The following is a 57,671-nucleotide window of genomic DNA, read 5'->3' on the forward strand; positions in this document are numbered from 1 at the left end:
TTCTCAAAGCTTTTTATCTCAGTTAAAATATCATTTAAAGAGCTTTTCATTGTATGTTCGTTTTTAATCTCTAAAAAAGACATAGCTTGCAAAAACAAAATAAACTTTCTCATCAAATTCACATCCTGATAATCGAATCCAAAATGAGAGACTAAAAGCTAGGCCTTTAAAAGATTATAAGTTTATATTAATATGACAGAATTATATTTTTAAAACAACTAAATTAATTTTAATTTCCGCAAATAACATGTTGTAAATTCTGACATATTAAACTTAACATAATTTCACATAGAATATTGCAATACCTATGTAAAAAAATAGCTAAATTACTATTAACTCATAAACAAAATTATAAATTGACAAAATCATGTGCCATTTTTTTTGAATACTACTTTTAAATTTACTATAATTATTTTATTAATCAATAAGGATGATAGTCATTTCTATTTATTATTAAGGGACATAAAACAACAAAAGCAGCACTTTAAGTACTGCTTTTAGTAAAAAAAGAATTTTACTTAAGTTCTAATTTTTCAATCTTATTATAATCTTTTCCCCTGAGATTAATAAATATTTTTATACATTCCTCCAGTTTTTTTTTATTTTCTTTAGCTAAATTATGATTTTGCCCAATATCATTCTTTAAATTATACAATTGATATTCAGACGAGCTACCTAATTCAATATTAACTTCTGGGTTGTAACTAGGACCTTTATATGGCGGAATCATTAACCAATCTCCATGTCTCAATGCAGTACGGCTTGTCGCTTCAAGAATTAAATTATTTCTTCCTTTGTTACTGTTCCCCAAAAACACATTTAAAAAATCCTGACTATCAGTAGTAACAGCTTTTCTACCAACTAATTTCGCAATTGAAGCTAATAAATCAATCTGACAAACTAAAGCTTCTGAAACAGCTGGTTTAATGGTGCCTTTCCAATAAGTCATAAAAGGAACTCTTGTACCTGCTTCGAAGATACTATATTTTCCTCCTCGTAGTTTTCCTGTTGGCTTATGGTTTCCTAATTTTTCAACAGCATCATCATAGTATCCATCATTTAGAACTGGTCCATTATCACTTGAAAATATTATAAGCGTGTTTTCTAAAACTCCTTCCTGTTTTAATGTTTTCATAAATTCACCAATACACCAATCAGCCTCTAAAATAGCATCTCCCCTAGGTCCCATTCCTGATTTACCAACAAAGCGAGGGTTTGGAGTACGAGGCACATGAGGCTGATTCAATGCGTAATACAAGAAAAAAGGATTTTTTTTATGATTTTTTACATAGTTTTGAGCATGTACTAAAAAATTATCAGCCATATCAGTATCAAACCAATAAGCAGAAGCTCCACCTTTCATAAATCCAATACGCGGAATACCATTGACGATGGTACCATTATGACCATGATGCCATTTCATTGTTGTCAATTCTGGATTCTCTAACCCTGTAGGTTGTCCATCAAAATTCTTTTCATAATCAACAAAAATAGGGTCTTCTGAATTTAAACCTTCTACTAAACCATTTTTAATATAAACAGTTGGAACACGATCTTGAGTTGCGGCCAAAATATAAGACTCATCAAAACCTACTTCGTTTGGACCAGGAGTTACGTTTTTATTCCAATCTACAATACCAGTTCCTAACCCCAAATGCCATTTCCCTACAATGCCCGTTTGGTATCCTTCTTTTTTAAGCAACTTAGGTAATGTTTGTTGGTTCTCTCCAATAATTAATGGAGCTGAACCAGGTAAAATTTTTGCTTCTTTATTACGCCAAGGATATACACCTGTAAGCATACCGTATCTACTTGGAGTACAGGTTGCAGAAGTTGCATATGCATTAGTAAATTTTATTCCTTCATTAGCGATAACATCAATGTTAGGTGTTTTTAAAGTTGTGGCTCCATAAGCACTTAAATCTCCATAACCTAAATCGTCTAAATATATAATAACGATATTAGGCTTGTCAGTCTGACTTGATTTTTGCTGACCAAATGATGTACAAGAAGATAATATAATAGTTAATACTAATAATTTATCAATGACTATTCTAATTTGTTTTTTCATGAAATTTATTTGTAATTTTTATTTTACTTATTTTACATAGACTTAACGATTGATGGCTTTACAATATCATCGTTTTTAATTTTCAACAGATAAATCCTCTATTTCATATGAAATATAGCAAGTTATTAAACTCTTTTATTAACAATTTCTCTTTAATGAACTCAATGAAGCAAAAAGGTAGCGACTGAAATAAGAATAATTTCATTTTGACTACTACTTATTTTTAAACTGTATTTGTTATTTTGTTCCAAATAGCTCTCATTAAAATTTCTATATTTTATTTATTGTTTCATAGCTCTATATCATAAGATTTTTTTTAGTCAAAAACAGTTTTTATTTTTTCTTAAGAATGGTAATTACTGTATTCACTTTATTTTTTGGAACATTACATAACCACAATCCATTACCTTTATTTACAAATTGCAATCCTTCTGACTTTGGTAATCCTGATTTTAAATAAATAGCCACTTCTCCTTCTTCTTTTACTTTAAATGAAATTTCAGCTTCAGTAAATTTAGGCTCTATAATGGTTGCTGGAGAAAGATATTTACCTGTATTACCAATAATAGCCCAACCATGTTCAATTGGCAATAAATGAAAAAGTTTATCCTCTAGTCCCGTTAATTCAACATCTACATCATCCTTTAAATCATACACGATCTTACTGTAATATTCAAAAGCAATTAATCCCCCTTTAGGCAGTTTCCATTCGCCAGGATAAGGCTGCATCATAGCAGAGGCATTAACATAATCCTTTTTCGAGATTTTACCTTTAAGTGTTGTTGGTGCGTCTCCATCGTAAATGTTATAACATACAATACTAGCTGCTCCATTTGTTAAAGGTGCAATAACTCTATACATGTTTTTTTCATAAATAGGGTCAACAAAAAATGATTCTGGTAGTGGCAATGCAGGTGCAATAGGACGAATTATCTCCCCATCTTTATAACAAAGCGGTGTGATTACATCTTTAACAAATTCTTTAGGAGCATCTGAAATATAAACAGGTGCACCTGCTACAGCTTTAGATACCGCCATCATACGGTTACACAAGGTATCATTCGAATGGAACATATCGTGGTCTCCCCATACTATATTACCCATCCAAAGTTTATTATTATAGCATTGATAGGTTTGTATTCTAGCCGCACTTGGTTTGCCTGAACGGTAATCTTGACTGGCTCTGGTAACCAAACTTTGACTTGAATTAAAGGCCCAAGTTATGTCATTTGCAAAACAGTTCATTAAGCCCCAATTATTGTCTTTACAAATAGCCTCTAGTGCTTTGGTTGTTTGTGTATGGGCGTAAACCGCATTTTCACTTCCTTTATAGCTTAAAAATTGAGGTCCTTGAAAATCAATTTTCACAAAATCAAACCCCGCCTCTTTGGTATAGCCAAATAACCCTTCAAAGAAAGCATACTGCGATTTAAAATCGGCTTTCGCCATATAATTACCGCTAGGCATCTTTTCAAAATTTTTGTTCATTTCTGCACCCATTGTATTATTTGGATCAATACCCTTATACAAGCCTGCTTGGTGTTGCCAAATTCCCATCCATTTTATACCGTCTTCTTTTTTGTATTTCATTAAAGGTGACAATCCATTAGGAAACTTCTTTTTGTCAACTTCAAAACTATGTAAACCCACACTAAATCGGTCTTTTCTAGTACCTTGATAGGATTGCGGTCCTTCATCAACCAATACCCAACGAATAGGCAATCCTGATGCATAAATATTTTCCATCGCTTCTGTCATCAATTTTTCATTGATCATATCTCTATACTCTTCCCAACTGCACCAACCCAAATATTTCCAATATTCAGGATATACTTTTTCAGATCTAAGTTTAGCAGTAATACCTTTCAAATCACTCTTAATTACATTATTCCAAACTTTTTGGGAAGCCTCGTAAATATTATTCCCAATAGCATAAGCCAAAATCGGAACTTGACCGTCAACTTTTGCTGTGCCAAATGTGGCTACATGAAGTTGAGGAAGAGATCCTTTCTTATAATCGAAATATCCCATAGATTTTTCACCAACTAAAGGAAGTACAGCGAGGTATCTACCATCTTTTAATTTGAATACCGAAAATGTCCCAGTAGAGGTTGGTTTTCCACCATAGGTACCTGCTGTCTTCTTAACAACAGGATCGCTAATTAACCCAAACTGGTTATCTAAAATCCACATATAGCCACGATTACTGGGTACAACACCGGTAATTTCTCTCCCGTCGGATCCGTAATAAACTGCCTTCTCAAAATCAGGCAATTTAATGGAATAAGATTTCAGAATTCCTTTATCATTAGGAGTTCCCGAAAAATTTTCTATTTTTAAAATCTCAAAATCTTTGGGATGCACTAAATCAATACTATTTGATTTTTCTAATTCTGAATTCGATTTAGTACTGGTTACGCTTTGTCCCATTGCTATACTAACTGCGTAAAGTGACAGGAGCAATAATAATTTTTTCATAAGTTTTATAATATTTAATTTACTTTAAAAGTGTTTTTAGCCAAAATGGCTGTAAGTTCATTTTATTTAACCATTATTTGTAGCTAAGTGTAGGTTTTCATAACTTTTGCAGAAAATTAATAACCCTTGAATTCAGTAGTGCATAAAAAATTATAGTTCGTTATTATTTTAACTTATTATCAATTCTTCTTATTTCATTACAACTCCTAGACTTATTAATAAATACTGTTTGTTTATTAATTGATCATACCTACACTTAGAATCCCTTTTTCTAATTTAAGTTTCATTTCATTTATAATTGACTTGTATTTTACATTGGCTATTAAGTTGTTTTTTTCCGAAGCATCATCATTAAGATTATAAAACTCAATTGGTTCATACGTATCGTTTTTTTGATTGTAGAACAAAATAAGTTTATAACCTTCTTTTGTTCTCATTCCTATATTACGTATTCCTTCTTCTTCGTTGGCATACTCATCTACTTTATGTTTTACGGTTACATTATAATTTCTTGCAGTTGTTTCTTTTCCTAACAAAACAGGCAAAAAGCTCTTACTATCTTTTGTTTTATTTGGTGTTACATTGAGTAAAGCTGCAAATGTGGCATAAAAATCAACTTGACTTACTAGGGCATCATTTATGGATGCTTTTTTAATTTTGTTAGGCCACTTTACAATCAATGGCATACGGGTACCACCTTCCCAGGCTGTGCCCTTATATCCCTTATAAATACCAGAAGCACCATCGTTTACGGCTCCTGGTTTTCCTCCTCCATTATCACTAGTAAAAATAACAATGGTATTATCAGAAATTTTTAAACGATCAAGTTGTTCCAAGATCTGACCTGTGATTACATCATTTTCATAAACCATTTTTTGGCGTACCCTATCAGCTGGCTGTCCTAAGCTATTAAAAGTTCCCTTATCAACTGGGTGTCCATTAACATCTCTATTAGGCAGATGCGGAGTATGAGGAGCAATTAGAGGCAAGTAAATAAAAAATGGTTTCTTTTGTTGAACTGCTTTTTCCATATAATCAAGAGCCTTGTCGACTATAGCATCGCCAAGTACATGTTTATTAAGTTCTTTTAATGGTTCGCCACTTTTATAGGAGATAATTTCCCATCTTTTATGACCTTCCCAAGCTGCTGATCCTTTATAGTCCACCTCTTTGTTTAACTTGACAATTGTGTTATTTTCAATGAAAAAATCGGCACCACTTACACCCTTTGGTAGCCAGAAGCTATAATCAAAACCATACTGATTTACCCCTAGCGGTATAGGTTGACTTAAGTCTACATTTTTTGTGCTGGTAGTAGCTTTACCTTTTATATCTGTATATAGATAATCTAAATGCCATTTCCCAAACATCGCAGTTTGATACCCCTTTTTCTTTAGCATTTGTCCAATGGTTTCAACATTAGAAGGTATAATTCTTTCGTTGATAGATGAAGTGGTGCCGGAAATTACTTTTCTGATGGGGTAAAGTCCAGTCATTATTGAATAACGACTAGGCTGACAAACAGCCCCTGTTGAATAAGCACTTGTAAACAACATACCTTCTTCTGACAGCTTTTTAATATTGGGAGTTTTTAACTTTACCGCTGGATCAACAGAAAACATAGTGTTGTATGGTTCATAATCTCCTATTCCGGCATCATCAGCTACTATTAAAATGATATTTGGACTACTTACTTCTTGGCTAAAACCTTTTAACGAGGTTATTAGCAATAAAATCAAAAATGTCTTTTTCATTATCCTTTACAATATTTTTTTATTCTTATTTGATACTAATTTAAGTAAACGAAACAATCAGGATATTAACTATCATGATAATAATCGATTAAAATTTCTCTTTACTCCCTTCAATCAATTCCTTTCTGTCAATTGCCCCCACTCTCTTAAACCATTGCTCATATTCTTTTATCATCTCATTAACTTTTTGAGGATTCTGAGCAGAAAGATCGTTTAGTTCCCAACGATCATCAGCAATATTATAAAGTTCCCATTCTTTTTTTCTTGGTGCTTTTGTCCATCCCCAAGATTTAAAGAAACGGTGATCGTCAACATAACGCGATACTAATTTCCAATCTCCTTCTCTTATTGCTCTATTTCCTTCATGCTCCCAAAACAAAGTTCGTTTTTTAACGTCTTGCCCTTTTGCCAAAGGCAATAAACTTATTCCTTCAAGGCTATTCAATTTAGCTGTTGCAACTCCTGCAGCATCTAAACATGTGGGAACAATATCTATTAAATGACCTGAAATATTTTTTTCGATACTTCCTTTCATTTTTTTATTCATTTGTGCCGGCCAATTAATAATAAAAGGAGTTGAAATCCCACCTTCATGAACAAAATGTTTATACATTCTAAAAGGAGTATTACTCAAATTCGCCCAAGGAAGGCCATAAGCAATATAGGATTCAGCTGTACCCGGAAGGTTTTCATCGTTTTTACCAATTGACTCTGCACATGCTCCATTATCTTGTAAATACATTATTATCGTGTTTTCATACTCACCAATCGCTTTAAGATGGGCAATAATCCTCCCTAAATTCTGATCCATATTGTCAATTTGAGCAGCATATACAGCCATTTGCCTGTCCCAATCTGCTTGATCGTGTTTATCAGATGTTACTGCATTATACCCCTTAAACTTATCTCCCGCTGGATAATCTGCCCATTTGGGTACTTCAGCATCAATTAATTTTTTATCAGAAATTGCCTTAACTAAACCAATAGAATCTATTTTACGGATACGCTCTTTCTTTAAAACTTCCCAACCTTTTAAAAATTTTCCTTGGTATTTTGCAATATCCTCCTCTTTGGCATGGAGTGGCCAGTGTGAGGCATTAAAAGCGAGATACATAAAAAACGGCTTGTCTTTGGTTTTACTATAATCCAGATATTCAATGGCTTTATCTCCTTGAATATCTGTTAGAAAATTACTTTTACTTTTATCAATGGTTTTACTAACACCATCTTCGTAGGCTTTTGTTACATTCCAATAATCAACAGTTCCTTCAGTAGTCCAAGAGCGCTCAAACCCCTTATCTTTGGGCATAGTTTTATTTTTTATATTACCTACATGCCATTTTCCAACATGAAGCGTAGTATAGCCTTGATCTTTCATCAAATCTCCTAAAGTTGCTACCTCGTTTTTGATATGACCTTGGTATTCTTCCGTCGCTCCTAACTTTCCAGTCATATAACCTACTCCAGCTTGTTGAGCATACAAGCCTGTCAATAAAGAAGCTCTTGTTGGGCAACAACGCGCACCATTATAAAACTGGCTAAATCGCATCCCCTCAGTTGCTAAAGCATCTAAATTTGGTGTTTTTGCCTCTCCCCCATAACACCCTATATCAGAAAATCCCATATCATCGGCTAGGACGACAATAATATTTGGTTTTTTTTGGGCAGCACTATCAGTTGCAATGAAAAAAATCATTAATGGAATCAAAAAACAAATGCTTTTTCTTAAATTAATCATGTTTACTTTTTTATTAATGTTTGTCTAAATTTTATCTTATCTATGAAACTCCTATCTTAAATAACTTATTATTTTTTATAAAAATCTTCATTTCGTTCTAAATCAGGTTTTAATTTACCATTTTCCCATTTTACAGCTACCAAACCAAATCTGCAGGTTGTATCATATTTTTTACCCATTTCTCCTTTTGGATTGAAAAAAGTGGTACTCCACCATTCGCCATTTTTATCTTTAAAAATATTATTGTGTCCTCCTTCAATGATAGCAGGATATCGCTCTGAATAGGGCCCATAGATAGTATCAGCAGTTGCGATTACGACATCATAACTATGCAAGGAATCATTCTTAACATCATCAGACCTTATGTAAGTATAATTCCCATCAGCTTGTTTTACAGACCAAACGGTTTGAAGTAAATGGTATTTATTGTCTTTCTTTTCAATATAAACTCCTTCAATATAGGGATCTGGATGATATGGGGTTTCGATCAATTTTCGCCAGGGTTCTGCTAGGTCTGACATATCAGCTTTCATTTTGGCAATAAAATGATTATGCCCAACAGCATATACTTCGCCATTATCATCTTCGAACAAACTCAAATCTATATTTTTAAAAATTGGCCCTTTTTCATTTCCTTCAATATTAATATAGGGTCCTTCAGCTTTGCCCGAAGTGCTTTTCAAAATAAACGATCCTGCACCACCATTTTGACAAGTAGTAATAAACCAATTTTTTTGGCTTTTTACATAATGCAATTCAGGTGCCCAAACGGCTCTATACATAAATTCTAAAGGATCACCGTTTACTGATGTTGCTCCTGCTTTGACTGGTTTGCCTTTCTTTTGCCAAGTAGCATCTTTTTCGTATGACCATATAAGTCCCATTGATTTCCATTTTTTTAAATCTTTTGATCGCCACATATACATTCCATCATTATAATCCCAACAATGAATTTGAGTTGTAAATTTTCTGCCTGGCGTAGCAGTTGTAGCTACTAAATAATACCAATTATCGTGCCCTAACATCACATAAGGATCACGAATCCAAGTGTCTAAAATTGGTTTTACAACATTAGGAACAGTAAGACTCCTAACACCAATGGGAGCGATCGGATTGCTATATGTTTGCTTATCCTGAGAGTACACATTTAAACATACTACGCCTAATACAATTAAAATTATTCTCTTCATTAACTATAATTCTATTGATTTATTCATATCATTTTTTTTGACTTACTTTCTCTTTAAAATAAAATATTAAACTTTCAAAAAAACATATCTCTTAAAATACTAACAAGCAATTTTGTTTAAACTCTTCTCTAAGAACTTCAATTTTTTAAAAAACTCTGGGAAAAAAATATTTCCAAAAAAAAAGAGCAACAACATTAAAGACAAACAAACAAAATGTCATTTTTTTTACAATATCTATATTTTTTAAATCATATATTTGCCAAAAAAAACATTAAAAAACATATAATTTATATTATTAACAATTCTTAATATTAATTACAGTATGCAATTCTAATCATAAATAACAACTAACAACTAGATATTTATCCAAAAGAATAGCACAAATGTCAATTTATGTATTCATTACTACTTGTAAAGAATACATATTAGGTCCAAACTAAAAACAAAGTATCATGTTCAAAATATTTTCAATCTTTAAATCAATTATAACACAACAGATTATTATAATAGTGTTATTTATTTCTAGCTGTTGGGGACAAAAAATTGAATTTAAAAAAATAGAAAAACCAATATCTCATAGCACCGTATATGACATTGTTAAACATGATGGTGTACTATGGATTGCGACCAGAGAAGGTTTAAATATGTACAATAGTTTTTCCATAAAAAACTATTATGGTTCATCAAATAAAAATGCATTAAAAAGTAGCGAAATAAATTGTTTGCTATCTACTAAAAATGGGCTCTATATAGGTACTTCACTGGGCTTAAACAAATACAACAAAAACACCGATAATTTTGAGAGTATCAATTTAGGAGACAACAAAAAAGACGCAATTAAAATTCTATACCAATCTAGTAAAGGAAAAGTATTTGTAGGCACTCAAAAAAGTTTATTTGTATTGGATAAATCAGACCATCCAATAAAAATTAAAGACAATGCTTTTATAAAATCAATCTGCGAATACAAAGCCAATATCTATTGGATTGCAAAAGGTAAAAAAGTGATATTGATGAATGATATGGGTGAAACTATAAAAGAATATTCCATAAAATTAATAACTGAAGAAAATATTAATTATCCTGACCTTATTTTATTCAAAGACAGCAAGAAAAATATTTGGCTTGGAACACCAAAAGGTTTATTCTACTTTGACCCCATAAAAGATGATTTTATTAAACTCAACATGGTGTTTAACGGAATGATTGAGTCAAACCGAATCAATAAAATAAGTGAAGATAAGGATAACAACTTATGGTTGGGAACTGGATCTGGCATTACTACCTACAACATTAACAACAAGACAATTAAACATTATGGACAATCCTACAACCCAAGTTTGAATCAATTGTCTGACAAATCAATTAATGCACTCTATTTTGATGATTTAGGAATAATGTGGATAGGAACTTATTTTGGTGGAGTTAATTACACTATCCCTAAAGGCATTGGTTTCTCTAAATTGTTACCCGGTCAAAATACAATAGCAGGAAAAGTAGTAAGTAATATCATTCAAGATTCAAATAAAAAAATTTGGATAGCAACCGAAGATTCTGGAATCACAATATTTGATAGAAAAAACAACACTTTTAGTTATCTAAATAATAATGATGGTCTAAGTAGCAACAACATTCATGCTTTAAAAGAAGATACAAATGGCGATATATGGATTGGTACTTTTCTTGGCGGATTAAATAAATACAATCCCAAAACCAAACAAATTGAAGTTTTTAAAAACGAAATACTTTCAAAAAACTCCTTGTCAAACAACTATGTATATTCGATACTTGAAGACTCAAAAAAGGGACTTTGGATAGGAACACAGGCAGGTCTAAACATATATAATCGTTCAACAAAAAGCTTTTCCTTATTTAAACCTCAAATTCTTGGTGATGAATTTATTTATGACCTCCTAGAAGACAAAAATGGATGCATCTGGATATGCACTAGATTTTCTGGTATCTATAAATATGACAGACCTAACAATAAATTAATTCATTACAGCTTTGACAAAAACAATGAATTTTCTTTTAATAGTAATCAATTTGTAAGTGCTTTTCAAGACTCAAAAAACAATATTTGGTTTGGCTCATTAAATGGTGGTTTACTAGTTTTTGACACTAAAAAACGAACTTTTAAAGCTATAACACAAAAAGATGGACTGCCAAATAATAATATTTATGGTGTAATCGAAGACAACAAAGGTTTTATTTGGATTACTTCCAATAATGGTCTTACCCAATATAATCCTAAAACACATGAATTTTTCAATTTCAATAAAGAAATAGGACTATCCACTAATCAATTTAATTTCAAATCCTTTTTTAAAGACAGGGAGGGCTATTTGTATTTCGGTTCTATATACGGTTTGAATTATTTTCATCCTGACCTTCTCAATTTTAATAATAAGAGCTCTGAAATAAGACTTACAGGATTTAAACTATTCAACAAAGATGTTCCGATAACCAAGGACGGGGTTTTAGAACAAAACATAGACTTGACTAAAAAAATAACACTAAAATACTCCGATAATGTCATTACTTTTGAATTTACCACTTTAGATTTTGAGTCAAATAGTAGTAACAACTACGAATACTTTTTAGAAGGATTTGAACAAGATTGGAACAAAGTAGGCAATAAACATGCTGCAACTTATACCAACCTTTCACCAGGAAAATATATTTTTAAAGTAAGAACCCTTCCTAGTTCAAAAGGAACTAACGAACGCAACATAGTACTTACTATAAATCCTCCTTTCTGGAAAAGTAATTGGGCATATTGCTTTTACTTAATACTAATTATAGCATCTATCTATTTTTACACCCATATTGTTGGCATTATTCACAAACAAAAACTAGCTGTCGAATTAGAACGAATTGAAAAAGAAAAAAATAAGGAGCTTAACAATCATAAACTCAACTTTTTCACCTTTATATCCCACGAGTTCAAAACGCCTTTAACACTAATTATTGCTTCGGTTGAAAGTTATTTTCAAAACAAACATTCTAATAATGAATTACCAGAAGAACTCGTTTCCGTAAAAAAAAGTGCCCGTAAATTACAACATTTAGTACGTCAACTAATGGAGTTTCGCAAAATTGAAACAGATCATGCTGAACTCGAACTAAAAAAAGGAAATATTATTGAGTTTATCAAAAAGAATTTCGAGGCCTTTTATCCACTACTAAAAAGCAAAAAAATTAATTATCACCTTAAGAATGGATATTCAGAATATATCTGTTTTTTTGATGTAGATAAAGTCGAAGCCATAATTAACAACTTAATTTCAAACGCCATAAAAAACACCAAAGAGGGAGGATACATTGAACTTAAAACAAATATAAGTAGTAATCTCGATGAGAAAAACAGAAGTATGCTTACATTATGTGTAAAAGATAGTGGTATAGGTATGACAACAGAGATCATCGAGAAAATACTTGACCCTTTCTTTTATCAAGATAACAATTCGAAGCAAAAAGAAGGTTCTGGAATAGGGCTAACTTTGGTTCACAGTCTTACAAAATTCTTAGAAGGAAGTATCGATATCGATTCAAAAGTTGGGGAAGGAACAACAATTAATATTACAATTCCTTTGTATTTAAAGCACAATTCAGATTCAGGAATAATTGAAACTTATGAAATTTCAGAAATTAAGGATGACTATTCATCAATTGAAATGAACACAAATGAAGCCTTGCAAGATAATGAAAGTGGAATCAATAACGAATTAAGAATATTAATAGTAGAAGACAATGTTGAATTAAATAAATTTTTACAAAGACATTTCTCTCAAAAATTTAAAGTAACAACAGCTAATAACGGAGCTGATGCATTGAATAAAATTGAAAAAAAAATACCCGATATTGTCATCTCTGATGTCAAAATGCCTGTATTAAGTGGACTTACTCTGTGTAAAAAATTAAAATCGGATTTAAAAACTTCACACATCCCTTTTATCCTTCTAACTGGACAAACAGAAGAAACAGATCGATTAGAAGGATTAGGATTGGGAGCAAATGCCTATATAACCAAACCTTTTAATTTAGTCGAATTAGACTTATTAGTTAGAAATTTATTGCGTTCTAGTCAAAACCTTGAAAGTAGATTTTCAAATCAATTTAATAAAACAGAAGATGTAAAAGTCAGTAATAATCAGGAACGAGAATTCATAAAAACAGTAGTAGATATGGTTGAAGAAAATTTCTCTGATCCCAATTTCAACATTGAATTAATGGCTAGTAAAATAGGAGTTAGTCGATCGCTATTGCATTTAAAAATGAAAAAAGCAATGAATACAAATGCTTCCGATTATATCAAAGAAGTCAGATTGAAAGTGGCAGTTAATCTCTTGAAACAGGGATTTTCAATTTCAGAAGTCACCTATAGAGCAGGATACAATGACCCCAATTATTTTAGTAGAGTCTTTAAAAATCAATTTGGTCTATCACCTTCAGCTTATTTACAAAAAGAGAACAACAACAATCAAAAATGATAAAAAGCTCCACATCATCTTAAGATCGATTTATCTAGTAATCTAAAATAGTTGATAAAAATGCTGTGAGGCATTATAAAATATGATGTTTCCGAAAGTTTATTGAAATTCGTTTCAATAAACTTTTTTTATTTATGAAAAACTCAAAAAAGCGTTATCCAAACTGTAAAAGTCTTCAAACTATTAAATGGGAATACAACCAAATAAGTAACAATTTTAATTTAAAGATTATAAAAAATTATTTACATCAAATAATAAGTTCTTTTATGATTCTAATAAAGAATCTGGTTCAGAAATTGGATAATTGAAAAAGACACTACAGAAAGAATATACTCACATTTTTAATCAATAATATCTAATTCTATAAATATTTACAACACAGTATAATTTCACAAAGTCACTATTTAATTACTTTGATAATTATAAACTTATTCTTTACAACAATAAAATTACATGAAGAACTTCTTTTATTATAATATGATATCTATGCGTTTAAAAAATAGACAAAAATGCTATATTTAATTACAATGTTACTTAATATTTAGTAATTAAATCAATAAAATTGTAACTCCTAACACCAAGAGAATCACAATTGAAATACAAGCCAGAAGTAACCTTAACGATTGAAAATATGAAAAAAAAAATAACCTATCTTTTCTTTCTACTTACTTTCAATCTAAATGCTCAAGAGAAACCCAATTTTATTGTCGTAATGGTTGATGATATGGGCTATTCTGACTTAGGCTGCTATGGTAGTGAGATTCATACCCCAAACATTGACAAACTCGCACGCGAAGGTATGGTCATGAACAATTTTTACAATGATTCCAGATGCTGTCCCACTAGAGCTTCTTTATTGACTGGACAGTACCAACACAAAGTTGGATTAAGGCGTAATGGTGCAAGTTTAAATAAATCAGGTGCAACTATTGCCGAAGTTTTACAACAAAATGGCTACCATACAGCAATGGTAGGTAAATGGCATTTATCTGAAGCTAATCCTTTAAAAGACAAAGAAAAGCACTTAAAATGGCTAAACCATCAATATACTCCAGACACTACTTTTGCAGCCATTGACACCTATCCAACTCGTAGGGGGTTTGATAAATTTTATGGTGTAATCTGGGGAGTAGTAAATTGTTACGATCCGTTTTCTTTGGTTGAAGGAGTAAAAGCAGTTCAAAATGTACCCAAAGATTATTATACCACTCATGCCTTCACTGATAAAGCCATCGAATACATAAACAGCTATAAAAAAGATACAAAACCTTTTTTTATGTACTTGGCCTACAATGCTCCACACTGGCCCGTTCAAGCACCAGCGGTAACCATCAAAAAATATGAAAAAACATATATAGATGGCTGGGATGCACTCAAAAAAAGAAGATATGAAAGCCTTTTAGCTAAAAAAATAATTACCAAAGAAGACTACCCCTATACAAAAGAGGAAAAAGAAGCCATAAAATGGAATACATTAACAGCAGAAGAAAAAAAGAGTTTTGCGCAACGTATGGCAACTCATGCAGCCATGATTGATGAAGTTGATCAAGGCATCGGTCGTTTAATAGCACAATTAAAGGAAAACAATCAGTATGACAACACCATCATCTTTTTTATGTCTGATAACGGTGCTTCGCCTGAAATGCTGAATACTCCAGGATATCAACCGGGATATGACAGACCTTCAGCTTTACGTGACGGAACTCCGTTACAATATGATAGTCCCGAAATTGATAAAATTGGCAGCTCAATTTCTTATACAACCGTTGGTAGTGGTTGGGCTAATGCACTCAACAGTCCTTATAGATATTGGAAAAAAGAATCTTATAATGGGGGTGCCAAAACGCCATTTATCATGACTGGGCCTGGAATAAAAAAAGGGATTAACTATTCTCTTGCCCACATAATGGATATTATGCCTACTTGTTTAGAAATTGCAAATGTACCCTACCCTAAGGTGTATAAAGGAAATCAAATTACTGCAACAGACGGTCATAGCCTAGTACCAATCATGAAAGGAAAAACAGTTACTAATTATGATGATTTATTTTTTGAGCATCAAGGCGGAAAAGCATTAATTTCTGGAGATTATAAAATTGTTGCTTTGGCCAAAGAAAAATGGGCATTATATGACCTTTCTAATGATAAAACTGAAACAAAAGATATCTTTTCAGACAATCCAAAAAAAGCAAATGAAATGATTGTAAAATGGAATGAATGGGCAAAAAAAATGGGACTTTAAAAATACACGAAATGATATCTAAACAAAAAATAAGACTATTTACAGCCTGTTTTTTTCAGTTACTGTGTTATCAATTAGCTGCTCAAGAAAAACCAAATATCATCCTAATTCTAACCGATGATATGGGATTTAGTGACATTAGCTGTTATGGCGGAAAATTTGTCGAGACACCAAATATTGACCAACTCGCAGCTGAAGGCAGTAGATATACCCAATATTATAGCGCATCACCAATATGCTCACCTTCAAGAGTAAGTTTACTTACGGGAATGTTTCCTGCAAAATGGAATTTTACTAATTTTTTAAATACTACAAAAGCAAACAAAAACGCACAACAAGCAGATTTCTTAGATCCAAATGCTCCTTCAATAGCTCGTGTATTTCAAAATGCGGGTTATGCCACAGGGCATTTCGGCAAATGGCACATGGGAGGTGGACGTGATGTTACCAATGCTCCTAGTATCAAGAAATATGGTTTTGATGCGTATAATAGTACTTGGGAAAGCCCTGATCCTGATCCATTACTGACTTCATCAAATTGGATATGGGCCAAAACAGATAGTGTAAAACGCTGGGAAAGAACTAAATACTTTGTTGACAAAACTTTAGATTTTTTAAAAGCCAATAAAAACAAACCTTGCTTTATAAATCTATGGCCTGATGATGTTCATACGCCATGGGTACCGAAAACGGAGGGGGAATACAATGGTAAGTTCCCATTAAATCCAAAAGAAGAAGCTACTTTTAAATTGGTCCTCAAAGAATATGACAAACAAATAGGCAGACTCCTAAGCGGAATCAAATCTTTGGGTATCGAAAATAATACAATTATTATTTTTACCAGTGACAATGGCCCTTTACCTAGTTTTAATGGCACAAGAGCAAATGGGTTAAGAGGTTCTAAACTTTCTCTTTATGAAGGTGGAACAAGAATGCCATTCATTATCAAATGGCCTCGTCATATTCCTGCAAAAAAACTTGATACACTTTCTGTTATTAATTCAACCGACCTCTTCCCTTCACTGGCTGAAATGGCTGGTCTTAAATTATCTAAAAATTACAAAAGTGATGGAGAAAATCGCAGTGCTATTTTTTTTGGAAAAACGGCTAAAAGAAAAAAAGACATGTATTGGGAATATGGTCGAGATGTAAAAAACTTTAACTACCCTGACGGCAAAGACAAAAGTCCAAACTTAGCAATTAGATCCGGAGATTGGAAGCTATTACTCAACCACGATGGAAGCGAACCCGAATTATATAACATTCTTAATGACAAAAACGAAACTTTAAATCTTACAGTACAAAAACCAAAACTAACTAAAAAATTAAGTTCAAATCTATTGAAATGGTGGAACAATCTACCAAAATTAGAAAACAATTAAACTTTTTTATCAAATTCGTAATTAAACCATTTTCTAAAATTTGATTCTAATTCAAACTGGATTTTAATCACTTGTTAATTACAAAAAACACGGCAAAATCCATAAAACCAACACGCAAACAGAACAACCTGACAATGAATAAATTAATAATTTTACTAACTTTTATAGCAATATCATCAAGTTCATTTGCTCAAGAAGTAGATTACTCCAAACCAGTCAAAGGACAATGGACAAATCAGAAAGCAAAAGATTGGTATGCCAAACAGCCTTGGTTAGTGGGAGCCAATTATTTACCATCAACTGCTATTAATCAGATCGAAATGTGGCAAGCCTCTACGTGGGATCCTAAAACAATAGACAAAGAATTTGTATGGGCTCAGAATATGGGAATGAATACCATGCGTGTATTTTTACACGATCTTGTATGGGCATCAGATAAAAAAGGACTCTACAAACGTATAGATGAATTTTTAAATATTGCAAAAAAACACGGTATCCGTCCCTTTTTTGTATTTTTTGACGATTGTCACTTCCCGAATCCCACACTTGGAGTACAACCTTTGCCTGTAATAGGCTACCACAACTCCGGCTGGGTAAATTCACCCGCCAGAGAAATTGCAGTTAGATTTGCAAATGATGAAGCTTCTCCAGAAGAAGTAGCTCTACTAAAAGGATATATTCAAGAAACTATTTCTCATTTCAAAAATGACAAACGGATTTTAATGTGGGAATTATACAACGAACCTGGAAGAGGAAACAATTTAGATGGTTCCGATAAAAAAACAAGTCTTAATGATCACTCAAAAAAATTAGTTTATGCATCATGGCAATGGGCTCGTGAAATTAACCCTTCACAACCCATAACAGCAACTTCTGCAGGTAGTGCTGGTAAAATCAACATACAAATCAACCGCATAAATGCAGATATTATATCAATTCATAGTTATGAAAATGCAGAAAACATCGAAAAATTAATCCTTGATTACCAAACTGAAGACAGGCCAATTATTATGACTGAATGGTTAGCGCGCACTCAAGGAAGTACAGTTGAAGACATTTTACCCGTATTAAAAAAACACAATGTTGGAGCTGTAAATTGGGGCTTTGTATCTGGAAAAAGCGGTACCGTGTGGCCATGGTCTAGCCGCAGAGAAGACGGTAAAAACATTAGTGTAAATGAAAAAAGAGCACAAGGAAAAGTCGTAAAACCCGGCGAAGCCTTTCCTGAACCAGAAGTGTGGTTTCACGACTTATATAGAACAGATGGCACACCTTTTAACCAAAATGAAATTGAATTGTTTAAAAAATTAACCTCTAAAAAAAATCAATAAAAAAGATGAGAAATCAATTAGTGAAGTTGGTGTGGCTTACTTTTTGTCATTTATTCTATTTGACAACAGTACTTGCTCAAGAAAAACCAAATATCGTTTTTTACATTGCTGATGATGCCGGTTATTTGGATAATTCTTTTTTTGGAACTGGAGAAGTTCAAACACCTACTATGGAAAAATTAGCAAAAGAAGGGATGCGTTTTAATAATGCTTTTATTGCCTCTCCTGCTTGTGCTTGCAGTAGAGCTGCTTTACTTACAGGACTTATGCCAGCTAGAAATGGTGCCGAAGTAAACCATTCTTACCCTCACAAAGATATAAAAGTTATGACGCAATATTTACAAGATCAAGGATACGAAGTAATTGGTTTTGGAAAAGTAGCCCATGACAAAATGAATACTACTGCTGGATTTAATTTTTACAGTGAGCCAAAAGTAGATTTAGCAAAACAAGTAAAAGAATATTTTGCAACTCACGAGGTTAAAAAACCTATTTGTTTACTAGTAGGCGATCGAAGACCACATGTACCCTGGATAAAAGTACCCACTTATGATCCCGATAAAGTGACTATTCCCCCCTATTTTATTGACACAAAAGAAACCCGAATAGAAAGAGCAAGATACTATACCGATGTTACGGGTATGGACAAAGAAATGGGCGAAATTTTAGACATTGCCGAACAGCAATTTAAAGATAACCTTATCTTTGCTTTTAGTAGTGATCATGGAGCACAATGGCCTTTTGGGAAATGGAATTTGTATGATTTTGGTATTCGTACACCATTACTTATGATGTGGAAAGGAAAAATAGAGGCTGGTTCACAAACCAATGCGATGGTAAGTTGGGTTGATATTTTCCCAACATTTATTGATATTGCTAAAGGTAGAGTACCTAAAGACTTGGATGGAAAACCATTTACGGATGTACTCATGGGTAAAAAAAGTAATTTCAGGGAAAAAATTTATACCACTCATACGGGTGATGGTAAAATGAATGTTTACCCAATTCGAAGTGTTCGAACTTCTCAATACCATTATATTTTAAATTTACACACAGACTATTTACATACCAATCATTCTGATTTATTGAAAAAAGACGGAGCTGGATCTTATTGGACTTCTTGGTATCAAAAAGCAGCTGGAGACAAAAAAGCTATGGAAGTGGTCATGAAATACCATCAAAGACCAACACAAGAATTATACGACGTGATAAAGGATCCTTTGGAACAAAACAATTTGGCTCTAAATCCGAAATACAAAAAGGTTTTAGATAAAATGAAAAAAGATTTACATCAATGGATGAAATCACAAGGAGACACAGAAAAAATATACAATACACCAATTATAAAAACGGAAGACTTTCCCATAAAATGAAAATAAAATGAAAAAAATCACACTATTGCTATTCTCTATACTGTCGTTACAAACAGCTTTCGCACAACAAATAGGTGCTAATTTTAATGAGAATATTGAAAATATAGATCCATCTCTCCTCTCCAAAGCTGAGGTAAAATGGGTTCGTGGCTTTGTAAATATCCCTCGTTATTTTTTGACCGTAGATAAAAATGGGAAAGTAACTGGAGTAAATAACAAAGCCATCAAAAATTTTGACATTAGCCCTTTAACAAACCTTAAAGGATATAAAATAATTTTAAGCCTAAAACTTGATTTCAAATTTAAAAAAATTGGCGCTCCAGAGGAAAATTCAATGGAAGAAACTTATTTGTTAAATGCCATTAAACTCTTTTTGACGGAGAAAAATTTAGGTAATAAAATTAACATTTTAGTCGTAGGTAACGAACCTATGTGGGAAACCCCAAATGGAGATGCTAAAAAATTAGGAGCCATTACTAATAAAATCATTACACTTTCGAATGATTTAAAAATTAGTCAAAATTGGAATTATGAAATATTCACAGGGGCCTTAAACCGTGTAAGTGAATTGCAAAAAAATGATATTGTAGCTGAAATAATAAAAATAACTAAAGAAAACCCATTAGTAGATGGTATTGATTTACACATCCATACTAATGAATTAATAAAAGCAAATGATGATCCTGCTTACATTAGAAATGAGGCTAAAATAACTAAAAAAATAATCTGTACAGAGTTTTCTATAGTGCGTCTTTTTGAAACCTACAGCAATGAATCCTTAGGATTATGGGGAACACAAAATGGATATCCTTCAGACATGAAACTTTACGAATGGTTAAATCTTGTTCAGCAAAAAGCAATTGATAAAAACCCAATTAAACCTGAAATTTTAATGGACTATTTTAATAGTCAAAGTTGGTATCCTAAACAGTGGTTTAATGCCTTTCTAACCTCTTTCAAAAAAAACAATGTCTCCATAGCCACTTATGGATTACAAAACACATTAAAAGACAAACCTAAAATACTCAACGCCAAATCTCCTTTATGGATTTTAAACTTTGTATATAACGGTGGGGTTTTAGGTAATGACAATTCAGGTCTAGGGAATAAAAATCCTTTGGTGTATCCAGAGTTTGAGGCTTCCAAAAAATAAAAGCAATCCAGATTTAATATTTTTTAGGCAGTAGTAAGTGTTTCTTTACTACTGCTTTTTTATTTAATATTTAAAATCCTTGAGTAGAATTAGTACTAATCTTAAGGAGCAAGGAATTATTTATTTGGTTAAGAAAGAAAAAATCAACAATTATCCTATAATTAAACACAATGTTGATTATCAATTCATTCTTAATTAAGGAAATTTATTAAATATAATTGAAGGATAACCACTTTAATTATAACACAAACTATTATCAGAAATACTGTTAATAGATGAACCTAATAATTAACTATTAAAATCAACCAAAATTATGTTAAGAAACAACAAACCTAAACTAAAGCTACATTCAAAACTGTTGGCTTTACTATTCATTTTAACAACATTTATCTCTTGTACAGACACAACCGAGAACACAAAACAATCACTAGAGACCAACAAATCTATTACTCAAGAAAGTGCTATTAATAGCAAAATGGAGCAATTAAACGTATCAGTAATCAATCAAACTATAGTTACCAATCTTACACAAAGTGGTGGCCCTGATATTAATTATTTAAGAGGAATGGCTCTAGGAGGAAACGGTGGTTTTGTAGATACTAATACTAACCCAAAAACGGTAATGGATCTAATGTCAACAAATAATTTTAAAGCTATTAATGGAATCCGTAACTTATATAAAGAGCCTAAACTTGGAAATGGCGAATTTTATAAAGAAGGAACCGTTTATAAAAACAGACAACAAGCAGATTATACCAATATTAGAAACTACGCTAAGAACAAAGGCTTTGTCATCATCAATCAAGTTGCTGGCACACCAGATAATACATCAAATCCATTATACCCATTAGATACATCCTATTTTACCTCTGATGGGGATTATGTACCATTACCTACAACAGGTGCATCTATGCAAGCCTTTCAAGACAATTATGTACAATGGGCATTAGCTGCTGATCAAGCATTAGGGGCTAACTATCATTCTATTTGGATTGGGCATCAAGAACCTACGCATACATTAGGAACAAAAGTACCTACTACTGATGCAACTAAAAAAGAAAACATTAATCGTTTTGTTGATTACTGGAAACCTATTGCAGCTGGTTTAAAAGCTGGTGGTGCAAAAGTGGGAGGTATTCAACTTCCATCAGATGCCAATGGATTATATCAATATGCTGTTGATCGATTAAAATTAAAACAAGTAGATGTAGATTACTTAACTTTTCAGTTTTACAGATGGGGAGAGCCAACTGCTATAGCAAGTGCCATTTCGGCATTAAATAGCTATAATCAAACCTATTCAGGAACCAAAATCATAATTGACCGTGGTCATTGGCACAAAGAATGTTGTGATGGGATTATTTCAGAAGCAGTAACTACAAGTAAAGGAATGATTGATTATTTGAAAGGAGAAAAGCTATTGATGGATGATGCTAATTTAATTTATGCCGCTATGTATGACAATACTCAAACCAATGCTAATAACTTACAATGGAAAATACATTCTTGGCTTAACAATACTTCAAACAAAAGAAGACCTTTAACAGGGCTTCCAGCTGGAATTAATGGTTTTGCCTTAGGAGGAACTAGTGCTTTTTATGCAGTTATATGGAGTAAATCTGCCAATACAAATAACATAACATTAAGAGTTGATGGCTCAACCTTTTCGTCATCTGCAAATCTTGTTGTGAAAAAAGCATCCGATACTAATTTTACAACAGTAACAAGTACTTGGAATAGCACAGCAAAAACTATCGGCCCTATAACGATGCTTACAAATGAAATTTATTTAATTTCATTAAAACCATAATAATCATAAATTATATGGAGAAAAGGTTATTTTTCTCTAATATAGTTATTAATAGATTTCTAATATGACCGATTTTGAAATTCAATTTCGGTCATTTTTCATTTTAAAACGATATTCAATATTTTTGAAAAAAGGCTCCGATTAAACACTTTTGGGGACAGTGTCATTTTTAAAACAAATTAATATATTAAGTAATGAATACTCTTAAATGTCGTGTTTTAAAATTACACAAAAACGATTCAACTTAATGAATTTCATCTTTTTTATCGAAGTTTTTACACCTTTGACTTTTAAAATTTCGACTTATTTATAATCAAAATTTTCTCTGAACTTTTTGAAATGCTTTTATAAATAAAAAAATGAAGCCGTCTCAAAACTGAGGCGGTTTTTTTATGCTTACATTTGTTTTTGTATAGGTTATTTCGTATTTTTAAGTATTGATTTACAGATATTAAATATGAAATTCAAGCATTATAATCAACAACAAACGGTGCTTTTACCTTATTCGTTTGACGATTTGATTCCCGAGCAACATCCTGTTCGAGTAGTTGACTACGTAGTGGAGTCGATTAACATCCAACCACTTTTAAAAGCTTACAGCAAAGAAGGTAATCCAGGCTATCATCCAAAGATGTTGCTTAAAGTGATGTTGTATGCCTATATGACCAATGTTTATTCCTCTCGCAAAATAGAATTGGCTCTTCGTGAGAATATCAACTTTATGTGGTTAACCTCAATGACCATTGTCGATCACAATACCATTAACCGTTTTAGGAGTAATAAACTAAAAGACAGTTTTAAAGAAATCTTCAAACAAGTAGTGTTGATGTTGGCATCAGAAGGGTTAATTACGCTCAAACAAATCTATACTGATGGCACGAAAATAGAAGCCCAAGCGGGTCGCTATACTTTTGTTTGGGGCAAAAGTATTAAAACCAACAAAGCTAAAATGCTTACCCAGTTAGAAGATTTATGGAATTATGCCCAAAGTATTGATAATGATGACAACCCTGATCCAGAGCCAACCCAGTTCAAGGAAATCAATAAAGAAGTAATCGAGCAAACAGTAGCCAAAATAGACGCTAAACTCTCTGGAAACGAAAAAGCCAGCTCCAAATCAAAAGCCAAATTACGCTACATCAAAAATAATTTTGTAGCCAATTTAGAAAAATACGAACAACAAGAAGCTATTTTAGCAGAACGCAACAGCTACAGTAAAACCGATACAGAAGCCACATTTATGCGTATGAAAGAAGACCATATGCGAAACGGACAACTCAAACCGGCTTATAACACCCAAATATCAACCGAGAATCAAATCATCGTTCATTATACCATTCATCAAAACCCAACTGATACCAAAACCCTGAAACCTCATTTAGAAAATTTTGAAAAAACCTTTGGGAAAGAAACACTTCAGCAATTGAAAGAAATAACAGCCGATGCAGGTTATGGCAGTGAAGAAAACTACGATTATCTGCAAGAAAAAGAGCTTACCGCTTACGTAAAATACAATACTTTTGACAAAGAGCAAGACAAAAACTATCAAAAAAAGAACAAACCATTTAGCAAAGAAAATCTCTATTATAATCAAGAAGAAGATTATTATGTCTGTCCAATGGGGCAAAAAATGCACAAAACCCATCAAAGCAAGCGTACCACCGAAGCAGGGCACACACAATCATTGAGTCATTATCAAGCAAAGAACTGTGAGAGTTGCCCACTGCGAGGGCAATGTTTTAAAGCCAAAGGAAACAGAAGCATTGAGCGAAACCACAACCTTGAAAGACACAAACAAAGAACAAGAGAGTTACTACTAAGTGAAACAGGGATCCAAAAAAGAAAACAACGCACCGCCGATGTAGAACCAGTGTTTGCTCAACTCAAGCATAACAATGGATTTAGACGATTTTCTCTAAAAGGACTTGAAAAAGTAGAATTAGAGTTCGGATTAATGGCTTTAGGACATAATTTAAGAAAGAAAATTGCCGCTTAAGGACAATTTTTGCTTGTTTTAGAAAAATCAAAAAATCAGACCAAATAAACACATATGAAAAAACCGCCTCAAATTATGTTTTGAGACGGCTTCAGCTAGTAATATTTTATAAATTAATAATAAATCACCTATTATCATCAATACTAAACTTTCCATCTTTGTACTTGATTGGAAAAATTGCAGCACGAGTCACAAAAGGTCTCTTCATTAAATCTCCCCTTGGGTTTCCAAACATAGTACTCCACCAATTACCTTTTTTGTCTTTAAAAAAATTATTATGACCTCCCCCAGTAGCAACAGTATATCGTTCTGAATAAGGTCCATAAATATTATCAGCAGAAGCTACTACAACATCATAAGAATATAAATTTTGCTCACGAACTTTATTGTTTTTGTAAGGATTTAAGCCATTATATGAAAACGTACCATCAGGTTGTCTTACACTCCAAATAGCTTGTATCAAATGATATTTCCCTCCTTCTTTTACAATATAAGCACCCTCTATATAAGGTTCAGTTTCGTATTTGGTCTCATTAAATTTTCTTAATGGTTCAGCAAACCCACTCATATCGGGCTTCATTTTAGCAATTTCATGGTTATGTCCAATAAAATAAGTAGTACCATCTTCGTCTTCAAAAAGACTTCCATCAATTCGTGGAAAAATAGGTCCTTTCTCATTATCCTTAATATTAACATAAGGTCCTTCTGCTTTACCGCTTGTGCTTTTTAAAATATAGGAACCATTCCCATTAGGATTTTCAGGGACACAGGCAACTACAAAATAAGTTTTTTGGCTTTTGATATAATGTACTTCTGGAGCCCACAAGGTTCTTCTTTTTTCACCAATTAAGTTTTGATTTAAATCTTCTTTAGGCCCTCCTTTAACAACATCAAATTCACCTTGCCAAGTTGCGTCTTTATCCAGAGACCAAACTATGCCTAGATCTTCCCATTTTTTTAAATCTTTAGATCGCCAAATTTGTAAACCTGGACTTAAATCTCTTGAAGTTGTTCTTCCTTCCATACCAATAGTTCCTGTCAAGTAATAATACCCGTCATTTCCTAATTTCACAAAAGTATCACGCAACCACAAATCCAATAACGGTTTTACTGTTGCAGGTATTTGAGTCTCTTTTGCATATACATCTACTACTCCATACGCTGCTTTAGTTGAAGGATTTAAAACAGTATTTTGACTGTTTTTGCAAGAAAACAAAACAGTAACGAATAATATTGAAAAAAAATATTTCATCTTTAAATAATTTTTATTTTTTTGAGGTACATCCCTCCTTAATAATTTTAATCAAGTAAATAGCTTGATTTTCTATATAATTCTTTAAACAGAAGATTTGTTGATTATTAAATCGTCTAATTAATTGATTATAAATTTCAATCAATTGTACATTGAAAATTGAAATCTAATTGATCCCTTTTTAAAGATTTAGTTTAAGTCTCTAAAAAAGGCATAAGTTGTAGGTTAGATATTATTAAACAGTTGAAAATTTTAAAAACTCATATCTTGTTTAATAATGTTTTTACATCTGCTTTAATAAAATTTCTAATTATACCCTATGATGTTTAGAGTAAATTGATTTTTAACTATGCTTAACTCCTTTGCTGGTATAGGTAATAGAACATGGAAATCTCTTATATTTTGAGGAGAAACAACTTTTAAGTTCACATTAAAGGTATTGTTTTTAGCTACATAATCCGGTCTGACTACGTTCTTAACTGTACTCATTAACCTTCCCCAACGTACCAAATCATATCTTCGATGGCCTTCATAACAAAGCTCCCATCCACGCTCCCAAAAAATAGCTTCTTTAAAAGCATCTTTAGGATTTGAAAGATTGATTCCTGCATCAGAAGCCTGCCAATTTGGATATAGACTTGCAAAATTGGTTCCATTGTAGGCTGTCAATTTAACTCTTGTACGCACCCTATTCAAATACCCATAAGCCTTTACAGTTGGACCATTTACTTCATTTTCAGCTTCTGCAGCCATTAACAAAACATCATCAAAACGAAGAATAGGAATATTCAATGGAGTAGAAAAACCTACATAAACCCCATTAATATCAAAACTATTAGGTTCTGGTCTAAACTTTGCAATAGTATAATTCTGAACATTTGCAGCACCATAAGTTCTAAAAGTCCCATTAGCATTGTAGGTTGAATCCGTAACATTCCAACGTTGTCTAATGATATCCTGACTAGAATATGTCGTATAAAAACTTGGCATCACTCTAGGAGTACCAAAACCAGCATTTGCAATATCATTTGAAGGACCTGCATATCCTCCCCATTTTCCCCATCGTGAACCTTCTTGATCCCCTGCGAGAGACTGAGCATCGAAGATAATCTCAGTATTATTCTCATTAATTTCTCTGAAAACATTTTTGTATTGACTCAACAATTTATAAGGATATGTTCCATTATCTGAAAGAGTAATAAACTCATTAGCCTCTGCCAATGCTAGGTTATAATGACTTAAACCTTTGTTCAATGGAGCTCCTGCCATTGTCAAATAAACTTTTATCAAAAGTCCATGAGCAGCACCTGCTGTAACACGTCCTGTTTGTGTTTGTTTTATTGGTAATTTTTCTTTAGCAAAAACTAAATCCTCTACAATTTGATTGTAAACATCTTCTATCGGTGCTCTAGTATATATCTTAGACAAATCCTCTGCAGGTTCTGTTTCTAAAGGGACATCCCCCCATAAACGAACTAAATTAAAATAGTAAAGTGCTCTTAAAGCATAAGCTTCTGCTAAATAAACATCTTCAATTTCTTTTGCTACTAGACCAGATTGTTTTACTCCTTTAATATAGAAATTAACTCTTGCAATTCCTTTATATGAAGCTTGCCAGGTAGCTTCTACCAATCCATAGGTGTCAGTTAATGTATAATTATCAAGAGGTTCAAAATCATTACTTGCAGAATTGGTGGTAAATGTGTCTGTACCAAGTTCTCCTAGTATTCCTAAATTAAATCCATACATAGCCTGATTATTGAGAATATCATAAAGTCCAATAACTCCTAATTCTAAATCTTTCTTAGATTCAAAAAAATTATTTTGTGACAATGCACTTTTAGGGTTTTCCTCTAAAAAACTTTCACAAGAAACTAATTGTAAAAAAATACATATTGTGATTAAAAATTTTCCTATTATTTTCATTTTTCTTATTTTTAAATTATTGTTGGTTTTTAAAAAGCAACATTAAGTCCCCACATTAAATTTATACTTCTTGGATAAGAACCAAAATCAACTCCTTTAATCAATCCATTATTTCTGGTTGTATTCACATCAGGATCATATCCTTTATACTTGGTAAATAGTAATAAGTTATTACCACTCATGTACACTCTGAATTTCGAGATTTTAAGCCTTTCAGCTAAAGGAATTGTATATCCAATAGTCACATTTTGCAATCTTAAAAAAGAAGCATCTTCTACATATTCATCTATAGGACTGAGAAATGCATTTGTTCCAATTGCTGGTAAATTGCCATCAGGATTTCCTACTGAGATTAAATTTCCTGCATCATCATAAGTTGGAGCCAGAAAAGAATTATCTAAAATACTTTTAGATTTATTCCTATCATCTTGCGGATTTTCCAAAACAAAACGGTTTGCGTTATATACTTCTTGACCGACTGAAAATGCAAAGAAAAAACTTAAATCAAAGTTATTGAATTGGAAATTATTAGTCAGTCCACCAAAATATTTAGGTTGATTTGATCCAATAACGGTTCTGTCATTAGTATCTATTATACCATCACCATTAATATCCTTTATTTTCCACCCTCCTAACTGAGAATTATTAGCTTTTGGTGAATTATCAAAATCTTCTTGGTTTTTAAATATACCATCTGTTTTATATCCAAAAAACTCTCCTATTTCACCTCCCTTACGATAAATCATAAGATTACTAAATTCACCACCACCAAAATCAGCATAGAATTCATCAATTTCTCCTAATGATGTAATCTTATTTTTATAAACTGAGATATTGAAATCAGTAGTCCAATTAAACTTTTTAGTATTAAAATTTTTAGTAGTCAAAGTAACCTCCAATCCTTTATTTTCAATTGATCCTGCATTTTGATATGGATTTCCATCTACACCTACAACGCTTGAAACAGGAATAGCTAATAATACATCATGTGTTCTTTTAATAAATCCATCAATACTTAAACTAATTTTATTTTTAAAAAAGCCTAAATCGAAACCTAAATTATTTTGAATACTGGTTTCCCATTTTAAATTTTCATTTGCTAATTGACTAAAAACTAAACCTGTTTGTAATCCCCCTCCAAAACTATAGGTAACATCATTTAAAAGAGCTAGAGACTCATAAGATGGAATAGCCTGATTACCAGAAGTTCCCACAGAGTAACGAACCCTTAAATTATTTATCCAATTAGCATTTTCCAAAAACTTTTCTTTATGCATATTCCATGCAAATGAACCTGAAGGAAAGAAAGCATATTTATTAGCTGTAGGGAATTTTGAAGAACCATCTATACGTCCCGTAAAAGTTAAAAAATACTTATTATCATAACTGTAATTAAACCTGCCTAAATAAGAGTTTAAAGAAAACTCTACAAGAGAATTTATTGGGGCAATTAAATCAGTACCTACACCAATATCAAAAACGCCTGTATTATCATATACAAAACCTTGATTCTGAATATTCAAAAAATCACGACTCCCCTTTTCAATAGTATATCCTGCCATTGCTTTCAAATTGTGCTTACCCCAATCATTCTTATAATGAAATAAATGTTCAAAACTAAATTGTTTCGAATCTGTTCTAAGAATTTGTGCATACCCATTTAATCTCTTTCCTGCAGCAGTAGTTGTTGGAAAATAACGATTACTCTCATCAAAGGTTAAACTCCCTCCAATACGGGTTTGCATTTCAAAATTTTTAGCAAATTCATAAAACGTATTTATATTTGCTGTAATTCTTGATTGTTTATTATCATTTGTTACCTGTGTAGCATACAAATATGGATTAGTAAGAAAATCCAACTCTTCATCTGAACCAGTAGACAAATCTGGATCTGAATTCAAAGCATCTCTACCTCCCAAAGGTCTAGCAAAAAACACTTTACTTACAACTCCTGCGAAATCATTATTAGGTCCCCCTGAAGCGTATACAGAACCTTTTCTATTACTCTGAGAAAAATTCATACTACCTGTCAGCTTAAATTTATCTGAATTTGCATTAACATTCAATAAACCTGTGTAACGTTCAAAATCATTATCCACAATAATCCCTTCTTGATTCAAATAACCTAAAGAAGCAAAAAAGCTTGTTTTATCACTTCCTCCTCTAAAATTAAATTGTTGATTTTGCATAAAAGCTTGTCTATAAACTTCATCTTGCCAGTCAATTCCTAATGAAGCTTCATCAATTTTGTTTGGATCTACATAAAAAGGATTATTTACATCTGTGAATAAAGATCCATTTGGGTTTCTTAAATACTGATATTGATAATATTCCCTACCGTTCAGTAAATCCAACTTATTTGAAATTCTTTCTGTACCATAAGAAGAATCATAAGTAATTGCTAATTTCCCTGCTTTACCTTGCTTTGTTGTAATTAAAACTACTCCATTTGCTCCGCGAGACCCATAAATTGCAGTAGCTGAAGCATCTTTTAAAATTTCGATAGATTCTACATCATTTGGATTAATCCCTGACATTGGATCAGAAGGTAAGGATGAATAAATACCTCCTTCTCCACCTGTAGCTACATCTTTTTGAATAGGCACACCATCAATAACATACAAAGGTTCATTTGTTCCGTTAATACTAGATGTTCCTCGAACAGAAATCTTCAATCCTGCCCCTGGCCCTCCTTCATTAGTAGTTACTTTTACACCACTTACACGACCTTGTAATGCAGACTCTATAGATGTTCCGGTGGATTTTGTTAATTCATTATTTTTAACTGTACTAACAGCTTCTGTCAATTCCGACTTTCTAGACGAACCGTATCCTACTACCACTACTTCGTCTAAATTTTCTGTATCAGATTGCATAGCAAAATTTATAGTGCTTTTTCCGTCCACTTTTACACTTTTACTTTTTACCCCAATATAACTCACCATCAACACAGCATTAATTGGTACATTTTTTATTACGTACTTACCATCAATATCTGTTTGAGTTCCATTTGTAGTTCCAACAACTAAAATACTTGCACCAGGCAAAGCTAGTCCATCACTAATAGTAGTTACCCTTCCTGTTACATCAATTTTTTGTGCACTTGTAACAGACAAAATACCAAAAAACATAACTAATACTAGTATTATGTCTTTGTAATTCATTTTTTTTCTAATCATAATTATTTTGGTTTAGTTAGTGTTATTTTACTAAAATCTCTTTTTTTTTAGTAAAAAAAAATGTTTTTATAAAAATTACAACACAATATTACAGGTATATCAAAAATGTAATCTGTACTTTTAAATAAAAAACAAGGACAAATGTTTATTTTCTATTTTTTTAAAAAAATTATAAAATATTGAACTTATACATAAATTGTACTTTAAAGATTAGAAGAATTATTTATTTACAGAAAATTTATAGACACAGCTAGACTTATAAACCTTCCCCACTTTTAATAAGGTAGAAGGAAAATTAGAGTGATTAGGTGAATCTGGAAAATGTTGAGTTTCTAAACAAAATGCACCTCTATAAATATAAGGCTTACCACTTTTACCTTTAGTTTTACCATCTAAGAAATTTCCTCCATAAAACTGCAATCCAGGTTCATTAGTATAAACTTCCATAACCCTTCCACTTTTTGGCTCTTCAACCCGAGCAGCGAAACATAAACCTTCATCATTTTTAAGAGAATTATTCAACACAAAATTATGATCATAACCTTTTCCAAATTCTAACTGCTCATTTATAACATCTAAATCTTTACCAATTTTTTTTACTGACCTAAAATCGAATGGAGTACCTATAACTGATGCTAATTCTCCAGTAGGTATCAATCCTTCATCTACTGGTGTATAACGATCAGCATTAATTTCTAAAAGATGGTCATTGATTGTACCACTACCTTCACCTGCCAAATTAAAGAAAGAATGGTGTGTTAAATTAATAATTGTATTTTGATCAGTTGTTGCAGAGTAATCAATTTTTAATTCATTCGCATCTGTCAAAACATAATGAATTTTAACTTTCAGGTTTCCGGGATATCCCTCTTCGCCATCTACTGAAGTCCTTGTAAACTCTATTTCATTTTCCCCTATTTGGTGAGCTTCCCATACACAATTATTGAATCCTTTATTGCCACCATGCAAATGATTTTTTTTATTATTTGTTGTTAACTGATATACTTTATCATCGATAGAGAATTTACCCTCAGCGATCCTATTTCCATATCTTCCAATAGTTGCTCCAAAATATTTTTCTCTAGCAGATTTATATGTATTAATATCTTTAAATCCTAAAACAACATCAGCAAAATTTCCATTTCTATCAGGTATCATTAACGATATTAATCTTTGCCCATAGTTTGTAAAGGAAGCTACAATACCGTTCTTATTTTTTAAAACATACAAATCTGTATTTTTACCATCGATTTTGAGTTTAAAATCATCCGATTTTAGATTTGTTACAAGTTCTATTGAACCTTGCTTATTCTGAGTATCATTATTAAATACCGTATTGTCTTTTTGTTTACAACCTACAACATTGATTGCAAAAACAAATAACAAAAGAGATTCTATTCTTTTCATTGCTTTAAAATTTTAATTACTATAGCAAAATAATGAAACAAAAAAACGAGGTATAAGCATCATAATGTAATATATCTGTACAATGGTTTAAAATCATTAAGAATAAACAAAATTGTTGATTAAAAAACATCTTTATTTATAATATGTTCAAAAGTGAAAGTTGGGTAGGCACTAAAAACTTTTTTATTAAAGAGTAGGTGTTTTATTTAGAAAAAACAAACCCCGAAATTGCTCAAAACGAGTCAAAAACGGGGGCTTTGTAAATTTGGCTAAAAAATAATACGTTTAAGCGTGGATATGCAAATAAAAACTACATAATAGGTTTAAGCTACATTTTTGTAATTAATTTGATTGTTAAATTCTTCAATGGTTGCATAATTTAAAGTAAAACACCTCCTTTTTTATAGGTTAGAACATATGATAAGTATCTCAATCTCTAACAATATCTGAAGCTCATAAATATCAGAACTTTCAGGTTTCTCACCAATTAACTCAACTTTTATATATACTTTATATTGCCAACTGATTCAATCTTTAGATATCTCTATACAAATTGCCAATGCTGGCAAAAGCTCACATTCGCAAACAGGATGACGTGAGTAAAAAAAAAATCTTGCTCCTGTTCGTTCCAAACCTCCTCAGGTCTGCCGAACCCTTATAAACTAGATATGTATATAACGACAGGACAGGTTGTTTTCGTCATACTAGTTTGAAAAAAAAGTTATTCTTAAAATGATTGTAAAAATCAACATTTTCATATTATTTTTTTTTTAAAACAAATTATTAATCTGTTGTTATTGATGTATTGGACTCTTTACTAAACAAACTCTTACCATTGTTATTGATATAGGCTTTAATAGCAAATTTTGATTGTTTTGCCAATTCCGTATAAGGCACAAAAACCTGAAAAGTTCCTGAGCCCGCAGACATGTTTTTTCCTTTTACCAATTGCTCTTCCACTGTTAGATAAGATATATTTTCAATTTTAACACCATAAGAATACTCGCCATCCAACAGGATATTTTTAAAAGCGACTTTAAACAGGTAGCCTTCTTTTTGTTTTTCAACATTTGTAATTTCTATTGAATATTTAGCATCTAAATTTAATAAAGTTGCAGTATTGGGATAAAAATTACTTTCACCAGCAGTAGTTTCTGCTTTTACTGTATAAAAATACGTTTTATGTTTTTCAGGTGTTTCATCTTTATAAAAAGGTGTTTTTATCCCAGATGCTATTTTTTTATACTCATGAAGCACTTCTCCTCTATAAACGTTATATGTGGTTTCTGGAATTATAGAATCCTGTTCGATCCACTTGACTGAAACACTTCCATCCAAATTTCGAATAGCTGAGACATTTCTGGGACTTAATGGTACTTTTCTTGAAAGCATTAATGTTTCAGGTTTTGAAAACTCTCCTAAACCTAGACCATTATATGCAGCTACTGAAAATTGATAAGGTACATCAAACATCAAGTCTTCTACTCTAAATCCATAAACATTATTAGCATCAACTACCTTTACTTTATTGGTTTGTGTATTAATGTATTTTAACTTGTAACCATCGGCACTTGAAACACTTTTCCAAAAAATGGTAGCAGTATTATCTCTTCTGGATGTTTTGAAAATTTCAGGAACTTCAGGAATACTATTTTTAAAAAAAACCATATTTGAAAACTCACTCACACCTTTGCTATTTTCGGCTAACATCTTAAAATAGTAGTTTTTTTCATGTTGCAACTTTTCTATTAAAATATTTGTTTTAGTAATATCTGTAATCTGAATTTCATTAGATAAATTGTTCGGACTATTACCATAAAAAACCTTATAACTCTTTATGTTCTCAATTCTTCCCCAGGTTAATTTTATTCCAGAATCAAACACTTCTGCTTTATAAATAGTAGGCTGTAATGGCTTTGTAACTATTCTAGATTTCCATTTTGCAACAGTCAAACTATATGGAGGAATATTAATTTTGCCCGATTTAAAAAGAGCTTCTTTTATATCAGTATTCTGAATTTCTAAATTTGCTGCCGCAATATATTTTATTTGAACATTCTGATTTAAGAACTCATCATTCATTGCTATTTTAAAATCTTTAGATTTCCCGCTTCGGTTTGCAAAAACCAAATAATCATAGCCATTTATACCGCGATAAGCTTGAGCATAATACCCCGTTTCCATAGTTGTCGTTAAACTTGGAACTTTCAAATCATTCGCAGCTACATGAATATCAAAAACAAAATTTGAATTATTAGTAACCTCATGGAAAATTTCATAGGCTTTTCCTTCTAGTTGTCTATTAATTCCTGTAGCTATTCTTTCTGTTTGAAGTTTTTTACCTTCTTTAAAAGCTTTTTCAATTAGACTGTTAATGTTTTCCTTTGGAGAATACTTGCTACTTATCTCATGAGCACCCACATACCAAGTGTTCTTATGCTCTAATTGCCTCATCACGTACTCTATGTTGTAAATACTTGAATAAATACCATTCAAAGACTTATTCCAAACTCCAAATTCAGTTATAACCATCGGTACTCCTTCCCATGTATAATCTTCAATTTCATTCATGGCTTCGTCCGATGTTGCTTCTAAAAGTTTAGTATTTCCTCTTTTATAAGCATCATCCAAGGATTCTGTTTTGCCAGTATGTGGCGCATAGGAATGTTTTGAAAACACATTCCAATAAGCACCCTTCTCTTTTTGGTATTGGTTGATTTCTTTCATGAAGCCCCAAATACCATCCCAACTATTATTTAATGCAAGATAAGCATCTGGAAATACTTCTTTAATTGCATCTGCATGCGGTTTCATTTTTGCGGCATAATCGTATCCGTTATTCCACCAGTAACGTTCCCTGTGAGGCACATAAAAATAAGGTTCGTTACAAAACTGCCATGTTGCAACTTCTATATTGTTATTTTTACAAAACCTTGCTAACTCTCTTGTCATTTGGGGTGTTTCAGTAAAACCATTAATGGTAACTATTAATTTACCATTAATTTCTCCTAAAAGCTGATACAAGTCCAATATACGGTGTGGTCCTTTAATCTTGGTAAATCTATAGCCTTTTAAATATTCTTTTGAATGATCAAACATCATCGCATAATCAATATCATACAGTCCTGTAGCACTACTAAAAGCGTCTCCCATCGTTCCAGAAAAATATCGCAACCAACCAGGCTTTAGCTCGTGTACTGCTTGCCTAAAATCTGGATGCATATAACTCCAAATTCTGTCAGCTATACGTACATTAAAACCACTGGATCCCACTTTTATTGGATGACCTTTTTTTGTATTTATTGAGATAATTGCCTCTTCATTCTGCGCAAATACATGAAAACAAAACAGGGTAAAAAATAAAACAAAACTGTTTCTTAAAAAATTCATTAGCTGGTATTTTTTGAAGTGTTAATCGACCTTTTAATTATTTAATAGTAAATGTAAATCTTGTTATAGATCTTTTAGGTAAGGTTAATGAAAATATATTTTTATCAGTACCTTCTGAATTCACAGAAGTTTGTTGCCCTGCTATAGGAGTAGTAGCAGTCCATTGCAATGCATCAACTTTCCCTTCAATACTCGTAGATTCTAGTTTAAAAGTATAATCATTACGAACTGTTTCATTCATATTAACGGCATATACAGTTATCGTTTTGTTTTCAATAAAAGCCCTAGTTTGTAACTTACCTAAAGTAGTGATACTTTCCCCATCAATATCAGTTACTTTTATAGGTCTTGCACCTAATAAAGGAACAGAAACAGCACGCATTAATTTTCCTCTTAAGTTTTCTCCAATCGAATATGACCACCACATAAAACCAGACATACCTATATCTATCTGATCCCATAATGCAAGAATTCCTTCTTCAGCTTCACTAAAATCATCTACTTCAGCTTTGGCATCCCAATGGGGTTCGGTGGACCAAAAAGGTCTATTACCTATAAAAGCTAAATCAACAAGCAATTTGTCTTTCGGACGAAATTGCGGGTAATAATGAGTCCCATATATGTCCATTGTATCTCCCCAACCATTATCAATTAAATTTTTAACCCAATTATTTTTATTTGGTCCATAATCCTCATAACCAACTAAAACAGGCATAGCAAAACCCTTCTCAATGGCTAAAATTCGTAATGCTGCTATAGTTTGAGCATATTTTTGAGGTGTAATATTGCCTTCGTTATAAACAAACTCATTATCAATACCTAAATAATCTATTTGAACTCCTTTAGATTTCATAAACTGAATAAAATCGGCTATAAGAATTGCATACTTTGCTGGAATAATACCATTTGCATCTTTTACCCAAGACGGAAAAGATGTTTGTCCGTCTAATTTTTTACTGGCAAAAATTTTAAGTTCTTTAGTTCCCCTAGCCTGTTTGGCTAAACTTATTGTTGTTAAGACATCATTATACATATCTTCAACAACAACACCTGCACTTGGATGAGCAGGAAGATTATTTTCACCCCTTATAGGAACTCTTAAGCCATTATTATCATCTATATTAAAAATTTCATTTGCTTCTGATGCGTTATTTAGATTTTTAGTTGCTTGTTTGATGTCATAAAAAAACACATCAATTAATTTTCCCGGATTATTAAAACTTATAACACTATGAACTGTTTTATTAGGAGTAGGAATTGGAGTTGGTTGTCCAACTTCTTCACTCCCGTCTGAGCCATTCCTACTACAATTTGTAAAAAAAACTAAAAACACTAATAAACAACTTATCGTTTCAAATGAATTTCTTTTCATATAATACTTTATTTTAAAAATTTAATTATAGAATTTTATTAATATCAATCAGTTCCTAAATAGGTGTTTTGACTAAATGTAAATACATTAGAAGGAGTCCTTGCTTCTTTTAAAATACGTTCCATTTGAGCTACAATCTTAGGATTTTGCTTTGCAACATTATTTTTTTCACCTGGATCCTTTGTTAGATTATAAAGTTCCAATGGTGCTTTGGGATTTTTAAGTACATTATACTTAACTGCCTTCCAGTTTCCTTTTCTAACAGCCTGACGACCTCCTTTTTCATGAAACTCCCAATATAAATATTCATGTTTTTTTTGATCTTCTTTTTTTCCTAATAATTCTGGTAAAAAAGAAATTCCATCTAAATTATTTGGTTTTTCAGCTCCTATAATATCACAGAAAGTTGGAAAAATATCCCAAAAAGCCGACACATGATTTGAGGTACTTCCTTCTTTAATTTTCCCTGACCACTTAACTATCATAGGTACCCTTATACCTCCCTCATATAAATCTCTTTTCGTTCCTTTAAATGGACCATTACTATTAAAAAAGTTAGGATCTGCCCCTCCTTCAGTATGTGGCCCGTTGTCTGAAGTAAATATAATTATAGTATTATCAGCGATTCCCAGCTCATCAACCTTCTTCATTATTTCTCCTACTTGTTGATCCAATAAATGTACCATGGCTGCAAATGCTGCATGTGTTTCTTTTTGAGATGCATATGCCCCATTCCCATAATTTTGACCATCTTCTCCTTTAAATGATTTTTCAGGTAAATATTTGTTTCTATATTTTTCAATTAACCCTTCAGGAGCTGCCAATTCAGCATGAGGTATAATTGATGCCACATAAGCAAAGAAAGACTTATCTTTATTTTGTTCAATAAACTGAAGAGTTTTATCATGAATTAAACTAGGAGCATAAACATCCCTTTTCCCATTCAAATTACCTTTCAATACTATAGAATCCTTATTAGACCATAAATGATTAGGATAATAATTATGTCCTAAACGTTGACAATTATAACCAAAGAAAACATCAAAACCTTGTTTTATAGGATCACCTTCGGATCCGGGAAATCCTAATCCCCATTTTCCAAAAGCACCTGTGATATAACCCGCTTTTTTCATAGCCTCCGCCAATGTGTATGTATTATCTGGAATAGGGTACTGCCCTTCAGGCATAATTTCCTTATTCCCTCTAACAACAGTATGCCCTGTGTGCATTCCCGTGAGTAAAGCAGATCTTGATGGAGCACAGACAGTACTTCCTGAATAGTGTTGCATAAACAGCATCCCTTGTGATGCTAATCTGTCAATATTAGGCGTTTTAAATTTAGTTTGCCCATAAACACTAACATCTCCATATCCTAAATCATCGGCTAATATATAAATGATATTGGGCTTATTCTTACTATTTACACTTGATACATCATCTACAATAGAATTAGTATTTTTGATAAATCCATAAAAAAACAAAGATAAAACTAACGCTAAACCAACATTTCTGTAACCTTTTTTATTAATTATCATATAACTTTAAATGTTTTTATTTTATTTATGATTATTTTTTTTTTCAAAAACGTTTCTCAACCTATTTGATTAAAACAAAATTATTTATAATAAAAACAATTTAATTCTCATTTAACACCTTTGAATGTTGCAATTTTATTTTTTGAAATTTTTTTCTTTCAAACGCAACATTTCATATCCTATAATTCAACATATTTTATCCAAATACATAAGGCAAAAACAATAAAAAACGAGATATTGCTGATATTTTCCGTCTTATATGAATTAACACTCATATTGTATATTTACTACACTAAAAATAATTTGAAACCTTATGAAAATAAAATATTATAATTTATTTATCAAATATTTTTCCCCTTTGTTTTGTATATTAATATTTAACTTTACTAATGCTCAATCAAAAAATGCATATTTTCATGAATTAAATATTCAGGGAATTCCATTTAATAAAAAAGTAAATATATTATTTGAAGACAGCATTGGTTATTTGTGGATTGGAACAAATACTGGCCTATACAAATATGATGGAAATAGTCTAGTTGGCTATCAAAATAATGTTTTTGTATCTCATTCTTTACCTAACAACACAATAAATTCTATAATTGAAGATGCTGACAAAAACTTATGGATTGGTAGTGAAAGTTACTTAATTCATTATAATAGAAAAGAAAATAAATTTAAAGGTTTTTATAAAAACAACACCTTCACTGTTTTTAAAAAGACTTCAAACAGCAATATCTGGGTAAACTCTAAAAACATAGGGCTGCTATCAATCAAACCTAATAAAGACAAAAAAGAAATTGACTTACCTCTTGATAACTATAAAATAATAAAAATTAATAAACAAATAAATACTTTTATTGAAGATAATTTTAACCGATATTGGATAGGTACTCCTAATGGACTTTATGTTATAAATAATAATAAATTCATGCCTACTGATTTTAAAAAAAATATCAAAGCAGTTAAATCATTTGGAAATAATCAGTTTATTGCTATCACTAATAAAGACCTTTATGTTTTAAGTTATAATAAAAGTAATTATTCACTTGAAATACTAGAACAATATCTTGATATTATGAATCCTTTTTCCGAAGTAGGATTATTAAATAACATGGTAAAAAATCCTTATAATGAAACACTTTGGATAGGATCTTCTCAAGGCTTAATTAAAGCAACTAGAAAAAATAATTCCTATACTTTTTCAATATATTCACAAGGAAAGTCAAAAGGAGAATTGAAAAATGACCAAATAAGTTCAGTCCTTTTTGATTCTTATAATAATTTATGGATAAGCACTTCAAAAGGGATAAACAAAAAGCTTGGAAGAACTTCTGTTTTTGAATTCAACAAAATTACAACCAATAACAACTTAAAAAATATTGAATCAAACACGATAATTTCATATAATTCAAATACCGTTTTAGTTGCTTCTGAAAATGGCATATATAACTACAATCCTAAAAGCAAAGAATACAAAAAAATACAAATTCCATTAAGTGGTGTCGTAAAAATTGCTTTTAATTATGAAAAAAACAAACTTTTTATAGCTAATGGAGGAACTTTGTATGAAACTGATGAATACACACCTAACAAATCAAAACTAAACACAACAAAATTAGCCTCTTACGAAGGACGTATCTCTGATATTGCAGTAATTAACAGCAATGAAATTTGTATTGGTATTTGGGGAAAAGGAATTAAAATAATTAACAAAAAAAATGAAATATCTGAATTCAAAAAACAAGCAATTTCAAAACTTAAAAACACCCATATATCTGTATTATTACTAACTTCTGACAACAAATTATGGGTAGGAACAAGAGGAGAAGGATTATTTGAACTAGATTTCAATAAAGAAACTATTAAAGAATTCTTAGCCTCAGAAAGAGAAGGATTAACATCCAATGGTATTCTAAGTATTTTTGAAGACAGTAAAAAAAACATTTGGATAGGAACACGTGGAGGAGGCTTAAACAAGTATCTAAAAACTACTAACAATTTCGCACATTTCAATTCTTCAAATAACTCCTACTTAGATACTTCAATTTCGGATATTCAAGAAGACAGCAAAGGTAATATCTGGTTGAGCACAAAAGATGGCTTAGTCTATTTTGATGTAGCCAATAAAAAATTTATTCCTTTTAGACAAGAAGACGGCATAGAAGAAAGTGAATTTGCATTCAATTCAAGTAGCTCAAATAAAAACAAAGACATCCTTTATTTTGGTTGTAGTGAAGGTTTTTACAGTGTACATATTTCAAACTTTATTCAAAAAAAATTACCCCCTTCAACAGTCATTACTAATTTTTCAATTCTGGGAGAAACTATAAAAAATGATGATACTACGCAAAATAATTTAATTAAATTAAACTCTAACCCCTCCTCGGTTATAACTCTCCCATATGATCAAAATAATATTGTATTTAATTTTTCTTCATTAGATCTTACAACTCCAAGTAAAAACCAATACGCATATATGCTTGAGGGTCTAAATGATTACTGGGTCTACACCAATGCTTCAAACAGAAATGCAAACTACAATAATTTACCTCCAGGCACCTATACTTTTAAAGTTAAAAGTTCTAACAGTGATGGTGTATGGAATAAAACTCCAACAACACTTAAATTTGTTATAAAACCTCCTTTTTGGAAAAGTCCTTGGGCCATTTTTTGCTATTGGCTATTAATAGCTATTATTATTTTCATAAGTTCAAAACTCGTTCGAAGATGGTATCAACTTAAAAAAAATCTAGTTAAAGAAACCATCAGTAGAGAAAAAGATAACGAACACAACATGATGAAAATGGTCTTCTTCACGGATATTTCACATGAATTACGTACTCCTCTTTCATTGATTTTAGGAACAATAGAGAAAGTTGTGAAAGAAAAAAAATTTATATTAAGTCCGCTAACAGCCCAAAGAATATATAACAATAGTTTAAGAATGCACAGGCTTATCAATCAAATAATGGATATTCGAAAATTTGATGTTGGACAATACAAATTATGCGTTTCTAAAAATGATATTGTAAAAGATGTTAGTATTATTAAGGATAGTTTTAATGATTTTGCCCGAATATACAAAATCAAATACGATTTCATTTCTGAAGAAGACAAAATTACAGGTTGGTTTGATGTTGATATTTTGGAAAAAACTTTATTCAATATTTTATCAAATGCTTTCAAATACACCAAGGAAAACGACGAAATATCTGTAAAACTTGAACTTATTAAAAAAAAGGATACCAATTCTAATACAGACTTAGATCTTGAAAAAAACACCTATATCAAATGCAGTGTCAAAGACAACGGCATAGGTATTCCCAAAAAAGATTTACCTTTTATATTTGACCGCTACTACCAATCTACAAAATCACATAGCAATCAAATACCCGGTACTGGAATCGGAATGGAACTGGTTCATAAACTAATTGAGAAACATTATGGAATAATAACAGTTGATAGTGAAGAAAACATTTTTACAGAGTTTACTTTTTATTTACCTATAAACAAAGAACAATATACCAAAGACGAAAGAATAAAAAATAGTATGCCATTAAAAAGGAGTTTTATTGAAAACTCCGAATTTAAAGTTATCGACGAAGTAACCACTGACTTTAACAACCAAAAGATTATCCAAAAAAATAATAATAAACAAAAGGTGTTAATAGTAGAAGATAATTTAGAATTAAGAACAATGATTAAAGAAGAATTAAGCGAAGAATTCATCATAATGGAAGCTGAAAATGGTGAAGAAGGCTATCAGATTATTTTAAAAGAAAAGCCTCTTTTAATAATAAGTGATATTTTAATGCCTATTGAAGATGGAATATCTATGCTTAAGCGCATAAAAAACAATCCCGAGATATCCAATATTCCAATTTTTATGCTTACAGCAAAAAACTCAGATGAAACAAAAATTGAATGTCTAAGTCTTGGATCTGATGATTATATTGAAAAACCGTTTAGTTTGGAATTTGTAAAATGGAAAGTTAAAAATACTTTAACAAAACAAACCGAACTCAAAGAACGTTACAGTAAAGTTATTACAGCCGAACCTTCGGAAATCAATATTGATTCAAATGATGAAAAATTCATAAAGAGACTTATACAAATTATTGAAAACTCAATGGATGATAACCTCTTAAGTGTGGAATATTTAGCTTCTGAAATAGGTATGAGTCGCGCTAATTTATATCGCAAACTTCAGGCAATTATTAATGATACACCAGTAAATTTTATTAAAACCATACGATTAAAACGTGCGGCGCAGCTTCTCAAAAAAAGTGATTTGTATATTTCTGAAATTGCTTATATGACTGGTTTTAACAATCAAAAGTATTTTGGTAAATGTTTTCATAAAGAATATGGCATGAGTCCTACAGAATACATTAAAAAGTATAGTGAAAATGGATTTTCTAAATAAAAAACTCATTGTTTTACAACATTAATACCCAAATTTTGTAACAACAAAGCCCATAAAACAGCTACATATCAACCTAATTTTATCTTTTAATTTTTTAAATCAAAAGCATGAAAACCACTGGTATTTTTATTATCACATTTTTATTAGCAATTCAAGGATTTTCACAAGTCCATAAGAATTCAACCGATGAAGTTAGACCTTGGGAAGATCCTCAAGTTTCAGGAATAAACCGATTACCTGCCAGAGCAACTTCTTTTTCTTTTCCTACCCAAACATCAGCATTAGAAAACAAAAAAGAAACATCAAAAAGATATAAACTTTTAAACGGAAATTGGAAATTTTATTGGTCACCTACTCCTGAAGGAATACCAAATAATTTCCAAGAAACCAACTTTAATGATTCCAATTGGAAAACTATACCTGTTCCATCAAATTGGGAATTACTTGGCTATGGAACAGCGTTATACACAAGTGCTGGATACACTTGGAATCCTATCGAACCTCCATTTACCCCAAAAGATGATAACCCAACAGGCGCATACAGAACCTCTTTTGAAATCCCTGATAACTGGAAAAATATGCAAATCACCTTGACTTTTGGCGGGGTAAGTTCTGCTTATTACGTATGGATTAACGGTAAAATGTTAGGATTTAGTGAAGATAGTGCACTCCCAACACATTTTGACATCACTCCTTTTCTAAAAAAAGGCAAGAACGATTTAGCAGTAAAAGTTTACAGATGGAGCGACGGTTCATATCTTGAAGATCAAGATCACTGGCGCTTAAGTGGTATCCAACGTAACGTTTATTTAACCGCTGCTCCTAAAGTACAATTATATGATTTTTTTGTTCAAACCGACCTTGATAAAAACTATAAAGATGCATTTTTAAAAGTAAGACCTAAAATGAAAGTTTTTGATGGAGCCTCACTAGAAGGTTATACACTAGGTATGCAACTTTATGATCAAAACAATACCAATCTTCTTTCTGATTCACCTAGAATAGAAGCAAAAAAAATCTACGAAGAAAAATATCCTCAACGAGGTGAGAATGACTTTGCCATGATGCAGGCTACCATTAAAAATCCAAAAAAATGGAATGCTGAACAACCTAATTTATACACACTAGTTTTTGATTTAAAAGATGAAAAAGGTAACATTGTAGAGAGCAGAAGCACTAAAATTGGTTTTAGAAAAGTTGAAATTGTAAATGGAGAATTACTTGTAAATGGAGAATCAATCCTTCTTTATGGAGTGAATAGACATGACCATGACCCTGTTAATGGTAAAATCATCAGTGAAGAATCAATGATAAAAGATATCTTAACTATGAAACGTTTCAATATTAATGCCGTAAGGACTTCTCATTATCCTAACAATGAGAGATGGCTTGAGCTTTGCGACGAATATGGTATGTATATTATTGATGAAGCTAATCTTGAAACACACGGTGTTGGTGGTAGATTAAGCAATGATGTTACTTGGGCTAGTGCATTTTTAGAACGTGCTGTTCGTATGGTAGAAAGAGATAAAAACCACCCTTCAATTATTTTTTGGTCTCTAGGTAACGAGTCAGGTTCTGGTTTTAACCATGCAACTATGTCACATTGGATAAAAAATTATGACGAAACTCGTTTTGTACATTATGAAGGAGCGCAAACTACTGAAGGAAAAGAAAAAATAGAAGATAGAATCCTAAGAGACCCTGAATATGTTGATATGGTTAGCCGTATGTACACTCCAATAGAATATATGGTACGGGTGGCTAAATCAGGTATCGAAAACCGACCAATATTATGGTGCGAATATGCGCACTCTATGGGAAATTCAACAGGAAACTTATTTGAATTTTGGGATGCTATCAGAGCAAACAAACAAATGATTGGTGGTTTTATCTGGGACTGGAAGGATCAAGGATTAGTTCAAAAAAATAAAGATGGTATCGAATATTATGCTTACGGAGGTGACATGGGGGATCACAATGTTAGAAACTCATCAAACTTCTGTTTGAACGGAATTGTAGACCCTGCAACAACACCAAAACCAGCTCTTTGGGAATGTAAAAAAATATTCCAACCAATTGATATAAAAGCTTCAAACATTGATAATAAAGAAATAACAATCGTTAATCGTCATGATTTTAGCAATCTTTCTGAATTCGACATTAATTGGGAACTCCAAGAAGATGGCAAAAACATACAAAAAGGAACATTAAATCCAATTGAACTTGCTCCTAATAAATCAACAACAATTAGCATCCCTTTTAAAAACCCGAATTTAAAAACTGGAGCAGAATATTTTGTACGCATTGCTTTCGTATTAAAATCAGACTTAAAATGGGCTAATAAAGGTCATGAAATAGCTTGGGAACAAATCAAATTGAATACATACAAGCCATTTAAAAATTCAAAAGCTAACTCTAATACAATTATCGTAAACAATCAAACCATTACGGGAAAAGATTTTAAAATTATTTTTGATTCTCAAACAGGTTTACTTAAAAGCTACAATTCTAAAGGAATTGAGCTAATCAAAAATGGCTTACGCCCATGTTTTTGGAGACCTATCACTGATAATGACCGTTTAGGAGGAAAAATAGATAAGAAATTAGCCGTTTGGAAAAAAGCTACAAACGAACGAAAATTACAATCATTTGACATTAATAAAACAGGCTATAATAAAGCCATAATAATAGCTGTTTTTTCGTTTGAAGACACCAATGCCAAAATGACTGTAAAATACACTGTAAACGGTAATGGAGCCATTTTAGTAGAAAATAATTTCAGTGGTGACCAAGATGCACCAATGTTACCTAGATTAGGACTTCAATTAGAAACTTCAGCTTCTTTCGATAATCTTACATGGTTCGGAAAAGGACCTCATGAAAATTATGCAGATAGACATTTAGGAGCTGATGTTAGCCTTTACAATGAATCGGTAAGTAACGACTATTATGCTTATATACGCCCACAGGAAAGTAGTAACAAAACTGAAGTAAGATGGTTTTCATTAACCAATGCAAGTGGTAAAGGCTTAAAAATATCTGGAGTATCAGACAATTTAAGTATAAGTGCGTGGCCTTATACAACCGAAGACATTGATGTTGCTGTACATACATATGACCTAAAACCACGTGATTTTATAACCGTAAATGTAGATTACAAGCAAATGGGTGTTGGAGGTGATGATAGTTGGTCACAACACGCTTTGCCTCACGAGCAATTTAGAATACCAGCAAAAAATTATTCATATAGTTTTGTTATCGAACCTGTAACTGATAAAAATGACTTAAAAAGAACCAACGTTTCCAATTATTAAATTATTTGAGTTATACGCTTAGTTATTATTTGATAAATCAATTAAAACTTTATATTGTGTTTAATTACCAAACTTCTATAGAGATTAACCTTTATACGAGACTAAATTACAGTAAAGACATAATAATAAGCTATTTGCATAATTATATAAGTGTATAACTCAAAAATCCTAAATGGATTGAGGACAACTAAAAAAACAAGTTGTTTAAAGACCGTAAAGTTCAAGCTCATGCAACGTATACTGGTAGAGTACAAAGTCTAGACGAAAATGTAGGGAAGGTTATAAATAAATTAAAAGAACTTAGGCTTTACGAAAACACTCTTATTATTTTCACATCAGACAACGGTGGGCTATCTACTGCAAAAGACTCACCAACCTCTCAACCTTTCCCTCAATAACTGGTAAAGGCTGACAATTTAAAGATGGTATCTGGATGTCTTTTATTATCAAAATACTACATGAAACAAATAAAGGCTTAGTCAATAACATCCCTGTATTGAGCATTGATATGTTTTCACACCGTTTTGAATTACCTCAAAATAACAAATAAAAACAAAGTAGATGGAGTTAATATTAGAATTTTGAAACAGGAAAAAATGTTGTTTTGATTTAGAAGTCAACTTAGGAAAACAACATAACCTAGCAAGTTAAATGCCTGATTTTGTCAAAGTTTTGTACAGAGAACTAGATGTTTAAAAATAACATAACCATGGGGTTATGATGCGCGCAACCCCACTTAGGAAAAAAAAAGAAAGTATTATGAGAAGAAAAACAACCTTAATCGTAACAATTTTTCTTGCGTTTTCAGTTAATGCATGTAAATCACAAAACGCACAAAAAACAAACATTACCCAAAAACCAAACATCGTACTAATAAATGTAGATGATTTGGGCTGGAAAGATTTGGGCTTTATGGGAAGCACTTATTACGAAACCCCAAACTTAGACAAACTGGCAACTGAAGGTATGATATTTACCAACGCTTATGCTGGAGCGGCCAATTGTGCTCCAAGCAGGGCTTGCTTGATTTCTGGACTAAATACGCCACGACATGGAATTTATACCGTTGGTTCTTCTGATAGAGGAAACCCTAAAACCAGAAAACTTATACCTATAAAAAACACAGATCATTTAACCAATACTGTTTACACACTGCCACAAATGCTAAAGTCTGCAGGGTATATAACTGGTAGTTTTGGTAAATGGCACGTAGGTAATAACCCTACCGAACAAGGTATTGATGTAAATATTGGCGGTAGCAGCAAAGGAAACCCTGGAAGCAAGGGTTATTTTTCACCATATAAAATAGATAACATTATTGATGGTCCGAAAGGCGAGTATTTAACCGATAGACTAACAAATGAAGCTATTTCATTTGTTAAAAAATATAAAGACTCCACATTCTTCTTGTACCTACCTTACTACACAGTTCACTCACCAATAATGGGTAAAGAATCGTTTATTGAAAAATTCAAAAAGAAAAAAGGCAGCAACGGACAAGAAAGACCTGATTATGCTGCCATGATAGCCTCTATGGATGAAAATATAGGACGTTTATTGGAAGTAATAAAAGAAACTGGATTAGAAAAAAATACAATTATTATATTTACTTCAGACAATGGAGGTATAAGAGCTATATCGCATCAAGATCCACTTAGAGCAGGGAAAGGTTCTTACTACGAAGGTGGTATCCGCGTCCCTTTAATTATAAAATGGCCAAACCATTTACAAACCAATACGAGAATAGCACAGCCGGTATCCAATATTGACTTCTATCCTACTATACAAACCATTGCTAAACCCAAGAGATCAGCTAAATTATTAGACGGAATAGATTTAAACACTATTTTATCCGATCAAACTCTAATAGAAAGAGACTTGTTTTTTCACTTTCCTATATATCTTGAAGCCTATAAAAAAGAGGAAGATGACAGTAGAGACCCTTTATTTAGAACCAGACCTGGTTCTGTCATCATTTCCGGAGACTGGAAACTACATCATTATTTTGAAGATGAAGCTTTTGAACTTTACAATTTGAAAACAGATTTAGGAGAAACCAACAACATAGCTGAAAAGCATCCTGAAAAGATAAAAGAACTTTACAAAAAATTAGAAGATTGGCGAGAAAAAACAAACGCACCTTTACCTTTTGAAAAGAACTTTAACTATGATGCTGTGTTTGAAGCCAAAGAGAAAATAATTACAAGAAAAGACATATCAAAAGAAGTTGATTAATATATAAAAAATTTAAACTCAACCGCTCTGCCGTGCAAGTGCAGAAGTTTACTTGATAAGGAACTGAAGGTTTCTCTATTTTGAAAACTGATAAAAAACATTTAAAATTACTAGCCAATAATAACCTTTGCAACATAATTACATCTTTATTGAAACAATATTTACTAAACGAAATACAAAAATTAAATAACTTAGTACCAAACCAAATATTAATTTTGATCTTATTCAAAAAGAACAATCAAAGCCTTATATTATAAATTACATGACTATCCGCTAAGTTGACTAAATAAAAAAACAGTCCACAGATGACACTGATTTTAACGGATTATCGCAGATTGTGATTTATAAAGAGGTATTAAAACCCGTTAAAATCAGTGTCATCTGTGTGCCATTCTCAACGATTGATATAAGAAACAGATAGTCATAATAAATTATACCATATACAAATGTAAATTTTCAGATGAAATCACCCGACAAAATTCTATCTATGGTCTTTCAAGGGCATTTAATCTTTGATTAAAGAATCCACTTTCTATTAATGGAAAAGAAGTATTTTTAAAACCATAACTACAAATCGATTATTTTAATAAATAAAATCTTGCTCTTAGAGTATTTTTTTAAATATTGAAACTAACAACACTCGTTACAATAACAAAATAATTATCCATAATTTAAAAAAAAATGATTACAAAAAAAACAGTACTCAGTTTGCTAGTCACATCAGCAATAACATTATCGTTTCCATGCAAAGCATCTGAAAAAAAACCAACCGACAAACCAAACATTTTATTTTTGGTAATAGAAGATACGTCTCCTTATCTTTTTCCAAAATATGGAAATAAAAGTATAAAAACACCAAACATAGATTGGTTAGCAGACAACGGTGTTGTGTTTGACAATGCTTTCGCCAATGCTCCTTATTGCTCCCCCGCTCGCTCAACCTTAATTAGCGGTACACAAGCTACAGTTTATGGCAATGATTTACATCGAGAAGGTCATATTCAAAAGGAACAATATTTCTTAGTTAAAAAACTAACCGATGCAGGATACTTCACAGTAAATAAAGGAAAAACCGACTATAACATTACAGGAAAGGACACTAAAAAGTTCATGAATCAAGCTTGGTCAATGAATGAAGGTAATGCTACATATAATGATGAAACAAGAGGAAACAAACCTTTTTTCGGACAGTTTAATAACAACACCACACATATGAGCAGAATGACTACTGTTACCATCGATAAGCGCTTAAAGTGTAAAGTAGATCCCTTAAAAGTAGAATTACCCCCTCATGTGCCCGATTTACCAGAAGTACGTGCAGATTATGCACTACACCTAGAAGGTGTACAAGATATTGATGCTTGGGTTGGAGTGTTTCTAGATGATTTACGAAAACGAAAAATACTTGACAATACCATTATATTTTTCTTTTCAGACCATGGTGGATGCTTACCAAGAGGAAAAGCTTTTCCTTTCGATACAGGACATCGTGTACCTTTAGTAGTATATACTCCAAAAAAATATGAACATTTATTACCTGCAAAAAAGGGCGCGCACACAGATAGAATGGTAAGCTTTGATGATTTTATACCAACAGCCATGAGTATAGCAGGTATTGACAAACCAAACTATATTACGGGCAAACCTTTTATGGGAAAATTTAAGGAAGCTCCTAGACAATATATTCATACATTTCGATCCAATTCAGAAAATCATTATGATGCTTCCAGAGGCGTTTTTAATGGTCGTTATCATTACATAAAATATTATACACCAAATAGAATCCATGCTTTAACCCAAAGTTTTCAATGGCAAATGCCTGCCCAATTGGCATGGGATGAATATTTTATGCAAGGTAATGCTAATGAACAACACAGTGTTTATTACACTCCACATCCAAAAGAAGCTTTATTTGATTTAAAAAATGACCCTTGGGAAGCCAAAAACTTAGCTTTAGATCCAGAATTTAAAGAAAAAATAGAAGCATTAAGAGCAGTAAATGCATCCTATGTAAGAAACATTAAAGATTTAGGTTTTTTGTCTTGGGAAGAGCGAACTGCTTTAACAAAACAAGGGAAAGATTTTTACACATGGGTTAGAGAAACCAATTACCCCTTAAATGACTTGATATCACTTGCTGAAATAGCATCTGAAGGCAATATCGATAATCTACCATTGTTAATTAAACATTTAGACAATAACAGTCCATCATTTAAATTCTGGGCAGTTTCTGGGGTTTTAACCTTAGTACAACAAAATAAATTAGAGAAAGCACCAGCCGAAGTTTTACCTTTAATGACGGCACAAGAATATAAAGATGTGTCAGTTTTAGCTGCCGAAATCATAGTTAGAACAGGGAATGAAACTGAAGGACTTAATTTCTTATTAAAAGAATTGAAAAATGGAAATCCATTTGCCTTTTCCTGTTTAGAAAACTTATGGGAAAAGAACGTTCCAATTAAAGAACAATTATTAGAGCTGGCAAAAAATGGCAAATCGAAAGGTTTAAGATTGGAAGCACGAAGTTTACTTATAAAACTAGGCGAACTAAATATAGAACAATTATATGAACAAGACCAAATTGATGCGGGATACAAAACTTATTTCAATCGAGTAAAAGAATATATACAAAATACCCCGTAAAACATAGATAGATTTAAGTACAGAGATTATGACAAGAAATTATCCTGTCCTAAATAAAATTACGACATATAAAATCCGACCATTTCATTGAGTTTATACCTTAAAATGGTCATTTTTTTATTGTATTTTTCAGAAGAAGGTTCTATGTGTTCTTCAAATGGTTTATCCAGCCATTTTGACAAGTCAATTTTTTACAAAAATCAACCATATGAAAGCTACTAAATTATATAAATACCATTCAAATTTTGATTGTGCTTTTAATGCTTTTAGAAAGAGAATGGTTATTAAAGCCATCCAAAGCGTCATCAGAGCAATTCTCCCTTTGGAACTGAATAGCAATGAGTTCCTTTTTTTGGAATCTTTTAATTGGAAAACTTGATCAAGCTCAGAAAAGACGTAGAAAGGTAAATTTTACCCAAATCTGTTTTTAGAAAATTGGGCGTAAAACCATCAAAATCTTTATTGATTGCAAAAAATGGAATTTCGTATTGAACTGCAAAGCCAATCACAAATACCTATTAAAAACATGAAACCATGAATAAAGGCTTAAACGTATTATTTTGTAAGAATCCTTTCTTTTACAATTATTGATTTAAAGTTTAATCAAAATAAAAAACGACCATATTGAAAATCATTGGTCGTTTTTTTTATGTTTACTCAGAAGTAATCTTAGTCTTAATTTACCTTTACAGAAATAATATCTCCTGTAATTGTATAACTATTTTGGTGTTTAATTGTCTAAAAAAATAACTTTAAACTCAATTCACTTTTTACCATTCTTCAAAACGAAGATTTTGCTCAGGAGAAGTCCTTATTACTAAAGTATCACTGACCTGATAATTCTTACCTCCTAATGTATAACTGTACTCTATAGAAATTATACCTGTTAATGGTGCATATGTTCCTGAACCTATAAGGTTAGTTACACCCGCACTTGGAGAATCAATACTTAGTGTATTATCTAACTCATTGATATTGATTACAAAATTATGAGTTAATACCGCCCCAATACCACTAGTCTTTACAGAATTTCTATCCACAGTAGTTAAATCCCATGTTTGATTTTTTACCAAATCAGAATTATTATATACAACTTCATTTACCACTCCTCCAGAAGCATTCAATTCGCGTTGAGTACCTTTATGATAAAAAGTACCAGAATAGGAGCTAATATATTTTACAACTAAAATAGTATAATCTTTTCGAGCTAATATGGTATTTCCATCTTGATCAAAACTTCCTGCAGCAATCGAATCTAATGAAGTATTTGTAATTCGCAAAGGTAAAGCATAGGTTCTGTTAGTTGTTGTAGGATCATTAGTAAACATATCTCTGTTTAAAGTTACCGTAACATCTCCTATAAATTTTCCTTTAGGAATTAACATTCTACTAGAATTACTCAAAGTATAGTAATTCTCAGGCAAAAGAGTAAAAACACTTGCTCCAGGAATATCATTAAGCAATGAAGGATCAATAACAAAATCAGCAAATTCATCACTATTATTTTCGCGTCTACCTCCAAAAGTAACCCCTACTTTAAAATCCATCTGATTATCTGATACAATTGTTCGTAATGGTTTTTGTGTTCCAAAATAAACTGTTGTTTTATCAAAATCTTTGGTAAAATCTTCATATGGTTCACATGATGTAAATACTAGACTCAATGAACCTAGTACCAATAAAAACGGCTTTATATATTTATTTCTCATAATTTAATGTATTACCAACCAATATTATTGATTAAGTTAGGACTTTTTGCTAATTCTGAATAAGGAAGTGGTGAATAATAGTACTTTATATCATTAAAATTTCTTGATTCAACATCAACTGAAATATAACTATATGTATTATCATTATTTTTAATAATCTTAATTCCTTTTACAACTTCGTTAAGAGGCAATACCCATCTTCTTAAATCAAAATATCTATGATTTTCAAATGCAAGTTCTAATCGTCTTTCATTTTGAATTAATTTTCTAAAAGCAGCTTTCCCTTGAGCGGCTACTTCATCTACATAAGTATTACTAGTAATTCCCGCTTGAGTTCTAATTGCTTTAATGACGTTAACAGCTGTTTGTGTGATTCCATCTCCTGTAGCAGTTGGTCCATAGGCTTCATTGGCTGCTTCAGCAAGATTTAAATAAAGTTCTGTTTTTCTTAAATATGGATTATAATGCCTGTCAGAACTCGGGTTTGTTATATCTTTCAAGCCGGGTTGCAATGACAGCCACTTTCTTACATAATATCCAGTTCTACTATTATTTTGATATTTAGCTCTTGAATCTAAACCACCATCAAAAGTTTCCAAATTTCTATTATTAAAACTACTTCCATTATAAAGTACATTTAAATACAATCTAGGGTCTCTGTTAACATATGGATTATTAGGATTATAACCAGATCTTGAGTCGGTGATAGGAAAACCATTTTGAGTATAAAAAGCATCTACAAGATTTTGTGAAGGTCCTGTTCTGGCTGTACCAAATTCAATAATTGGGTAATTATTATTCTCCAGATTTGAATTTGTAAAGAAACTTCTCCAAATAAACTCTCCAGGTGTATCTAAACTATTGAAATCAGTAGCTTTCAAACTTGAAAAGTTACCAATAACATTAATAGCTTGTTGAGCATGGATTGCTGCAGTTCTCCAGTTATTAATATATGCTGTTTGGTTTATAACTGAAAATTGTCCCATACCAGTAATATTTACAACATCATTAGACTGGTAAGCAGGGCTAGCAGCATATAGAGACACTCGCGATTTTAAAGCTAAGGCTGCTTGTCTATCCGCTCTACCTAAATTATTAATTCCTGTAGTAGGATCACTACCTGTATATCGAAGAGGAAGATATACAACTGCAGAATCTAAATCTTTAGTAATTTGAGACACACACTCAGAATAAGTATTTCTAACTACAGCCTCTAAGTCTTTTGATTCTTCATCTGTCAATGATTTTAATACAATAGGATAACCCAAAGCACCTCCATCAGCAGTTTTCCCACCATATACCTGTAATAATTGAAATCCCCACCAAGCTCTTAGAAAAAAGGCTTCTCCTTTAAGATTTTTTCTTTTTAACTGGTCTGCGGTCGGAGATGATATATTATAAATAACATTACTACCAAGTCCTTTTTCAAAGAAAATATGGATATTTCTAAATTGAGCATAGGCAAGATTCCAATTTCCAATAGGATTATTATCCGGAGTTAATCCACCAACTCCAACTCTATAAATAGAACCATTATAATTATTAGACACTGCATTATCAGTTGCTACATCTAAAAAATCACCTCCATAGCCGTCGATAATTGTATTAGGCAAATTACCATAAGCATTCATCAAAATACCTTCGGTATTTTCAGGCAGACCAAAAGCGTACTTTTCATCAAAAGTATTTTCTATTTCTGGTTCTAAAGAACAAGATACATTTAGTGCAATAAACACTAATACGATAAACTTTATATAATTATTTTTCATCTTTTTTATTTTTTTTAGAATCCTAAAGTAACACCTCCAGTTATTGTTCTGAATAAAGGATAATTAATCACTCCAGAATTTGGAACTTCAGGATCAAGATCCTTCATGTCAGAAATCACAAATAAATTAGTTCCTCTTACATAAAAACGGATCTTTTTAACCGTCCATAAATCATTTGAAAATGTATAACTCAATTCAACATTTTTTAATCTAAAAAAAGATGCACTTTGTAGCCAAAAAGTAGAATTAGCATTGTCATTAGCATTTGTTAATGTTGTCAATATGGGCTCAGTCCCATTAGGATTATTTATAGGATGAAATCTATCCTCAGCTAAAACAGAATATTTATCTTGACCACTATTTCTAAAATAAGCATTGTTTTTTATCATATCAACACCTAGTTCAGATGTTCCCAGCATAGACAAACCAAATCCTTTATAGGATGTATTCAAACTAATACCAAAACTAGCTCTCGGAAAATTATTACCAATTACTGTTCTGTCTTGCTCATTAACAATACCATCATTATTTAAATCTTTATAAGATATATTACCAACTCCATAAGTACTTAAAGTCTGGAATGGAGCATTATCTACTTCTTGTTGTGATTTGAATAAACCATTAGATACATATCCAAAAATAACGTCAGAAGATTGTCCTACCTGATTTAAATTTTGGTCTGGTAAATTTGGCTGATTAGTTGCTTTTACTTCGTTTTTAGAAATCAAAAAATTAGCACCAATATTCATTTTAAAATCACCAAAAGTTTTTAACCAATTTACACTTCCGTCAATACCACAATTCAACACCTCACCTAAATTTAGTGGAGAATTTAAACCTCCGTTAATACCGCTGAAAATAGATGTAGGGTTATTATAAATAATATTATCTCTGTTTTGTGTAAAATAGTTCAATTCTAATTGGATAGAATTATCAAATAATAATCCTTCTACTCCTACATTAAACTCTTTTGACTTTTCCCATTGTAAATTTGGATTTCCAAAATTATCAAAGCCTGTTCTTGCTGCTGCAGTTCCAGAATTTCTTTCCCCTAAGCTTACTGTTCCATTTCTACTATATCGTGTATCAAACAAATAAAAATCAGTAGCACTATCATATCCTAAAATCCCATAACCAGCTTTTAATTTCAAAAAGTTAATAAGTTTACTATTCTTTAAAAAAGTTTCTTCACTCAAAACCCAAGCAGCACTCACAGAATGTGACAAAAACATTTTATGGTTATCTGTAAACTTGTTGCTCCCCATTAATGCATAAGTCAACTCTCCATAAAATTTATTTTTAAATGAATAGTTGGTTTTCAAATAAGTATTAGATGTTCTAATGTGTTGTCTTCTTTCGTTATCTTGATTTAAAAAGTAGAAATAAGAAAGATCTAGATTTAACTTATGATCCTTATTAAAAACTCTATCATATTTTAAATTATGAGTCCATCCCAAAGATCTTGTAATACTACTTGAATTTTCAGTCCTATTTCTTTCAATAGCCCTATTGTTCAATTTTCTATAGCTTACTGACTCCAATCCATTAATGTCTTCTGAATATACAAGAGCATATCGAATAGGATTGTTTATTTGATCAGCTGAATGAAATTGATAATTGTCAAACGCTAAATGTGTATGAACTGATAAGCCTTTAGTTAAGTTTTTTAAATCCCAATCCAATCCAAAGTTAGTTTGTCCATAAAAAAACTGATACTCCTGAAAACCTCCATATACTAAATCACCGTATAAACTCTGTTTGTTTTCAAAAGACCCACCCAATGGAGGAATTACTTCATCACCTAGAGAAGCACCTTCTCCTTGAAAATTAGGATCGATAATTTCAAAAGGAAACTCATTTGGTCTTTCTGAATTAATTCTGCTAAACACCTGATCTTGGCTCAATTTACCCCAATTTCTACTTTCAATAATTCCATTTCCTCCTATATGTCCAATAAGATTTTTAGAAATATCAAAATCTAAAATTCCTCTAATATTAATTCTATCTTGCTTTACATTTTCACCTATTTTTTCAATACCATTTGTACCAATATATCCTAAATAAACACCATATTGAGAATCATCTGTACCACCTGAATATTCGAAATTTGATTTTCTTAATGGTGCGTTAGTATTTAAAAAATAATTAATATGGTCTATGTTAGGATAACGCTGATCATTAACTCCTGTACTAGCCGCATAACCAGCAATATCTTGGTCTGAATATATAGGTGCTAAGCCATCATTTGCTAGTGCTTCATTGTACAATTTAGCATAATTAGCACTGTTTAAATATTTTGGCATTCTGGTATTCATGTTAACTCCATACTCAACAGAACCTTTAATAACCTGAGTGTTTTTACGACCTCTTTTGGTGGTGACCAAAATAACACCATTTGCGGCACGAGGACCATAGAGAATTTTAGAACTAGCATCTTTAAGGACTTCAACACTTAAAATTTCTTCAGCATTCAAAAATTCTAAAGGTCTTTCAATCC

At 31.6% G+C, this 57,671-nt stretch carries 28 protein-coding genes (1 of these 28 running past the window's edge); 13 read left to right on the top strand and 15 right to left on the bottom strand.

Annotated elements, in window-relative coordinates; genetic code table 11:
- Positions 1 to 514: 514 nt before the first annotated feature.
- The 5 genes from BUB89_RS16680 to BUB89_RS16700 all read right to left on the bottom strand — a co-directional run bounded on the left by BUB89_RS16680 (position 515) and on the right by BUB89_RS16700 (position 9,231).
- A complete protein-coding gene (locus BUB89_RS16680) occupies positions 515 to 2,071 on the bottom strand; it encodes a sulfatase family protein (RefSeq protein WP_073247169.1) in 1,557 nt (518 codons plus the stop codon).
- A gap of 333 nt (positions 2,072 to 2,404) precedes the next feature.
- Positions 2,405 to 4,549, bottom strand: coding sequence for a Sip1-related alpha-galactosidase (locus BUB89_RS16685; protein ID WP_083552932.1), 2,145 nt, complete (start codon positions 4,547 to 4,549; stop codon positions 2,405 to 2,407).
- 236 nt (positions 4,550 to 4,785) lie between these two features.
- Positions 4,786 to 6,303, bottom strand: coding sequence for a sulfatase-like hydrolase/transferase (locus BUB89_RS16690; protein WP_073247173.1), 1,518 nt, complete (start codon positions 6,301 to 6,303; stop codon positions 4,786 to 4,788).
- Between the two features lie 88 nt (positions 6,304 to 6,391).
- The gene (locus BUB89_RS16695) at positions 6,392 to 8,041 is read right to left on the bottom strand and encodes an arylsulfatase (protein ID WP_073247175.1); all 1,650 of its coding nucleotides are present in this window, start codon (positions 8,039 to 8,041) and stop codon (positions 6,392 to 6,394) included.
- A 68-nt stretch (positions 8,042 to 8,109) separates the two neighbouring features.
- Complete coding sequence (locus tag BUB89_RS16700) at positions 8,110 to 9,231, bottom strand: family 43 glycosylhydrolase (RefSeq protein ID WP_073247177.1); 1,122 nt, start codon at positions 9,229 to 9,231, stop codon at positions 8,110 to 8,112.
- 452 nt (positions 9,232 to 9,683) lie between these two features.
- Between BUB89_RS16700 and BUB89_RS16705 the strand changes: the two genes are divergently transcribed.
- The 8 genes from BUB89_RS16705 (at position 9,684) to BUB89_RS16740 (ending at position 25,011) form a co-directional block, all read left to right on the top strand.
- On the top strand, positions 9,684 to 13,724 hold the full coding sequence (locus BUB89_RS16705; protein WP_083552935.1) for a hybrid sensor histidine kinase/response regulator transcription factor: 4,041 nt from the start codon (positions 9,684 to 9,686) through the stop codon (positions 13,722 to 13,724).
- Positions 13,725 to 14,355: 631 nt separating this feature from the next.
- The gene (locus BUB89_RS16710) at positions 14,356 to 15,966 is read left to right on the top strand and encodes an arylsulfatase (RefSeq protein WP_073247217.1); all 1,611 of its coding nucleotides are present in this window, start codon (positions 14,356 to 14,358) and stop codon (positions 15,964 to 15,966) included.
- Between the two features lie 11 nt (positions 15,967 to 15,977).
- Positions 15,978 to 17,348 (top strand): sulfatase-like hydrolase/transferase, encoded by a 1,371-nt coding sequence (locus BUB89_RS16715; RefSeq protein ID WP_083552960.1) that lies wholly within the window; start codon positions 15,978 to 15,980, stop codon positions 17,346 to 17,348.
- Between the two features lie 134 nt (positions 17,349 to 17,482).
- Positions 17,483 to 18,679 carry a glycoside hydrolase family 2 TIM barrel-domain containing protein gene (locus BUB89_RS16720; protein ID WP_073247221.1) on the top strand — a complete coding sequence of 399 codons (1,197 nt, stop codon included), beginning with the start codon at positions 17,483 to 17,485 and terminating at the stop codon, positions 18,677 to 18,679.
- A 5-nt stretch (positions 18,680 to 18,684) separates the two neighbouring features.
- Positions 18,685 to 20,052, top strand: a complete 1,368-nt coding sequence (locus tag BUB89_RS16725) for a sulfatase family protein (protein WP_073247181.1) — start codon at positions 18,685 to 18,687, stop codon at positions 20,050 to 20,052.
- Positions 20,053 to 20,059: 7 nt separating this feature from the next.
- Positions 20,060 to 21,205: a hypothetical protein gene (locus BUB89_RS16730; RefSeq protein ID WP_073247183.1), complete on the top strand. Its 1,146-nt coding sequence runs from the start codon at positions 20,060 to 20,062 to the stop codon at positions 21,203 to 21,205.
- A gap of 475 nt (positions 21,206 to 21,680) precedes the next feature.
- Positions 21,681 to 23,015, top strand: coding sequence for a hypothetical protein (locus tag BUB89_RS16735; RefSeq protein ID WP_141384516.1), 1,335 nt, complete (start codon positions 21,681 to 21,683; stop codon positions 23,013 to 23,015).
- A gap of 457 nt (positions 23,016 to 23,472) precedes the next feature.
- Positions 23,473 to 25,011 (top strand): IS1182 family transposase, encoded by a 1,539-nt coding sequence (locus tag BUB89_RS16740; RefSeq protein ID WP_073247188.1) that lies wholly within the window; start codon positions 23,473 to 23,475, stop codon positions 25,009 to 25,011.
- A gap of 124 nt (positions 25,012 to 25,135) precedes the next feature.
- Here BUB89_RS16740 and BUB89_RS16745 read toward each other — a convergent pair whose 3' ends face one another.
- From BUB89_RS16745 to BUB89_RS16775, 7 genes are all read right to left on the bottom strand, one after another.
- Positions 25,136 to 26,263 carry a family 43 glycosylhydrolase gene (locus BUB89_RS16745; protein ID WP_083552942.1) on the bottom strand — a complete coding sequence of 376 codons (1,128 nt, stop codon included), beginning with the start codon at positions 26,261 to 26,263 and terminating at the stop codon, positions 25,136 to 25,138.
- Between the two features lie 306 nt (positions 26,264 to 26,569).
- Positions 26,570 to 28,189: a RagB/SusD family nutrient uptake outer membrane protein gene (locus BUB89_RS16750; protein WP_073247190.1), complete on the bottom strand. Its 1,620-nt coding sequence runs from the start codon at positions 28,187 to 28,189 to the stop codon at positions 26,570 to 26,572.
- A 29-nt stretch (positions 28,190 to 28,218) separates the two neighbouring features.
- Positions 28,219 to 31,368, bottom strand: a complete 3,150-nt coding sequence (locus tag BUB89_RS16755) for a SusC/RagA family TonB-linked outer membrane protein (protein WP_073247192.1) — start codon at positions 31,366 to 31,368, stop codon at positions 28,219 to 28,221.
- Positions 31,369 to 31,587: 219 nt separating this feature from the next.
- On the bottom strand, positions 31,588 to 32,775 hold the full coding sequence (locus BUB89_RS16760) for an aldose epimerase family protein (protein WP_073247194.1): 1,188 nt from the start codon (positions 32,773 to 32,775) through the stop codon (positions 31,588 to 31,590).
- A 783-nt stretch (positions 32,776 to 33,558) separates the two neighbouring features.
- On the bottom strand, positions 33,559 to 36,165 hold the full coding sequence (locus BUB89_RS16765) for a fibronectin type III domain-containing protein (protein ID WP_073247196.1): 2,607 nt from the start codon (positions 36,163 to 36,165) through the stop codon (positions 33,559 to 33,561).
- Positions 36,166 to 36,202: 37 nt separating this feature from the next.
- Positions 36,203 to 37,537 (bottom strand): glycoside hydrolase family 30 protein, encoded by a 1,335-nt coding sequence (locus BUB89_RS16770; RefSeq protein WP_073247199.1) that lies wholly within the window; start codon positions 37,535 to 37,537, stop codon positions 36,203 to 36,205.
- Between the two features lie 44 nt (positions 37,538 to 37,581).
- Positions 37,582 to 39,072: an arylsulfatase gene (locus BUB89_RS16775; RefSeq protein WP_083552946.1), complete on the bottom strand. Its 1,491-nt coding sequence runs from the start codon at positions 39,070 to 39,072 to the stop codon at positions 37,582 to 37,584.
- A gap of 313 nt (positions 39,073 to 39,385) precedes the next feature.
- Between BUB89_RS16775 and BUB89_RS16780 the strand changes: the two genes are divergently transcribed.
- The 5 genes from BUB89_RS16780 (at position 39,386) to BUB89_RS16800 (ending at position 51,696) form a co-directional block, all read left to right on the top strand.
- Complete coding sequence (locus BUB89_RS16780) at positions 39,386 to 43,501, top strand: two-component regulator propeller domain-containing protein (RefSeq protein ID WP_073247201.1); 4,116 nt, start codon at positions 39,386 to 39,388, stop codon at positions 43,499 to 43,501.
- 107 nt (positions 43,502 to 43,608) lie between these two features.
- Positions 43,609 to 46,818, top strand: a complete 3,210-nt coding sequence (locus BUB89_RS16785; RefSeq protein WP_073247203.1) for a beta-galactosidase, LacZ type — start codon at positions 43,609 to 43,611, stop codon at positions 46,816 to 46,818.
- Positions 46,819 to 47,018: 200 nt separating this feature from the next.
- Positions 47,019 to 47,216 carry a sulfatase-like hydrolase/transferase gene (locus BUB89_RS16790; protein ID WP_073247205.1) on the top strand — a complete coding sequence of 66 codons (198 nt, stop codon included), beginning with the start codon at positions 47,019 to 47,021 and terminating at the stop codon, positions 47,214 to 47,216.
- A 319-nt stretch (positions 47,217 to 47,535) separates the two neighbouring features.
- Positions 47,536 to 49,053, top strand: coding sequence for a sulfatase (locus BUB89_RS16795; RefSeq protein ID WP_200806843.1), 1,518 nt, complete (start codon positions 47,536 to 47,538; stop codon positions 49,051 to 49,053).
- A gap of 681 nt (positions 49,054 to 49,734) precedes the next feature.
- Positions 49,735 to 51,696: a sulfatase family protein gene (locus tag BUB89_RS16800; protein WP_073247207.1), complete on the top strand. Its 1,962-nt coding sequence runs from the start codon at positions 49,735 to 49,737 to the stop codon at positions 51,694 to 51,696.
- Positions 51,697 to 52,466: 770 nt separating this feature from the next.
- Here BUB89_RS16800 and BUB89_RS16810 read toward each other — a convergent pair.
- The 3 genes in view from BUB89_RS16810 to BUB89_RS16820 are tightly spaced (at most 14 nt apart) and all read right to left on the bottom strand, a layout consistent with a single transcriptional unit that may run on beyond the window.
- Positions 52,467 to 53,405, bottom strand: coding sequence for a DUF1735 domain-containing protein (locus BUB89_RS16810; RefSeq protein ID WP_083552949.1), 939 nt, complete (start codon positions 53,403 to 53,405; stop codon positions 52,467 to 52,469).
- Positions 53,406 to 53,416: 11 nt separating this feature from the next.
- Positions 53,417 to 55,174 carry a RagB/SusD family nutrient uptake outer membrane protein gene (locus BUB89_RS16815; RefSeq protein WP_073247213.1) on the bottom strand — a complete coding sequence of 586 codons (1,758 nt, stop codon included), beginning with the start codon at positions 55,172 to 55,174 and terminating at the stop codon, positions 53,417 to 53,419.
- Between the two features lie 14 nt (positions 55,175 to 55,188).
- Positions 55,189 to 57,671 carry the 3' portion of a SusC/RagA family TonB-linked outer membrane protein gene (locus BUB89_RS16820; protein ID WP_073247228.1) on the bottom strand. It continues 580 nt past the right edge of the window, so only the last 2,483 of its 3,063 coding nucleotides appear in the window; the start codon falls outside the window, past its right edge — the gene reads right to left on this strand; the stop codon is at positions 55,189 to 55,191.

It is taken from the genome of Flavobacterium flevense (assembly GCF_900142775.1).
Lineage (GTDB): Bacteria > Bacteroidota > Bacteroidia > Flavobacteriales > Flavobacteriaceae > Flavobacterium > Flavobacterium flevense.

Coding starts and splice junctions, on each gene's coding strand:
- BUB89_RS16680 (WP_073247169.1), bottom strand. CDS start 2,071: ATGAAAAAACAAATTAGAATAGTCATTGATAAATTATTAGTATTAACT.
- BUB89_RS16685 (WP_083552932.1), bottom strand. CDS start 4,549: ATGAAAAAATTATTATTGCTCCTGTCACTTTACGCAGTTAGTATAGCA.
- BUB89_RS16690 (WP_073247173.1), bottom strand. CDS start 6,303: ATGAAAAAGACATTTTTGATTTTATTGCTAATAACCTCGTTAAAAGGT.
- BUB89_RS16695 (WP_073247175.1), bottom strand. CDS start 8,041: ATGATTAATTTAAGAAAAAGCATTTGTTTTTTGATTCCATTAATGATT.
- BUB89_RS16700 (WP_073247177.1), bottom strand. CDS start 9,231: ATGAAGAGAATAATTTTAATTGTATTAGGCGTAGTATGTTTAAATGTG.
- BUB89_RS16705 (WP_083552935.1), top strand. CDS start 9,684: ATGTTCAAAATATTTTCAATCTTTAAATCAATTATAACACAACAGATT.
- BUB89_RS16710 (WP_073247217.1), top strand. CDS start 14,356: ATGAAAAAAAAAATAACCTATCTTTTCTTTCTACTTACTTTCAATCTA.
- BUB89_RS16715 (WP_083552960.1), top strand. CDS start 15,978: ATGATATCTAAACAAAAAATAAGACTATTTACAGCCTGTTTTTTTCAG.
- BUB89_RS16720 (WP_073247221.1), top strand. CDS start 17,483: ATGAATAAATTAATAATTTTACTAACTTTTATAGCAATATCATCAAGT.
- BUB89_RS16725 (WP_073247181.1), top strand. CDS start 18,685: ATGAGAAATCAATTAGTGAAGTTGGTGTGGCTTACTTTTTGTCATTTA.
- BUB89_RS16730 (WP_073247183.1), top strand. CDS start 20,060: ATGAAAAAAATCACACTATTGCTATTCTCTATACTGTCGTTACAAACA.
- BUB89_RS16735 (WP_141384516.1), top strand. CDS start 21,681: ATGGAGCAATTAAACGTATCAGTAATCAATCAAACTATAGTTACCAAT.
- BUB89_RS16740 (WP_073247188.1), top strand. CDS start 23,473: ATGAAATTCAAGCATTATAATCAACAACAAACGGTGCTTTTACCTTAT.
- BUB89_RS16745 (WP_083552942.1), bottom strand. CDS start 26,263: ATGAAATATTTTTTTTCAATATTATTCGTTACTGTTTTGTTTTCTTGC.
- BUB89_RS16750 (WP_073247190.1), bottom strand. CDS start 28,189: ATGAAAATAATAGGAAAATTTTTAATCACAATATGTATTTTTTTACAA.
- BUB89_RS16755 (WP_073247192.1), bottom strand. CDS start 31,368: ATGATTAGAAAAAAAATGAATTACAAAGACATAATACTAGTATTAGTT.
- BUB89_RS16760 (WP_073247194.1), bottom strand. CDS start 32,775: ATGAAAAGAATAGAATCTCTTTTGTTATTTGTTTTTGCAATCAATGTT.
- BUB89_RS16765 (WP_073247196.1), bottom strand. CDS start 36,165: ATGAATTTTTTAAGAAACAGTTTTGTTTTATTTTTTACCCTGTTTTGT.
- BUB89_RS16770 (WP_073247199.1), bottom strand. CDS start 37,537: ATGAAAAGAAATTCATTTGAAACGATAAGTTGTTTATTAGTGTTTTTA.
- BUB89_RS16775 (WP_083552946.1), bottom strand. CDS start 39,072: ATGATAATTAATAAAAAAGGTTACAGAAATGTTGGTTTAGCGTTAGTT.
- BUB89_RS16780 (WP_073247201.1), top strand. CDS start 39,386: ATGAAAATAAAATATTATAATTTATTTATCAAATATTTTTCCCCTTTG.
- BUB89_RS16785 (WP_073247203.1), top strand. CDS start 43,609: ATGAAAACCACTGGTATTTTTATTATCACATTTTTATTAGCAATTCAA.
- BUB89_RS16795 (WP_200806843.1), top strand. CDS start 47,536: ATGATGCGCGCAACCCCACTTAGGAAAAAAAAAGAAAGTATTATGAGA.
- BUB89_RS16800 (WP_073247207.1), top strand. CDS start 49,735: ATGATTACAAAAAAAACAGTACTCAGTTTGCTAGTCACATCAGCAATA.
- BUB89_RS16810 (WP_083552949.1), bottom strand. CDS start 53,405: ATGAGAAATAAATATATAAAGCCGTTTTTATTGGTACTAGGTTCATTG.
- BUB89_RS16815 (WP_073247213.1), bottom strand. CDS start 55,174: ATGAAAAATAATTATATAAAGTTTATCGTATTAGTGTTTATTGCACTA.